Genomic DNA, 53643 nt, shown 5'->3' on the forward strand with positions numbered 1-53643 from the left:
AGCCGCGCAATCAGAGCATTTTGTCCTTGCAAAGCAGACGCCATCCACACAGGACTTAGCCGCCTTATGCGGATGCAGCGAACTTGGGAAGCCGGGTGAGGCACGATGCAAAGATGTCTCGTCATACAGTAGCTGATTTCCCGAGAGCGGTCATCCCGACCACTTCAATTGGATCCGACCGGAACCGGCCACTTGGTTTTATTTTGATCTGATAGGCACCTAGAACGGGTGCAGATTGCGCCGGTCGTTGAGTTCTACCGATTCAGATTGGATGGGTATTCTCGGGCGAAGGTTTGCGCCAGTGGCTTTTTTGGTAGCTTCTTCGAGCTTCGCTCAAAATCCCGCAATTCGTTCAATCACCCAAAAGGCGGCTAGACTACCGATGCCGTAACTTGTCACGCGTTCTAGCTGAACCGCTTGCTCTTTTATCGCCGGGTATAGAAGCCGGGCCGCGAACCCAATGGTCAGTACCACAACGATAAACAGAACCTGACCAAGCTCCACCCCGAGGTTGAAGGCAAACAGAGCCAGTGGAATGTCCCCATCAGGCAAGCCGATCTCTCTCAGTGCCCCGGCGAATCCCAGGCCATGTATCAAGCCGAAAGCGAAAGCGACGATCCAGGGTGAACGCGTGGCCAACGGATCACGGTTCTCCGGTGAAAGCGACAGCTCATAAGCGAGGAACACGATTGAGAGCGCGATCACTGCCTCGACAGGTGGAGGAGGAATGTTCAGCCAGCCGAGAGTGGCCGAAGCCAACGTGATGCTGTGTGCAACGGTGAATGCCGTGATCGCCCATAACAACCGACTGAGATCGCGAACCAGCAGCACAAGCGCGAAGACAAAAAGCAGGTGATCGAGGCCTTCGAGGATGTGCGTCACTCCGAGCGCTACGTAGCTCGAAAGGATGTCGAGAAACCCAGGATTCTCAGGTACCGTGAATGCGGTTTCGGTCGACGTCAGGCGACGCACCTGCGTCTGTCCGGGTTCCAATTCGTACCGCACCAGGGTTTCCGTGTTGGTCTGCTCGAGCCCGACGATCTCGATCACACCGCTTTCAAGGCCTCCTGGACAGGTGGCGATCCATCCGGTTGTCCAGGCACGTCCATCAAAGGACGGTGACGGAGACGGCTCATGTGAACAGTTCGCTGGCAGGCGAGCCTCTATGGGCATCTTTCGACCGTTCACGTCAGGTGCGCGCCAGGTCACGCGCCAGCGCTCCTGCCCCATGGACGCGAGTTCGAGATACCCTGGATCAAGCGCGTGGGCTGGCGCGTATCCCGGCAGACAAATGGCGAAAATGGCAAACAGAGGTACCAGAAACCTTTTCATCTATTCAACACTTCTTCAGCGTTGGGCAAGCTCACGGTGTAACGATCCAGCAGTGCCTGACCGAAGCTTTCGCGCATCTTCTTTGTCTCAGCCGCGAACCATTCGGCCTTTACGCGGTCGCGGATTTCGGACAGCGGTGGCAGCACGGAGTCCATTCTCTCGATTACCCGAACGAGATGCAGGCCATAGCCGCTCTCGACCGGACCCTGCCATTTTCCGACCGGCAGGTCCGCCAGCGCCTCGTGGAACCCCTCTCCGAGTGTGCGGTCGATCACCGGTGCAGGCGTCATTGGAAAGGATTGTGGCAGTAGAGTAGCCTGTCCCAACGTCGCCGGGTCGGCACCGTTCTCCAACAGCGCCAGAAGCTCGGAGGTATCCCGATCTCCGGGCACAACGATCTGTTCCAGAGCCATTCGAGCGGGTTGCGTGAACCGTTCCGGGTTTTGTTCCAGATACGTCTGAAGCATGTCCTCATCCGGTTCCACCATCGCGGCGCCAGATTCTGCGAGGAACTTCATCTTCTGGTTCAATCGCTGGCGTATAACCACGTCGCCCCGATCAAGTCCGAGGATCAGCGCCTCGCGGACATGGGCCTCTTCCAGCGCCCACGATTGCATCAAGTTCTCCAACTCCCGGATCGTTGGGGGGCGGTTCCAGGTGGCAATGAAGTTCTGCACTAGTCGGCTTGCCTCGCTCTCGGTCAAGCTGATCATATCGGGGCTGAGCGCAACTGGCTCATCGTTGATCGCCGCGTATACGGCAAAGATCAGGGCACCAAGCGCGAAGAAATGGACAAGCGGAGAAAGAATAAGCGTGCGCATGCGTATCATCAGACCTTCGGGTATCAGTTGCCACGAAAAGGTAAGCTCTACGGTCGGCGATGCGATTGCAAGCTATTACACAAAACCAAACTTATATTGACACATATACAATTGCTAACCTCGCGACCCTTACCGCCGGATTCCATGCATTCTACGATGAACAAGGGTATCGTGGTACGGAAGCTCTGGCACCAAACGGGCGCCCTCAATCAAGCCGGATTGCCCGCGCCAAATCTCTATACCAATCACGACGTCCGTTTGATCTCGGTCATGGGGACTGTTCGACCAAACCGCTAAAATATGGTTTTATGCTAAAACAGAAGCGTTGGGAGGAGAAGACATGGAACAGCAGAGACACGCCGCCGTAAAAAACGCGATTGCCTTGCTCGCAACGACTGTCCTCACTACGGCAATGCCAGCCCATGCGCAGGAATGGACCCCAACTTCGGAACAGCTCGCCGATACCTATCCAGCGCCGGCCTATTCACCCTATGCTGGTCGAACTTTCCCGGAACGACCACTCTGGGGTGAGACACATCTTCATACGGGACAATCTATGGACGCCGGAGGTTTCGGTGCGCGCCTTGACCATGAGGATGCTTATCGTTTTGCGCGCGGGGAAGAAATCACCGCGTCCTCTGGCCAGCCTGTTCGCTTGTCGCGCCCATTAGACTGGCTGGTTATTGCAGATCACTCGGACGGTATGGGCATGATCTTCGACGCCCTTGCAGGCAATCCGTCGGTTACGCGCTATGAACAGGGCAAGCGTTGGTCCGATGGGTTCCGCGCGGGCGGACAGACAGCAGTGGATACAGCGCTTGACCTGATCGGAAGCGTTTCTCAGGGCGCCATCGAAGAGGAAATGTTCAACAATTACATGCCCGGCTCGCGAAGGTTCGCAACGATTTGGTCGGACAACCTCAAGACCGCCGAGCGCTTCTACGAGCCCGGCATCTTCACTCCGATGCTCGGGTTCGAATGGACCTCACTCGTAGCGGGGAACAACATGCATCGCAACGTAATCTTCCGTGATGGACCGGATCGCGTTGGGCAGATCGTACCCATGGTGATGACGCCGCCCTGGGGCAGTCCCGATCCGATGGATCTCTACGCCTATCTCGAGGACTACGAGAAAAAAACCAACGGCGCGGTTCTGGCGCTCGCACATAATGGCAACTTGTCCAACGGGGTGATGTTTCCAATCGACATCCGGTTCGACGGATCCCCCGTCACGCAGGAATATGTGGAAGCCCGAGCCAGATGGGAACCGCTCTATGAAATTACGCAGATCAAGGGCGACGGTGAGGCACACCCATTTCTCAGCCCGAATGACGAGTTTGCCGACTATTACAACTGGGATGTAGGCAACCTCGATCTGTCTGAAGCCAAAACCGACGATATGCTCGCGCGAGAGTATGCTCGCGAAGCGTTGAAGAGCGGGCTGGCCCTGGAAGCAGAGTTCGGAACAAATCCTTACAAGTTTGGCTTCAGCGGGGCGACAGACAGCCATACAGGTCTTGTGACCGCCGAAGAAGAGAATTTCTTTGGCAAGCACACCGGCTACGAACCGTCCGCAGAGCGGTTGCAACACCCTTTCATGAAGAACGAAAACGGTGAGCTTTTCGCATGGCAGATGGTCGCCGCCGGTCTCACGGCGGTCTGGGCCGAGGAGAATACTCGCGAAAGCATCTTCGACGCCATGGCGCGCAAGGAAGTCTATGCCACGACCGGCCCCAGAATATCGGTCCGTTTCTTCGGCGGTTGGAACTTTGACGAGGCCGACCTGGCTTCTCGTATTCCGTCAACCGTCGGGTATTCGAAAGGCGTGCCCATGGGCGCTGACCTGTCCGCTGCGCCCGATGGGGCCGAGGCGCCGACATTCATGGTGGCCGCGCTAAGGGATCCAATCGGAGCCAACCTTGACCGCATCCAGGTCGTGAAGGGTTGGCTCAATGAGGACGGCACGACCAGCGAAGCCGTCTATGACGTCGCCTGGTCCGACGGGCGCGTCCCCGGCGCGGATGGCAAGCTGCCTGCGGTAGGCGATACGGTGGATGTGGCAACGGCGAGCTGGGCCAACTCGATCGGCGCATCCGAACTTGCGACGATCTGGACCGACCCGGACTTCGATCCCGCCCGCCCAGCCTTCTACTACGTCCGAGTATTGGAGATCCCCACACCGCCTTGGTACGTCTACGATGCCTATCGCTACGGGATCGAGATTCCTGAAGGCGCACCGACATCTCAGCAGGAGCGTGCCTACACATCTCCCATATGGTACGCGCCGGCAGGCTGACGGATGGTGAAATTGGGATGACAGTAGCCCTCGACCGCCCGTTCGACGGAGCGGTCGAGAACACAATCGCAGCGCTCGCGGAAGAAAGCTTCGGGGTCCTTTCGCGCATCGACTTCGACAAGCTATATTGTGGAATAGCTTGGGATACCTTTCACAGCTATTCAATTCTTGGGGCAAGCAACCCCAAACTTGCATTCCGAACAGTGAACGCAGGCCCAATGTGGGTTTGCTCTTGCCCTTTGACGTCACGGTCGAGGAGTTTGAGGCCGGGTTAATCATCAGAATAGTGGATGTCGGTCAAGTCATAAACGTGGAAGACCTAGCTCAAAGACTGCGCGACGAGTACCAGCACCACGTCGGCGTTTGACAACAGATCGCTGAGCGCACCCCATTTGGAGATGAATGGATAGCCAGTAACGCTTGCCGCGAGCAATGCGAGCGTCCGCGTTCATCGCTGTGAGACAGCGATGGTACCTGATTGGACTTTGCGACCGGCCTGCTGCAGTAGCGAAATCTGTGATTTCCGCTCGGTCGGATTGGGTTTTTCGTTGAAAACCTTTTGCTTGATCGTGAGGTAAGTCGCTGATTCAATTCTCCCCGAGGATGGGAGGACTGAGCGATGATGGGGCCGAAGCAGGAAGCCCAGGCGGTATTTCTCTTTTGTGGATCATTTTCCCTAAGATCACCTGTTGCGCTCGATTGATCGCCTTGTCGATCTGGATGATATCCGCGCGCGCCACAGCACATCCAGCGGCGCGCCGGGTTGCGGGATCGGTGCGATCTTGCGGCTGGTCCCGCCCCGCACCACACCGGCATGACGCCCGTGGGATTCGGTAAAGATCTCGATAATCGCCGAGGTTTCGCCGTGGCGGCGGGAGGTCAGTAGGATGCCGTGATCGCGCCAGTCCAATTCGGGGTCCTGTCGGTGATTAAGTTGTGGTGTTCCCAGAAAATCGTGAAGGGTTCCGTTCTGCAATGGTTTTGCACACCAAACGCGGAAAGATACGTCAATCGCTTGGTCCGACGGCAGGGGACTGGGCATCTATGCGGGGCAAATCGGGCATCCGCATTGTCACCAGCTTCCCTTGATTTTCAGCGGCCGGCTTGAAAGAATGTCAAAATTCCAACAGCAAAGGGGCCAATCCATGCGATGTTTCTGTATTGGTCTGCTGCTACTTATGGCAACGAGCTTTTCTGCGGCTGCTCAGGACGCGGTGTATTTGATTAGGCATTGCGAGAAGGAATTGTCAGGGGCTGATCCAGCGCTGACCCCCGAAGGCAGGCAGCGTGCAGCGGATTGGGCCGAGATGCTACAGCACGTTGGCCTTAGTGCCGTTATCACGTCGGACGCGCTTCGGACCCTGGAAACTGGACGAATTATTGCAGAGACGCTTGGCCTTCCAACCAACGCCTTGCCCAGAGGAGACACCGCTGGATTGGTGGACGTTCTTGAGTTCGATCATGACGAGGATGCCGTGCTGATAGTCGCACATGCCGAGACCATTCCACAAATTCTGGAGGGTCTTGGTGTGCTGGAAGACGTTAACATCGATCAAAACGAATTCGCCAACCTGTTTGTTGTTATTGAACCCTCGTCAGATGCCCCGGTGTACGTCCATCTGCTGATGCCGTAACGTCATTACACAAGTCCGTCTTTGCCTCAAAGCGGACATGCATCGGGCCCGCTACTCCAGCCCCTCTTCGCCCAGCAGGTGCCGGCCTTGCCGGTCTTCGACCTCGATCACCCAGAGGTCGGGGTCAAAGCTGCGCTGGCGCTGGATGGCGTGATCCACGTCGCCCTCAGGGCCAGAGGAAAGTTCGACCCATGTGCGTTCACCGCTCATCAGATCAAAGCTGCGCTGAAAGGCGGTGGCTTGCCCGTCGAGCGTGTTGAGCTTGACCAGAACCGCGCCCGCGGTGTCATCGCCATGGGCCACGACAAAGGCGGGGATTTCCTGAAACCGGAGCCGCGCCAGATAGGCGTGAACCCAGAAATCGGCGGTCAGGCGGGTCATGCGTTGCCGTCTTTGAAATCCAGACCCATTTCCGAATAGCGCTCGGATTCCTCAAGCCAGTTGGGCCGGACTTTCACTTGCAGGAACAGGTGGATCTTGCGGTCGAGGAACTCTTCCAGTTCCGCCCGCGCGGCCTGACTGACAGCCTTGATCGTCTCGCCCTTCTTGCCCAGAACGATGCCCTTGTGGCCGTCGCGCATGACATAGATGACCTGATCGATTCTGGCCGAGCCGTCCTTGCGTTCTTCCCAGTTTTCGGTCTCGACCGTCAGTTGGTAGGGCAGTTCCTGATGCAGGCGCAGGGTCAGCTTCTCGCGCGTCATTTCAGCGGCGATCATGCGCATCGGCAAATCGGCGATCTGGTCTTCGGGATACAGCCACGGCCCCTCGGGCAATTCGCCCGCCAGCCATTTGCGCAGGTCGTCGACGCCGTGGCCTTTTTCGGCCGAAATCATGAAGGTCTCGGCAAAGGGGTAGCGCGCGTTCAGGTCGCTGGTCAGCGCCAGCAGTTTCTCGGACGGCACCTTGTCGATCTTGTTGATGGCGAGCGCGATGGTGCGGCCCTGCCCGATCTCGGCCAGCCCTTCGAGGATGCGTTCGACCCCTTCGGTGATGCCGCGATGCGCCTCGACCATCAGCACGACGATATCGGCATCGGCGGCCCCGCCCCAGGCGGCAGCGACCATGGCACGGTCCAGACGGCGGCGCGGTTTGAACAGGCCGGGCGTGTCGACAAAGACCAGTTGCGCATCGCCTTCCATCGCGACGCCCCGGATACGGGCGCGGGTGGTCTGCACCTTATGGGTCACGATCGAGACCTTGGCCCCGACCATGCGGTTCAGGAGGGTGGATTTGCCTGCGTTGGGCTCTCCGATCAGGGCGATAAATCCGGCGCGTGTGGTCATGTGTCTGGCAATCCTGTCTGCAACTGCGCCCCCCTATAGCAGAAAGGTCCGGCGGGCCAGAGGGATTTGTCGCATTGCGGCCCTGCGTTTGCGGTGGCAGGACAGGCATAGATGCCCAGCCAGTTCCAGCCCGGCAGCAAATCCTTTCAATGAGGTTTTCATGAAACGTCGCGAGTTTCTTCTTGGAAGCGGTGCTGCCGCCGGTGCGTTCGGGTTGGGCGGATGGTCGCTGGCGGCAGGTGATGCAGCACAGGAGCTGGTGCTGCAACCTGCCAGTTACCGGCTGCGAGAAGGGCTGACCACAGGGATGGTCAGCCTGTCGCCCGATGCGCCGCCGCCGGTTCTGTATGGGCGGCAGGGCGAGCCTATGCGGCTGAGCGTGCGCAACACCTTGCCGGACTATACCTCGATGCACTGGCACGGGCTGCGCATCCGAAACGAGATGGACGGGGTGCCCTACCTGACCCAGATGCCCATCGGCGAGGGCGAAAGTTTTACCTATGAATTCACGCCACCGGATGCGGGGACCTACTGGTATCACCCCCATTGCATGACGATGGAGCAGATGGCGCGCGGGCTGACCGGCGTGATGGTGATTGCCGAGCCGGAACAGCCGGGGTTCGACAGCGAACAGGTGATCAATCTGCGGGATTTCCGTCTGGACGAGGGTGACGCGTTCCTGCCTGCCTATACGGCGCGGGGTGCGGCGCGAGCGGGCACGTTTGGCACGGTGCAGACCGCCAACTGGCAGGGCGCGGCGGTCTATGAGCACACGGCGGGCAGTCTGGTACGGCTGCGGGTGGTCAACACGGACACGACCCGCATCTACAAGCTGCATCCCGAGGGGGCCGAGACCCGGATCATCGCCTGGGACGGGCATCCGGTCGAGATCGACCTGCCGGTGCCAACGGCGGATGAACCGCTGCTGCTGGGCCCCGGTCAACGGGTGGATTTTGCCGTCCGGATGCCCGAGAACGAAGGGCAGTCGGCGGACCTGATGGCCAAGTTTCCCGGCCAGCCGCACCGCGCCATGGCGCGCTTGCGGGCTAATGGCGCATCAGCGGCGCGCGATCTGCGAGAGCTGCGCCCGTTGCGTGCAAACCCCGTTGCGCGCCCTGATCCAAACGGCGCGGAGCTGCATGAGTTCGTCTTTGGCTGGACCCCGGAGGGCGGTGCCCCGAATGACGGGTTCTGCGGCACGCTGGGGTATAGTTTCTGGTCGATCAACCGCAAACCCTGGCCGGGCGATGCAGCGCAAGGCACCGGGCCGCTGGCGGTTCTGGAACAGGGAAAAAGCTATGTCCTGCGATTGCGCAACGAGTCGCCCAACCTGCATCCGATCCACCTGCACGGGCTGGCCTTCGTGCCGCTGCGATCCAACCTGCGCACCCTGCCTCCGCTGATGACGGACACCATGCTGCTGTTGAAGGATGAGATTGCCGATATCGCACTGGTGGCGGACAATCCCGGCGACTGGGCCTTTCATTGCCATGTGATCGAACATCAGAAAACCGGGCTGACCGGGTTCATCCGGGTGGTTTGACGGATCGTTTCTTCAATGAATGAGGATTGGATCGGCCCCGCCTATCCGACCGGCCAGGTGGCCTGCCCCCTCGCCCGGATTTCATCCGGGCTCACCCCCGGGATATTTTTGGCCAGATGAAAGAGGATCCGGTCGCGCGCAGCAGGTCACTGCGGCAGGGACGACAGGAGTGCCTTGGCCGCCGCCTGTTCGGCCTGGCGCTTGGAGCCTGCGGTGGCCTGTGCCTCGGTTCCGTCCTGAAGGCGGGCGGCGATTGTGAAGACGGGGGCGTGATCGGGGCCGCTGCGTTTGACCTCGACATAGCTGGGTGGTTTCTGGCCGCGCGCCTGTGCCCATTCCTGAAGCGCTGTTTTGGCGTCGCGGGCGTCGGCCTCGACCTTGTGGATGCGGTCGCCCCAGAGGGCGAGGATGACATCGCGGGCGGCTTCGAACCCGGCGTCGCGGTAGATGGCGGCAATCACCGCCTCCATCGCGTCGCCCAGCAACGCTTGCTTGCGACGGCCACCGGACAGCATCTCGGACCGGCCGAGTTTCAAGACCGCGCCCAGATCAATCTGGCGGGCCACATCTGCGCAGGCTTCTTTGCGGACCAGTGCGTTGAATCGGGGCGCAAGCTGGCCTTCGGAGGCTTTCTTGTCGGCCTCAAGCAGCGCAGTGGCCATGACAAGGCCCAGCACGCGGTCGCCCAGAAATTCAAGCCGCTGATTGTCGGGCCGGGTCGACGATGAGACCGAGCCGTGGGTCAGCGCACGCACCAGCAACTCGGGGTTGGCAAACTCATACCCCAAACGTTGCTGAAACGCCTTTATCTCGGCTGAGAGCTTCAATTGACCGCCTTAAAGAACCGATCCCCGCGCCAGGTCCAGAAGAACAGCATCGACCGGCCAGCGGACGAGAACATGATCCGGTCGGCGCGACCGATCAGGTTTTCGTAAGGCACATAGCCAACCCCGCCAGCGGATTGCGGCAGGCGGCTGTCAGCCGAGTTGTCGCGGTTGTCGCCCATGAAGAAAAAATGGCCTTCGGGCACGGTATAGATGCCGGTATTGTCCGACCCCTGATTGCCAATATTCAGCACGTCATAAGTGACACCGTTGGGCAGGGTTTCGATCAGACGCGACTTTTCACAGGCGCCGCCAACACCGACGGGGCCGTTTTCGCAGCGGGGGCGCAGGCGTTGCGGGCCCTGCGGTTCGGCGATTTCGGTGAATATGCCGTCAGGCTGTTGCGGAACCGGTGTGCCGTTGAGGATGATCTGCCCCTCGCGGACCTGAATGCGGTCGCCCGGCAGGCCGATAAGGCGCTTGATATAGTCGCGCCCGCTAACCGGGTGACGGAAGACGATGACATCGCCGCGCACGGGATCGCCGCCCCAGATGCGGTTGCCGTCGCCGCCCTGCATCCAGCCGCAGAGATCTTCGGCGTCGATGTTCAGACCGACACTGGGAATGATCAGGCTGGGGCATGAGGCGTAGGAATAGCCGTAGGCCATTTTGTTGACGAAGAGGAAATCGCCGATCAGCAGCGTCTGTTTCATCGAACCGGAGGGAATCCAGAACGGTTGAAAGAAGAGGGTCCGGAACACGCCCGCGATCAGCAGGGCATAGACGATGGTCTTGATCGTTTCCCAGACGCCGCTTCCGGTCTTGGCTTCGTCGGCCATACTGCTCTCTCCAGTTCTCTGTGCTTGGCTTCGCTGCTACATGCGGGGGGGATGGGGTCAAGTCAAGGCTGTGTGACGTGATCTTGCAGAGGACGCGCCTCGATCACGACAAAGGCCTGTGCCCAGGGGTGGTCATCGGTCAGGGTGACGTGGATAATCGCCTCGTGCCCAGCGGGTGTCAGTTCGTTCAGGCGTTCGGCGGCCCAGCCAGTGACATGCATCACCGGCTGCCCGGTACGCAGGTTGGTGACGGCCATGTCCTTCCACGAGATGCCCATGCGCAGGCCGGTGCCGAGTGCCTTGGAGCAGGCCTCTTTCGCGGCCCAGCGTTTGGCATAAGTGCCTGCGGTATCCGCGCGGCGTTCGGCCTTGCGCTGTTCGGTGTCAGTAAAGACACGGTTGCGGAACCGGTCGCCGAACCGGTCGAGCGTACCCTGAATGCGGTCTATGTTTGCAAGGTCTGTGCCGATGCCGAGGATCATATGGCTCTCATTTCTATGGTCGGGCCAATCAACGGCAATTGATGACCACACGCAAGCGGTTGGTTGCCGCATTCCGTGATATACTTTACCGGAATGTTCAATTTTTACGTTGGTGCGGGGGACGCAATGTCAAAAATTCTGTTCATGGCGATTGCGGTGGCTGGCATTGTTATAAGCTCCGTTTTACCCGCTTCTGCACAGGATTGCGGAACCGAGGAAACCCCCTGTCAGGTTGGAGAGTTGTCCTATCGGGTGGTTCTGCCCGATGCCGCGCCCACGCCGCCAGCTGTTATCTATCTGCATGGCTATGGTGCAACGGCGAATTCAGCTGTGAAAATTTCCGGCCTCGCGGCGGCCTTTACCGACCGCGGCATCGCCTTTATCGCGCCGAACGGTCAGGTCGACATTGGCAATCCCAAGGCGCTGGATTGGGGAGTGCATGATGGCTATCGCTGGCCGCGGGATGATCTAGCCGCGCTGGAGCAGATCAAGGAAGATGCCATTGCCCGTTTCGACCTGAACGCCGACCGCATTTTGCTGGCGGGGTATTCACGCGGCGGATCACTGGTTTGGGACAAGGCCTGCATGGATCATTCCTTTGCCTTCGCCTATGCCTCGGCATCAGGGGCTTTTTGGGAGCCGATGTGGCGACGGTGCAGCGGCCCGGTTCACATGCATCATTCGCACGGCTATGCAGACCGGACCGTCCCGCTGGAGGGACGTTTTGTGACCTTTGGGGACTATGATTTCGAACAGGGTAGCGTTTTGAAATCCATTGAAATTCTGACCAGAACCAATGGATGCGGGCAGATGGCGAACAGCGTTTCAACAGAGGGCGCATCCTGGCGAAAGAAGTGGACCGAGTGTCAGGACGGCTCTGTCACCCTAGCGCTGGGGCCACATGGCCACGGCAGGCAACCCGGTTGGGCAAATGCCGTGGCGGAATGGTTTTTGGAAATCTCGAACGCGCCCTAGCGCTTCCACCGGAATTTGCCGAGATCTATTTCGCCTGCTTTACGACAACCGCACTGTCAGGATCTTGTAACTCGCCACGCCAAAGAACCCGGCGAAGGCGAAATCGAACCAGCGGCGGGCACGGCGGTAGGTGCGGACCATGCGGGCGGATGAGAACAAAAACGCATAGCCGATGAAGATCATCAGTGATCCCGCGTACAGCATGGCGAAATAGCCCAGCAGCATCGGCAGGCTGGCATCGCTTGGCGCGACGATGGCATAGATCGACCCCCAGCTGAGGATTGCTTTGGGGTTGGTCAGGTGGATGGCGGCACCTTTGGCAAAGATCGTGGGCAGCGTGCCAGTGACCGGTTTGCCCAGGGCGACCTCATCATCCGAGGTCATCGCGCGTTTCAGGGCCTTCAGCGCCAGCCAGCCCAGATAGGCCACGCCGACATAGCGGATCACTTCGAACAGCCAGACATTGGCCAGCATGACCGCCGACAGGCCCAGCGCTGCGGCAATGCCCCAGGCGGCCGATCCGGCGCAGATGCCAAGGGCAAAGGCCAGCCCCGCGGTGCGGCCTTCGTTCATGGCGGTTCCTGCAATGCCCATGGTGGCCGGGCCCGGAGAGCCCCCGGCCATCAGCCAGGCGAACCAGATGGCGATAAAGCCGGGCGTGATCACGCGCGCGCCTCGTCCATCAGGCGGCGCATTTCCCGAATGGCGGGGGTGAGACCCAGAAAGATCGCCTCGCCAATCAGGAAATGCCCTATGTTCAGTTCCATGACTTCGGGGAAGGCGGCAACCGGCTTTACGGAGTCGTAGGTCAGGCCATGGCCTGCATGGACCTCGAGCCCCAGAGAATGGGCAAAGGTGGACATCTGGCGCAGCGATTCAAGCTCGCGCTCGGCGGCGTCCATGCGGCCTTCGGCGTGGGCGTCGCAATAGGCGCCGGTGTGCAACTCGATCACCTCGGCACCGATACGGTGCGCGGCCTCGATCTGGCGCTGATCCGCGGCGATGAAGATCGACACGCGGCACCCGGCCTCGCGAAGCGGGGCGATGAAATGGGCCAGCTTGTTTTCCTCGCGCGCGACTTCGAGCCCGCCTTCGGTGGTGCGTTCCTCGCGCTTTTCGGGAACGATACAGACGGCGTGCGGCTTGTGGCGCAGGGCGATTTTCTGCATCTCATCGGTGGCGGCCATTTCAAAGTTCAGAGGCACCGACAGAACCTCCATCAGGCCGTCGATATCGGCGTCCGAGATATGGCGGCGGTCTTCGCGCAGGTGCGCGGTGATGCCGTCGGCGCCGGCCTCTTCTGCCAGCTTGGCGGCGCGCAGCGGGTCAGGATAGGCCCCGCCGCGCGCGTTGCGCACGGTGGCAACATGATCGATATTCACACCCAGACGCAGACGGCTTTCGGACATCATTCGGTTCCTTTTGCAGATTTTCGCCCCGACCTTAGCGATCTTGGCGCGGGACCGGCAGTTGTTTCTCCGGCCAGACGTTTGATTTCTTCAAACTTTGCCTTGATCTTGGCGCGGCGGCGCAGCTGGTAGGTCAGGATCAGCGGCAGGCTGAGGTAGTAGCAGATAATGCCCGCCACGATACCGGGGATGATGCCGCCAATCATGTAGGGATAGAAAACATCATCATAGAACTGCCCCAGCCCGTGCCAGTCGGCCACGCGGTCCGTGAACAGGGCAAGAAGATTGTTCTTGAGGTCACCGATGGCGTCGGCAAATTTGCCCATCAGCCCCTGCGTGTCGCCTTCTTCATATTCAGTGCCCAGCAGGAAATGCCCGGTTTGCAGGCAGATCACCCCAATCGGGACATAGGTCAGGGGATTGCCGAAGAACGTGCCGCTGAGGGCGGCCAGAATATTTCCCTTGATCAGCCGCGCACCAATTGCCGCAACCAGAAAGTGCAGCCCGTAAAACGGCGTGAAGGATGCGAAAACGCCCGCCCCTATGCCACGGGCGATCCGGTCAGGGGAATCCGGCAGGCGGCGGACACGGTGTTTGACATAGTGGAAGGCGCGGGTCCATCCGCCACGCGGATAGACGAGTTCCGATGCGACCTGAACAGGAGAGCGTCGGTCTCGGCGCTTGAATACCACCCGTGATCACCCCTTCTCAGCCAGCCGCAGTCGCGGTCTTGGTCCGGTCCCGATAACGCTCGACCGCTGCAACGTCGCTTTCAGCCTCAAGCATCAGCATCAGCGAATGCAACTGTTCAAGGTCGCGCAGTTCGACATTGATCAGCAGGCGGTAAAAATCCGGTTTGCGGTCCACAAATTCCAGGTTTGAGATATTGGCCTTTTTCTCGCCGATCAATGTGCAAATGCGCCCCAGAACCCCGGCATCGTTGCCGATGGTCAGATCCAGTGTCGCCCCATAGACGGCCGGGTGCGTGCCCGAATGCCAGTGCAGATCGACCCAGCGTTCCGGTTCGCTTTCATATTGGCTGAGCTTGTCGCAGTCGATGGCGTGCACCACAACGCCCTTGCCCCGGTAGGTGATGCCCACGATCCGCTCGCCCGGCAGCGGCTGGCAGCAGGGCGCGCGGTCGAATTTCTGGCCGGGCTCAAGCCCGATCACCGCGCGCCGCAGCGGGATGGCGTCGCCTTCATCCTTGGCCAGCTCGGGATAGACGGCCTCGACCACCTCATGGGCGGTCAGCTCGGCACTGCCCAGACGGGCCAGCAATTCATGCCGGTCTTTCAGGCGCAGGTGCTTGGCGGCGGTATCAAGCGCCTTGTCCGTGGCCTTGCGCCCCACATGGTCAAAGCCCGAGCGCGCCAGTTCCTTGCCCAGCTTGATGAACCGTTCGCGATCCACCTCGCGCAGGGCGCGGCGGATGGCGGTGCGGGCCTTGCCGGTGACGGCGATCTCAAGCCATGTGACCTGCGGTGTCTGCCCGTCAGCGGTGATGATATCCACCGACTGGCCGTTCTTCATCCGCGTCCAGAGCGGCACGCGAATGCCATCGACCTTGGCCCCCACGCAGGCATGGCCGATCCGGGTGTGGATGGCATAGGCGAAATCGATCGGGGTCGCGCCCCGCGGCAGTTTCACCACGTCGCCCTTGGGGGTGAAGCAGAAGACCTGATCCGAATACATCTCGAGCTTGACGGCTTCGAGGAAATCTTCGTGATCATCCTCGTTGTCAAACTGTTCGGTCAGGTTGGATATCCATTTCGCCGGGTCGACGGCAAAGGGGTTTTCCGTGCGCACCCCGTCCCGGTAGGACCAGTGCGCCGCAACGCCGGTTTCGGCCACATCGTGCATCTGGCGGGTGCGGATCTGAACCTCGACCCGTTTGCCATCGCGGCCTGAAACGGTGGTGTGAATCGAGCGGTAGCCATTCGATTTCGGCTGGCTGATATAGTCCTTGAACCGCCCCGGCACCGCGCGCCAGCGTTGATGGATGGCCCCAAGCGTGCGATAGCAGTCTTCTTCCGTCTGGGTAATGATGCGGAACCCGTAGATATCGGACAGGCGCGAAAAGCCCTGATCCTTTTCCTGCATCTTGCGCCAGATCGAATAGGGTTTCTTGGCGCGGCCAAAGACTTCGGCTTCGATGCCCGCCTTTTCCAGCTCGTGGCGCATGTCGCCGGTGATGCGGTGGATCACATCGCCGGTTTCACGTTGCAGCGTGATAAAGCGACGGATGATCGACTGGCGGCCTTCGGGGTTCAGGACGCGGAACGCGAGGTCTTCGAGCTCCTCGCGCATCCATTGCATCCCCATGCGGCCCGCAAGCGGCGCGTAGATATCCATCGTCTCGCGCGCTTTCTGAACTTGCTTTTCGGGCCGCATCGCCTTGATGGTGCGCATGTTGTGCAGACGGTCGGCCAGCTTGACCAGAATGACCCGCAGGTCCTTGGACATGGCCATGAACAGCTTGCGGAAATTCTCGGCCTGTTTGGTTTCGCGGCTGGACAGTTGCAGGTTGGTCAGCTTGGTGACGCCATCGACCAGTTTGGCGACCTCATCCCCGAACAGATCGGACACCTTGCCGTAATTGGCCTTGGTGTCTTCGATCGTGTCGTGCAGCAAAGCCGTAATGATCGTCGCATCATCCAGACGCTGTTCGGTCAGGATGGCGGCAACGGCAACGGGGTGGGTAAAATAGGGCTCGCCAGAGTGGCGGAATTGCCCTTCGTGCATCTTCTGGCCAAACTCATAGGCCAGCGCGATACGTTCAGCATTCGTCTTGGGATTGTAGTTGCGGACCAGCGCAATCAGATCGTCAGCAGAAATCATCCGGTCCGCACCTTCGTCTTTGGAGCTTACCCCTGCCCTTGAGCCTCCATCAGAGCGCGCAGGAGTTTTTCTTCGGACATGTCGTCCATCGCAGGCTTGTCCGACTCGGCACCCATCAGCAGCGCCATCTGATCTTCTTCCGGCTCATCAACCTCGATCTGGGTCTGGTTGGCCTCGATCAGGCGTTCGCGCAGGGCGTCTGCGCCTTGGGTCTCGTCGGCGATTTCGCGCAGGGACACGACAGGGTTCTTGTCGTTGTCGCGGTCAACGGTAATCGCGGCACCGGCAGAAATCTCGCGCGCCCGATGGGCGGCCAGCATTACCAGTTCGAACCGGTTTGGAACCTTGTCTACGCAATCTTCAACCGTCACGCGGGCCATTGGGCGCTCTCCGTTTCTGAGTCCATGTCAGGAAGGGGTTTATCTAAGCGCGATTCCGCGCCTTGACAAGCAGGAAATGCTGCATTTGCAGGGATCACAGCGGCGTAACCGCCGCAACCTCGGACGGGGGCAGGTCGGCAACCATCTGGGAAACCGTGCGATCAAGCACGGGGTGACGCCAGTCGGGCACAATATCCGCCATCGGCACAAGCACAAAAGCGCGGTCCTGAAGGCGCGGATGCGGCAGGATCAGCTGATCCGGTGCCTCTTGCCGTTGCGCCTCGGGCGGCAGGGTCAGCCAGCGGTCGAACAGGGCGCGGTCGGGCAGAATCTGATCGCCACAGCACACAAGATCCAGATCCAGCGTCCGCATTCCCCAGCGCTGCACCCGTTCACGGCCGAACTGGTTTTCAACCTCGTGCAGCGCGCGCAAAAGCTCGGACGGGGATTTGTCGGTTTCGATCAGCGCTGCCGCATTCACGTAATCCGGGCCAGCGCCAGCGGGGAAGCAGGGTGTCGCAAAAAACCGGCTTACAGAGCGAATCACTACGCCCTGCTGCGAAAGTGCGTCAATTGCGCGCTGTAGCGTTACAGCGGGCCCATTTCCTCTCAGATCGAGATTTGCGCCCAATGCCACAACCGCATTTGGCAAAGAATTGTACATATGCTACCCTATATTCGACACATTGCATACTTGCGATAACCGACAAAAGTTCTAATTTTAAGCCCACCAGAGTGCGCCATATTATAACTCACACACCCACTCACTCACGTAACGCGGCGTAGTCTGGATTGTACCGGAAGGACCTATTTATGTTTTATAAGGACGAACGGCTAGCGCTGTTCATCGACGGCTCGAATCTTTATGCCGCGGCAAAAGCACTCGGTTTCGACATAGACTACAAACTTCTGCGGCAGGAATTCATGCGCCGTGGCAAGTTGCTTCGGGCTTTCTACTATACAGCGCTGCTTGAAAACGACGAGTATTCACCGATCCGCCCATTGGTTGACTGGCTGCATTACAATGGCTTCACCATGGTCACCAAACCGGCCAAGGAATACACCGACAGCATGGGGCGTCGGAAAGTCAAAGGGAACATGGATATCGAGCTGACGGTCGATGCCATGGAACTGGCACCGCGTGTGGATCATATCGTGCTGTTCTCGGGCGATGGAGATTTCCGCCCGCTGATCGCCAGCCTGCAACGTCAGGGCGTTCGCGTGTCGGTCGTGTCAACGATCCGCAGCCAACCGCCGATGATTTCGGACGAGCTGCGCCGTCAGGCCGACAACTTCATCGAGTTGGAGGATCTGCGCGACGTGATCGGTCGCCCGCCGCGTGAAATGCCGGCAGAGCATCGCAGCGTCGCGGTTGCAGGCGGCAGCTGATCCGGCACCACTGCCTGTTGATGAGAAAATTCGCGCGGTCAGGACCGGAGTCCTGGCCGCGCTTCTTTAACTAAGGATTGGTGCTGAAACATCCTCTGACTAACAACGATTCGTGTCAGATGAATGACAATGTCCTGTCTGGACCAAGGCCGGGAAAAGACTTACCTGTGCCCTAAGGAGACAGCCGAATGACCAAGCCGCCACTGACACTTTACCTGGCCGCGCCGCGCGGGTTCTGCGCCGGTGTGGACCGCGCCATCAAGATCGTTGAAATGGCCCTGCAAAAATGGGGGCCGCCGGTCTATGTGCGCCACGAGATCGTGCATAACAAATTCGTGGTCGACGGGTTGCGGGCCAAAGGGGCTGTGTTTGTCGAAGAACTGCATGAATGCCCCGATGACCGCCCGGTGATCTTTTCCGCCCATGGTGTGCCGAAATCGGTACCCGCCGAAGCCGCGCAGCGTGAGATGATCTATGTGGATGCCACATGTCCGCTGGTGTCGAAGGTTCATGTCGAGGCACAGCGCCATGCGGATGCGGGATTGCAGATGATCATGATCGGCCACAAGGGTCACCCCGAAACCGTTGGTACGATGGGACAGCTGCCAAAGGGTGATGTGCTGCTGGTCGAAACGGTCGATGATGTGGCCACCGTGCAGGTGCGCGACCCCGACAAGCTGGCCTTTGTCACCCAGACCACCCTGTCGGTGGATGATACCAAGGACATCATCGCAGCCCTTCAGGCCCGGTTCCCGGCCATTGTCGGGCCGCATAAGGAAGACATCTGTTATGCGACCACCAACCGGCAGGAGGCCGTGAAGGCCGTGGCGCCCAAGGCCGATGCGCTGCTGGTTGTGGGGGCTCCGAACTCGTCAAACTCCCGCCGTCTGGTCGAGGTCGCATCACGCGAGGGGTGCAAATATGCACAGCTGGTCCAGCGTGCGACCGAGATCGACTGGCGCGCTTTGCAGGGCATCAAAAGCGTTGCGGTGACCGCAGGCGCATCGGCCCCGGAATTGCTGGTGAACGAGGTGATCGACGCCTTCCGCGATCATTACGATGTCACTGTCGAGCCGGTCGAGACCGCAACTGAAAACGTCGAATTCAAAGTGCCGCGCGTGTTGAGGCAACCGGCGTGACCGGCGTGCCGAAGGCGCCGCTTTATCTGGGGCTGGCGGGACTGGTCCCGTTTGTCTGGGGCGCGCTGACCTATCTGAACGGTGATCTGAACGACTGGGGTTCGCATACATTTGGCCCGCGCTTTGTTGGCCCTTATGTGCAGCTGTTCTATGGCTCGGTCATCCTGAGCTTTATGTCCGGTGTTCTGTGGGGGTTTGCCACCAAGACCTCGGGCAGCAAGGCGGCGCTGTGTTATGGGCTGTCGGTCCTGCCTGCGCTGTGGGCCTTTGCCATGACAGGCGGCGGGCCGGTCACTGCGGGCACCAATCTGATCTACGGGTTCACCGGCTTGCTGCTGCTGGACGCCCTGTTTTCATACTGGCGGCTGACGCCGGTCTGGTGGATGCAGCTGCGTATCCTGCTGACCGCGGTCGTTCTGGCCAGCCTAGCCGTAGGAGTGTACCTGTGAGCGACAAACGCACGATTGATGCCTATACGAACAGAGTAAACGAATATCTGGCCATTCCTCTGCCAGCCGAACAGCTCAAGACCCGTCAGGATTTTGCCGATGCGGTCGGTGCGGGCGGCTATGTGCTGGATCTGGGGTCAGGCCCCGGATCGGACAGCGGTTTCCTGATGCGTCAGGGGCTGAAGGTGCGGGCGCTGGATGCCACCCCCGCCTTTGTCGAACATGCCCGCCAGAACGGGGTGGACGCGCATCTGGGCACGTTCGACGATGTTACCGAAACCGCCGAGTATGACGGTGTCTACGCCAGTTTTTCCCTACTGCACGCGCCGCGAGCGGATTTTACGCGTCACCTGAAAGCGATCCACACGGCCCTGAAGCCCGGAGGCCAGCTGTTTCTGGGCATGAAGCTGGGCACGGGCGAGCATCGTGACGATCTGGACCGCTATTACACCTATTACTCGGAAGCCGAGATCCGAGAGGCGCTGACCCAGGCCGGGTTCACGGTTGACCGCACGGTCGAAGGGGTGGGCAAGGGTCTGGCCGGGTCTTACGACGGGTTTATTCTGGTGTTCGCCCATGCCTGAGTTGTTTGCCTATACAGATGGCGCCTGTTCCGGCAATCCCGGCCCCGGAGGCTGGGGCGTGCTGCTGCGTGCGAAGAACGGGGACAGGGTATTGAAAGAGCGGGAACTGAACGGCGGCGAGGCCGAGACGACCAACAACCGAATGGAGTTGCTGGCTGCCATCAGCGCGCTTGAGACGCTGGAGCGCCCGTCGAAGATCACCATTGTCACCGACAGCGCCTATGTGAAGAACGGCGTCACCGGCTGGATATTCGGCTGGAAGCGGAATGGCTGGAAAACCTCGAACAAGAAGCCGGTCAAGAATGTCGATCTGTGGCAGCGACTGGACGAGGCGCAGGAACGACATGATGTGACATGGGAATGGGTCAAGGGCCATGCGGGCCATCCCGAAAACGAAAAGGCCGATGAACTGGCCCGCGCAGGCATGGCGCCCTTCAAGCCGAAAAAGGCACCGGCGTGAGCGCGCTGACGCTGCTGGATTATGCCTCGGTTCTGATCTTTGCGCTGACCGGGGCGCTGGTGGCCAGCCGGGCACAGCTGGATCTGGTGGGCTTCGCCTTCATGGCCTGCCTGACCGCAGTTGGCGGTGGCACGGTGCGCGACCTGCTGCTGGACAGGCACCCGATCTTCTGGGTCGGCCAGCCGGATTACATCCTGATTGCCGTCGCGGCGGCGGTGTTTGTGTTCTTTACCGCGCATCTGGTGGAAAGCCGCTATAACTGGCTGGTCTGGCTGGACAGTTTCGCGCTGTCGGTCGCCGTTGCCGCCGGAACCGGTGCCGCGCTGTCACTGGATCAGCCCGGTATCATCGTCGTGCTGATGGGTGTGACGACCGGGTGTCTGGGCGGGCTGATGCGCGACGTGGTCTGCAACGAGGTGCCGCTGGTCCTGAAACAAGGCGAACTTTACGTCTCGTGCGCGTTTTTGGGGGCGTTGACAGCGGTACTTGCGGTCAGGCTGGGGCTGGAGCCCGCCTTTGTGCTAGGTCTGTGCGCCCTTGTGTGCTGGGCCTTGCGGGCCGGGTCGCTGGTGTTTGGCTGGCAGTTGCCCGTCTACAAAAGCCGCCCGCCCCGCAACTGAACCTGTCGGTGGACGCGACCGGGGCGGGCTGATAGCTGTTTGGAACGCGCAGCCCGGAGGCCAAATGCCGTTCAGACTTACATCGATTGCGGTCTCACTGGCTTTGCTGGCCTCCTGCGGCGCATATTATGCGCCTGTCCACTTTGTTGCCGAGGGTGACCGGATCATCGCCTCGGGCACGATTGACGAAACGACGCTGTCCGCTTTTGAAGACGTCACCGCCGAAAATCCCGAAGCGCGCACGCTGGTGCTGCAATATATTGAGGGATCGGTGGATGACGACGCCAATGTCATCTTCAGCCGCGAGGTGCGCAAGGCCGGGTTCGATACCATCGTGCCCTCGGACGGTCTGGTTGCCAGCGGCGGCACCGATCTGTTTCTGGCCGGACATCGCCGTGTTTTGCAGCCGGGGGCCTGTGTGGGCGTCCACAGCTGGGCCGGGTCAGGGCTGGTGGCAACGGAGCTGCCCGAGGATGACCCGGAACATGACCGCTATCTGGATTATTTCAGGGACATTGGCGTCGATGAGTCGTTTTACTGGTACACGCTGTATGCGGCCCCGGCCGACAGCATCCACTGGATGACTGCCGCCGAGGCGAACCGGTTCGATATGACGACGAAAGCCGCCCCGGCGCTTGGTTCAGCGCTGGAGTGCGACGAGCGCTGATCTGCTGCGCTATCTGTCGAGTGAAGGTTTGCGGGACGGAATGCGCAGCCAAGGAATATGCTAACGGCGCAGGTAGGTCTGCCAGATCCAGATCACCAGCAATGCGCCCAGAACCGCGCCCACAAAGCCCGACATCCAGCCCATGACGGTTATCAGAAACCGCAGAACGAACCCTCCGATCAGGGCGCCTATGACACCGATCAGCATGGTGGTTGGAATGTCCGCCTCGATCCGCATCAGGCGGGTGGCGAGGAACCCCGCGGCTGCGCCGATGATGATCAGGGCGACGACGGGCATGTCATTTCCTCCAATGCGTCGGCACGATAATCAGGGCGCCGACAGACGAGATCACCGCATCCAGACCGGGAGGGCCAAAGCTGATCCCGAACATGATGCGGATGAAGTAGAACAGGAACGCCCCGCCCACGCAGATGATGATCGACTGAAGATAGCCGTTATGAGTGAACCCGGTCTGTTCGGACAGATATCCGACGATCCCGGCAATCACGACGGTCCCCATCATCACCATGAACATCGGGCTTCTCCTAGGTCAGGCGGGTGCCGGTGGGAATGGGCCAGCCCCGCAGGAAGGTTTCCCTATCCTGCGCGCCTTTGCCCGCCCGTTGCAAGCGCAGCAGTTCGACCGCGCCCTGACCGCAGGCCACGTGCAGGTCGTTGTTCAGAACCTCACCCGCTGCGCCCTGCCCGTCTGCCAGCCGCGATGCCAGCAGCTTGATGCGCTCGCCATTCATCTCGGTCCATGCGCCGGGAAAGGGTGACAGCCCGCGGATTTGCCTGTCGACCTCGACCGCCGGGCGTGTCCAGTCGATGCGGGCCTCGGACTTGTCGATCTTGGCGGCATAGGTCACGCCATCCTCGGGCTGAGGCTCGGACAACAGGTCCGGCAGTTTGGCCAGCGCCTCGACGATCAGCGCGGCCCCCATGGCCGAGAGCCGGTCATGCAGGTGGGCGGTGGTTTCTTCAGCTTCAATCGCGGTTGCCTGTCGCAGCAGGACCGGGCCGGTGTCCAGACCGGCCTCCATCTGCATGATGCAGATCCCGGTTTCGGCATCGCCGGACATAATCGCCCGGTGGATCGGGGCGGCACCGCGCCAGCGCGGCAGCAGGCTGGCGTGGATGTTCAGGCAGCCGTGTCGCGGCGCGTCCAGAATGGGTTGCGGCAGGATCAGGCCATAAGCGACGACGACGGCGATATCGGCGTTCAGCGCGGCAAATGCGGTTTGTTCGTCAGCAGATTTCAGAGAGGTTGGGTGGCGAACGGGCAGGCCCAGCGCCTCGGCCCGGGCATGAACCGGTGTCGGGCGGTCTTTCTTGCCGCGTCCGGCGGGGCGCGGAGGCTGACAGTAGACGGCGGCGATGTCGTGCCCGGCCTTGACGAGTGCGTCCAGCACCGGGACCGAAAAATCGGGGGTTCCCATGAAGATGATGCGCATCGTTGGCTCCGGCAGTTGGGACGGGTGCCGGGCTGAAGCCCGGCCTACGGACGTCAGGTTTGTTTGCGCGCCTTGCGCAGCAGCATGTCACGTTTGACCTTGCTGAGCCGGTCGAAATACATCCGCCCGTTCAGGTGGTCGATCTGATGCTGTACGCTGGTCGCGTCGATCCCGACGAAATCGCGGCGATCCAGCATGCCATGTTCGTTCAGGAACTTCACGGTCACCGCGCGCGGGCGTTTGATTGTGGCCGAGACGCCGGGCAGGTTCGGGCTGGCCTCTTCATGTTCGCGCAGTTCGATCGAGCTGTGCAGGATTTCCGGGTTTGCCAGACGCACGGCCCGGCCCCGTTCGGCAGAACCGTCAACAACGGCCAGCCGCAGCATCACCCCGATCTGTGGCGCGGCAAGACCGACGCCGGGCATCGCCTCCATCGTGTCGATCATGTCGTCCCAGATGGCGCGGACCTCATCAGTGATTTCGGGCACCTCATCCGCCTTGGTGCGCAGGCGCTTGTCAGGCCATGGCAGGCAGGTACGAACGGTCATGCACGGGCCCGTTCGCGTTTGAGCTTTTGCATCTTGCGGGTGATCATCTGCCGTTTCAGCGGCTTGAGATAGTCGATGAACAGCTTGCCGTCCAAATGATCGATCTCGTGCTGAACGCAGGTGGCCCAGAGCCCGTCAAAGGTTTCCTGTTGCAGGTTTCCGTCGCGGTCCATCCAAGTCACATCGACCACTTTGGGGCGCGTCACCTCGGCGTATTGATCAGGGATCGACAGGCAGCCTTCCTCGTAGACATTGGTTTCTTCCGAGGCCGCGATGACCTGCGGGTTGAACATGATCAGGGGGCGCGGTGCCTCGCCTTCTTCCTTGACGCAATCCAGCACGATCAAGCGATCCAGCACGCCGATCTGTGGCGCGGCAAGGCCAACACCGGGGGCGTCATACATCGTTTCCAGCATGTCATCGGCCAGCGCGCGCAGGTCGTCCGTGAGGTCGGCCACGGGGGCGCAGACCTTCTTGAGACGGGGGTCGGGATAGATCAGGATGTTACGTTTCATGAGGCTGATTTAGGCCATCCCGCCCCGCGCCGCAACGCCCCCCTTGCACCTGCCCGATTTGCGGTTAGCTTTCGGTCGAGAAAATGGAGCAGACATGACTTTCAACGACCTGATCGACCGCCGGGGCACCAACAGTACCAAGTGGGACAAGATGGAGATGCTGTATGGCGTCTCGCCCGAGGACGGGCTGGCCATGTGGACGGCCGATTCCGATTACCCGACGGCCCCCTGTGTGATCGACGCGGTGCGCGAGGCCGCAGATCACGGCGTGTTCGGCTATTCCTGGGCGCACCCGGAGTATCTGGCCTCGGTCCAGTGGTGGATGAAAACCCGCCACGATTGGGAAATCGACACGGACTGGGTTCTGACCACCCAGGGTCTGGGCAATGCTATTGCCCTGTCGCTGGAAGTCTGGACCGATCCCGGTGATGGCATCGTGATCTTTACCCCCGTTTACCATGAGTTTGCTCACAAGGTGAACAAATCGGGCCGCCGGGTCGTGGAATGCCCTTTGGTGCGGGACGGGGAAAGTTATGGCCTTGACCTGGAAGATGCGCAGTCGCGGCTGGACGGGTCCGAGAAGATGTTGCTGTGGTGTTCGCCGCAGAACCCGTCGGGCCGGGTCTGGACACCGGAGGAACTGCGCGCCGTGGCTGCATTTGCCGAGCGCAACGGGCTGATCCTTGTGTCAGACGAGATTCACCACGATCTGGTCTATCCCGGTGCCAAATTTGTGCCGATGGATGTGGCAGCCCCGGATGCACGCCCGTGGACAGTGACGCTGACTGCGGCATCGAAGACCTTCAACATCGCCGGGCAGCGGACCGGCAACATGATCATTCCCGACCCCAAACTGCGCGAGGCGATGAAGCATCGGCTGGCAACGCTGGATTATGGCCCCAGCGCGTTGGGTGTGGCGATGATCACCGCCGCCTACAGCCCGGCCGGCGCGGATTGGGTGGATGCGCAGATCGCGCATCTGGAAGGAAACCGGCGTCTGTTCGATCAGACCATCGCCGAGATTCCGGGCCTGTGGTCGATGCCCTTGCAGGCGACCTATCTGGCCTGGGTCGACTTTTCCGGCACCGGCATGGATCACGCTGAATTTGTCCGCCGATTGCGCGAGGACGCGCGGATTGCAACCTCGTCCGGGCCGGGCTTTGGCACTGGCGGAGAGACCTTCGAACGGTTCAACCTGGCCACGCAACGGGCGCGGGTCGAGGACGCCTGCGCGCGACTGAAACGGGCCTTTGGTGACCTGCAATAATCCAAGCGGTGGCTGGGTTGCCTGGCCTCACAATGGACCGCGCCTGTTGGCCGGGCGCGGACCCCATGGCGAAATCCATAGCGATAGCCAGTCCTACGGCATGGTGGGCGTTACCCTGACCGAATCCGGCACGATGAAAATCCGAGCCTAGTCTTCGTATCCCAGCAGTGCGATGGGCGCATCCGGGGCGCGATAGAAATCCAGCGGTGCCTTGTCATGGGCGGCTGTGCTGCGCTTGAATTCATATCGCATCTCGCCGCCTTCATCCTGATCGGCAATGATCAGGCATTGATACAGAAGATTGGCCCCGTCATAGATATCGACCAACCCGCGCAGGCGCGGCGTTGTTTCCGCCTCAACCGTGAAACCATCTTTCCACAATTTGAGAATTTTATACGTATTGTCACCCATTTGGACACGAAGGCGACTGGCCTTTTTCAATGTGGCGATTCGGGCCGCGTCCAACTCGGCGCGTATTTCCTTTGAAACATAAGTACTCATAAAATCACTCCCCCGCTAATGTCCTCTATTGTGCGGGAACTGTTGTAAAAATCCAGTGAACGCGTTCACGCAACGGGCTGTGCCTGCGGTTTGTTGCACAGAAATACCAGCATTGCCTGTGCGCGCATGCAGGTCATGTGCGCGGGTAAACGCATAGGAACAGGCGGGTCTTGACCCTATCTTTGGCCAAACGCCTGTGCGGAGGATAAGATATGGGCCTGCTGGTCGATGGGAAATGGCAAGACACCTGGTATGACACCAAATCCACCGGTGGCGCATTCAAGCGCAGCGCGGCGCAGTTTCGCAACTGGCTGACCGCCGATGGCCGCGCGGGGCCGTCGGGCAAAAGCGGGTTCCGGGCCGAAGCCGGGCGGTATCACCTGTATGTCAGCTATGCCTGCCCCTGGGCGCATCGCACCCTGATTTTTCGCACGTTGAAAGGGCTGAATGATCTGATCCCGGTCTCGGTCGTGCATCCGGACATGCTGGATCAGGGTTGGACGTTAGAGGCGGATGATCACGGTGCCACGGGCGACGGTCTTTACGAGCTGAGCCATGCGCATCAGATCTATACCAAGGCGGATCCGTCCTATTCCGGCCGTGTCACGGTTCCGATCCTGTGGGACAAGGCACAGGAGACCATCGTTTCTAACGAAAGTTCGGAAATCATCCGCATGTTCAATTCGGCCTTCAACGGGATTACCGGAAATACCGATGATTACTGGCCCGAAGCGATGCGGGACGAGATCGAAGAGGTCAACGCGCGCATCTATTCAGACGTCAACAACGGCGTCTACAAGTCGGGCTTTGCCACCTCGCAAGCGGCCTACGACGCCGCTGTACACCCGTTGTTTGACACGCTGGACTGGCTGGAAGGGCGTCTGGCCCGGAACCGGTATCTGATGGGGGACCGGATCACCGAGGCCGATTGGCGGTTGTTTACAACCCTGATCCGCTTCGACCCGGTCTATCACCTGCATTTCAAGTGCAACAGGCGGCGCCTGATCGATTATCCGAACCTATGGGCCTATACGCGGGAGCTGTATCAATGGCCCGGTGTCGCCGAGACCGTGAACATGGATCATATCATGCGCCACTATCACTACAGCCATGACAGCATCAATCCGCACCGGATCATTCCGGTGAACCCGGTGCTGGATTACAGGGAGCCGCATGGACGCGATCAGCGCCCGGCAGCGTAATGTTCGACCATCGCCACCAGATCCTCTGGCGGCGTTTCGCTTTGAACATAGGCACAGGCATTGGGACTGTGCGCAAATATCGACCCGTCGGAAAAGAAGGTGGTGTTGGTGACAAAAATCACCCGCGCCTCGGGGCGGCGATAGCTGGCAAAATCGGCCACAGCCAATGCGCTTCCGGTTTCCAGAACCAGATCCAGCACGATGATATCAAAATCCGTGCCATAGAGCGCCAGAATGGCGGCCTCCTGAGCGTCAACCAGTGTGACTTCGGCGTCTTGCCGCTCCAGATGTCTTTTCCAGACCCGACCAAGGTCGGGGTTACTCTCAACAATCAGAACTTTCATTTGCAACAACCTCGGCACTTGGTATGGTGAGTGGTGCCGACCCCCGTGGTCCGTGATCTCGTTATTTCCTTAACAAAGTGTTAACAGCAGCCGCACGCTCGCGTGTTCGAGCGGATTTGCTTGTGTAAATGGCAAAAATCCGCTTGAAGCACCCCGAAACCGGTCAATCCCCGCAGAGAGAGCAGATGAGTACACGTGATCACGGCTTGGACCCCCGCGCAATTCGCGACCACGGCGGGGGGCTGGACAGGGCGATTGTCAGGTATGGCGGAGCGCGTGCGGACTGGATCGATCTGTCGACCGGAATCAATCCGCATCCTTATGCTGTCGCGGGCCTGACCGCCGGAGATTGGGCCGAGTTGCCGGATCACGGTGCTTTTGAACGGCTGAGCGATGCAGCCCGCAGGTTCTGGAACGTGCCGCAGGGGGCTGCGATCCTGCCGGCACCCGGTGCATCGGCTGTCATCTCTCGCATTCCGGCGCTGGCCGCGCCAGGGCGTGTCCAGATCACACCGCCCACCTATAACGAACACGCCGCCGCCTTTTCGGCGCAGGGGTGGCGTGTTCAGCCTGAGGGCGCGGCTGACGCCCGCGTGATCGTGCATCCCAACAACCCGGACGGGCGTATCTGGCAGGAAAACGACGTCTCGGCCCCGCTGACCGTGATCGACGAGAGCTTTTGCGATGTCATGCCAGAGGTATCGTTGATCCATCTGGCGGAACGTCCCGGCGTGATCGTGCTGAAGAGCTTTGGCAAGTTCTGGGGGCTGGCCGGGATGCGGCTTGGGTTTGCCATCGGGCGGCCTGAACTGATCAACCGCCTGAACGACCTGACCGGACCCTGGTCGGTGTCCGGCCCGGCCCTACGGGTTGGGACACAGGCCTTGTCGGACGATGACTGGGCTGATGCCACGCGCGCGCGACTGGCGGATGAGGCGGCCCGGCTGGATGCGCTGATGCTGACCAGGGGCGCGGATATTGTCGGTGGCACCAGCCTGTTTCGTCTTTATCGGGTCGATGACGCCTCGGGGTGGCAGGACCGGCTGGCCCGCGCCAATATCTGGAGCCGGATCTTTCCCTATTCGGAAAGTTTTCTGCGTCTGGGTCTGCCACCAGAAAAGGGGTGGGACAGGCTGGAGGCCGCACTGTGAGCCCTGCCCTGATGCTGGTCTGCGCCCTGTGTCTGGACGCGGCACTGGGAGAGCCCGACTGGCTCTGGTCCCGCGTCAAACACCCGGCGGTGGTGATCGGCAACCTGATCGGCTGGCTGGACAAACGCCTGAACCACGGGCGCGGTCGGCGACTGAAAGGGGTGGCGGTGCTTGCCCTTCTGATCTGCGGCGCATGGGGCCTTGGGTGGGGTCTGTCCCAGCTGGGGCCGGTGGTTGAAATCCTCGGCTGTGCGATCCTGCTGGCGCAGAAGTCGCTGGTTGCCCATGTCCGCGCGGTTGGTGACGGGCTGCAAACCTCGCTGGAAGACGGGCGGGCGCAGGTGGCTATGATCGTCTCGCGCGACACGCAGGACATGACCGGGGCACAGGTGGCACGTTCCGCCATCGAAAGCGCGGCAGAGAACCTGAGTGACGGGGTCATTGCCCCTGCCTTCTGGTTTCTGGTCTCGGGGCTTCCGGGGTTGCTGGTGTACAAGGCGGTGAACACCGCCGATAGCATGATCGGCTATCGCACCGAAACGTACCGCGATTTTGGCTGGGCTGCGGCCCGGTTCGACGACCTGCTGAACCTGATCCCCGCCCGCCTGACCTGCGTGATGATCGTGGCGCTGTCCGGCCAATGGTTACGCTGGCGCGAGATTGCGGGGGATGCCCGGCGGCATATCTCGCCCAACGCTGGCTGGCCCGAGGCCGCCATGGCCCGCGCCCTGAATGTCGCGCTGGCGGGGCCGCGCAGCTATGATGGGCAGGTGCGCGACCTGGCCTGGGTCAATGGAGACGCCCCGCGCGAGATCGGCGCATCAGAAGTTTTTCGCGCATGTGACATGCTCTGGCGGGTTTGGGGGCTTGCGCTTGCGCTCGTGTCAGTGTGGGTTGGGGCCGAACTGATATTCTGACGGACCCTTTCATGCGTATACTCTCTGGCCTGATCGCCGCCGCCCTGTTTACCTCACCTGCGCTGGCGCAATGTGGAGGTGGATTTAACTCCTTTGTCAAAGGGCTGAAGACCGAAGCCGTGCAGCAGGGTTTGGACAAATCAGCGGTGAACGGGTTTTTTGACGGGGTGCAGCAGGACAGCGCTGTGCTGAAGGCCGACCGGGCGCAGGGCGTGTTTCAGAAGCCCTTTATTGAGTTTTCCCGTCGTCTGATTTCGCAAAACCGGATCGAACGCGGGCAAGCGATGTCGCGCAAATACGATGCGGTCTTTGATCGGATCGAGCGCGAGTATGGCATTTCCCGCGGGGTGCTGCTGGCCTTCTGGGCATTTGAAACCGATTACGGATCGTTTCAGGGCGACTTCAACACCCGCAACGCCTTGGTGACGCTGGCCCATGACTGCCGCCGCCCGGAGCTGTTCCGGCCGCAGATATTCGCCGCCATCGAGCTGTATCAGAACGGTGATTTCGACCCGGCCCGCACCACCGGCGCATGGGCCGGAGAGATCGGCATGGTGCAGATGCTGCCGCGTGACATACTGGAAAACGGCGTCGATGGTGACGGTGACGGGCATGTCCGCCTGAAGAGCTCGGCCCCTGATGCGCTGATGTCGGGGGCCAGAATGCTGTCTCATCTGGGATGGCGCGCGGGTGAGCCTTGGTTGCAGGAGGTCACCGTGCCCGCGCAGATGGACTGGTCCCTGTCCGGCCCCGGCAAACCGCGTTCGGTGGCGGAATGGCAGGCGATGGGCGTTCAGGCGCGCGGCGGGTCCTTGGCCAACCTGCCCGCCTCGCTGATCCTGCCACAGGGGCGCAACGGGCCTGCCTTTCTGGCCTACCCCAATTTCGACGTCTATTTCGAATGGAACCAGAGCTTTGTCTATGTTCTGACCGCCGCTTATTTCGGAACACGGCTTGAGGGCGGCCAGATCTATGATGCGGGCAATCCCGCGCAGGGCCTGAATGGCGCACAGATGAAACAGTTGCAGACCAAGCTTCAGGCCAAAGGATATGATGTGGGCAAGATCGACGGGATTCTGGGCGCCGGAACGCGGGATGCAACGCAGGCCGAACAGAATCGTCTGGGCCTGCCTGCGGATGCGTGGCCAACGATGGAGTTGCTGGAAAAACTCTGAGCCAGCGGCCCGCACTTCTGCGGTATGACGCGAACCCCCAAGATTACTCGTCGATATCGGCACCGTCGCCGCTGATTATGTGACCGGATATTTCTTGGGGTCAATTCCATGTCTTTGACAGACAATATCAATGTAACTTCCCTTTGGAGGAATACCGCCAAATTTGCTGCGAATACCACTGCGGGTTTCGCCCTGGAAATGGTGAAACCGGGCCCAATCGGGTTCGTAGTCTTCGATTTTCTCGACCGGGTCCAGAAACCCGCGACGCGGCCAATACAAATGCCAATGCTGGCCTCGGTCGATTTCACCGGTGACCCCCAGCGCCCAGCGGGTCACACTTGGGCCGGTTGTCGTCCACGGAAGATCGTAGAGCGTGATTGTCTCGCCCGCCTCATAGCGTTTGACCAGTTTTTCGATGCGGTCACTGCCCAACCAAAACGGGATCGGGACTTCTGACTCAAGGAAATTCAGGATCAGCTTCAGTGCCAGAGAATTTTTGGGAAGACGCAATACGCAATTGTTCATCGCCTTATTGCGCCAGACGACACCAAACAGATAGTCCGGTGGAACATCCAGCGGCCGGATGCAGTAGATATCCAGATCAACCCACACATAGTCGGTTTTTTGCAGCATGTGGATCCGGAAGATGTCTGAATAGACCGCCATCCGTCTCCGGCCACCGGTCAGGTTTTCGGTGGTTTCATCTGTATAGATTTCGCGGGCATCATGAACAACGACCCCTTCGGGAACATCTATGTTCATATCCAGCACGTACAGATGGAAGACATAGCCATGATCCAGAAAGGACTGAATGCATACTCTTTCAACGCAAGATAACGGCGAGCCAAACCAGAAACTTGCAACATGAAAATCCAAAACAGCACCTCTTGCCCAAAGCCGAAACGGGATCGCTGCTGCACTAACGAAGCGGTGCGTGGCTCGTCAACCGCAGCGGCGGTTTTGGCGCGACTTACCCTGCTTTGCGCCAGTGCGTTGTGTCGGGGTGCCCACAGTTTGGTTCTGGCCCGTCTTCGGGCGCGCATATTTGGACTGGTGTTCCCGGCATGGCCTTTGACGTCTGCCGCAGGTTCAGTTCGCTGCGCGGGTTCGTCCATTGCCAAAGTGACTGGCGTGAACTGGTGACTCCCTTATTCGGGCCGTACCGGGTACCGATCCCCTTTCTGATCGATCAGGATCAGCCGCTCGCCACTGTGGACATACAGGTCGCAGCGGCTGAACCCGTTGCGGTACGCGATGCAGACGGAACCGTCATCGGCGATGGAGTAGGTTCCGAATGCAGAATCTCCGCCCGCGTAGGTATAGGAATAGGCGCCCCCGGCCGAAAACTTGGCCTGACCATCATCGTAGAAGGTCAGCGTCTGGCCCGCGAGGGCGTCAAGCTCGGCCACTGTCAGCGGGACATCGCCGGGTTTGACGGGCCAGTCGGCGGCGACAACCGGAGTGGCGGCGATGAGGGCGGGGATCAGGAAACGCGTCATGAGGCCAAGGTAGCGCGTTATGCCTGCAATCTTCATAACGTTGCAGTGAGCGGTCAGGCCACCATCTGCTCAGCCTTCTTCAGGTCGACCGAAACCAGCTGGCTGACGCCCTGTTCCTGCATGGTGACGCCGAACAGACGATCCATGCGCGCCATGGTCACCGCGTGGTGGGTGATGATCAGGAAACGGGTGTCGGTCTGGCGGCACATCTCGTCCAACAGATCACAAAAACGGGTGACGTTGGCATCGTCCAGCGGCGCGTCGACTTCGTCCAGCACACAGATCGGGGCCGGGTTGGCCAGGAAAACGCCAAAGATCAGCGCGGTCGCTGTCAGGGTCTGTTCACCGCCCGACAGCAGGCTGAGGGTCGAGAGTTTCTTGCCCGGCGGCTGGCACATGATTTCCAGCCCCGCATCCAGCGGGTCATCGCTTTCGACCATGACCAGATTGGCCTCACCCCCGCCAAAGAGGTGCTTGAACAGCATGGCGAAGTTTGAATTCACCTGTTCAAACGCGGTCAGCAGACGCTCGCGCCCTTCGCGGTTGAGGCTGGAGATGCCGCTGCGCAAGGCTTTGATCGCTTCTTCCAGATCGGCCTTTTCACTGCTGAGCGTGTCGAATTCTTCCTGAACGTCCTTGCTGTCTTCCTCGGCCCGCAGGTTCACCGCGCCCATGGCGTCACGCTGGCGTTTGTGACGGTTCACTTCGGCCTCCAGAGCATCCGCAGCGGGCATCTGGTCGGGGTTTACGTCCAGCTGGTTCAGCAACTGGTTCGGGGTCAGTTGCTGGTCTTCGGCAATTCGTTCTGCTGCCGCAAGCACGCTTTCCTTTGCCGCGTCACAGCGCGCCTCGGCTGCGGCGCGGTTTTCGCGGGCTTCCGAGGCCAGGCGTTCCGCCTCACGCTCGGCCATCACCACGTCGCGCAACTGTGTTTCTGCTTCGGCCAGCTTGTCGGCGGCATCGGCCCGCCGGGCTTCGGCGGCTTCGATCAACTCGTTGAGCTCTTCCCGTGCCTCGGCGATTTCGCCGGGAGCGGCCATGGCCTCGGTCAGTTCCTCTTCCGAGCTTTCCTTGCGCTCGGCCAGTTCCGAAATCCGTTTCTCGGCCGTTTCCAGACGGTGCCGCCAGCCGCTCAGGTCCTTGGTGACCTCCTGCGTGCGGCGGGTGCGGGCGTCGCCTTCACGGCGCAGCTCATCATGGGTCGAGCGGTGGGTCAGCATGGTGATCCGCGCCGCCTCGACTGTCTGTTTGATGTCCTCAACCTCGGCGCGGGCGCTGTCGAGGTCACCCAGATCGTTCAGCGCCGCCTCGGCCTCGCGCAGCTGCACGCGGGCGGACATGGCGTCTTCCTTGTGACGGTCCACGGCAAGGGTCAGGGTTTCCAGCTTGCCCTGCGCGAGGTTGCGATCCGCCTCGGCGCGGCTGAGCTGGCGTGCGGTTTCGGCCATGCGCTGATCAGCGGCGCGGCGGGCTTCGCGCGCGCGGCGGTCGGCCTCGGTCACGTCCGCCAGTTGCTGCGACAAGGTTTCATGTGCGGCGCGGGCGCCATCGGCCTGCGCCTCGGTGCGGGCCAGTTCCTGTTTCAGCGCCTCAAGCTTGTTGAGCTGCTCCAGTCGCAGCGCCGCCGCACTTGGCGCATCCTCGGCCCAGGCGCGGAACCCGTCCCAGCGCCACAGATCGCCCGAGCGGGACACAAGACGCTGGCCCGGCTTCAACGACGCCTGCAGCCGCGCGCCCTGATCCGCATCGACCAGTCCGATCTGCGCGATGCGACGGCTGAGCCTGTCCGGCCCCGACACGTGCAGCGCCAGCGGGTCGACCCCATCTGGCAAGGGCTGATCACTGTCATAACCTGCCACCTGAACCCAGCCGGACGGGCCGTCACCTTCGACCAGCGGCGCACGGAGGTCATCGGCAAGCGCAGCACCCAGAGCCTTCTCAAAACCCGGTTCCACGCGCAGCAGGTCCATCACCTGCCCGCCTTCGGCCGTGTCGCGTTCCACCAGCTTGGCAAGCGCGGTGGTTTCGGCGCGGATTGCACCCAATTCACCTTCGGCCTCGGACCGTTGCGCACGTGCCTCGGCTTCGCGGGCCTGCGTTTCGGTGCGCAGCTCATCTGCGGCGGCCAGCGCGTCTTCGGCAGCCTCGGCGGCTTCGCGGGCTTCTTCCTCACCCTCTTGCGCGGTTTCAAACGCCTCGCTGGCGCGGGTCAGGGCTGTTTTGGCCTCATCCACGGCCAGCCGGGCTTTTTCCTCTTCCCCCTCAGAGCGCGCCAGTGTCTTGCGGCTGTCTTCGACCAGACGCTGCGCCGACTGGTGACGGGCGACAAGACGCGCCATATCTTCGGTCTGCTGCGACAGGTGGTCTTCGCGGTCCTGAAGGATCGAAGCCGCTTCGCGGGCAATTTCTGCGGCTTCCGCCACCTTTGCGTCATGCCCTTCGGCGGCCTTGGCCAGTTCGCGGGCTTCCCATTCCAGCCGTTCGATCATCTGGCCCGCATCGCGGTTCAGGCCAGTTTCCCGTTCGATATCCTTGCCGAGCTGATGGATGCGGCTGGTCAGCGTTTCAATGGTCTGGCGCGCGCGGGTTTCCTGATCGGTCAGTTGATCGCGCTGCACCTGCTGGCGTTGCAGAACAGCGGCGGCGATGGCCTCTTCCTCGCGCAGGGGGGGCAGGGTTTCTTCGATCCCGGCCCTTTTTGCTGCGGCCGCGCGGGCTTCGGCCTCGGCGCGGGAAGCCTCGGAAAGCCGGTCCCTCAGCTTGTCTTCGGCCTGCTGGCGGGCCATGTCGGCCTCTTTCCAGCGGCGATAGAGCAGCATCCCCTCGGCCTGACGCAGCTGTTCGCCGATTTCGCGATAGCGTGCGGCCTGACGGGCCTGACGGGCCAGTTGCGCAAGCTGCCCGCCCAACTGCTCGAGCACGTCATCGACGCGGGTCAGGTTGGCCTCGGTCGCTTTCAGCTTCAGCTCGGCCTCGTGCCGGCGTTGATACAACCCCGAGATCCCAGCGGCCTCTTCCAGAATGCGACGGCGGGCGCGGGGTTTGGCGCTGATCAGCTCGGCGATGCGGTTCTGCCCTACAAGCGCGGGCGAATGGGCACCGGTCGAGGCATCCGCAAACAGCATCTGCACATCGCGCGCGCGCACATCCTTGCCGTTGGTCTTGTAGGCGCTGCCGACATCGCGGGTGATCCGGCGCACGATTTCAAGCTGGTCGGTGTCGTTGAACCCCGCAGGCGCAAGACGTTCGGAATTGTCCATGGTCAGGACAACTTCGGCGAAATTGCGGGCGGGTCGTGTGGCGGCGCCAGCAAAGATCACATCCTCCATCGCGCCGCCGCGCATGGATTTGGGGCGGTTTTCACCCATCACCCAGCGCAAGGCTTCCAGAAGGTTGGACTTGCCACAGCCGTTCGGACCCACCACACCGGTCAACCCGTCCGCGATGATCAGATCGGTCGGATCAACAAAGCTTTTGAAGCCGGTCAGTTTGAGCTTGCTGAAACGCAATGGCCGCGTGTCCCGTGATTCCTATGAATTGAAAGTCTGCGCAAGGGATGGGGTCCGAGTCAACGCAGTTGCGCAGGATATGGGATATCAGCGCAAGTTATCCACAACATCTTGCCGAAATGCGCAGGAACACGCGTATGTCAGTATGGGATGCATTCAAAGACCTGATACCCGGTACTGCCCCCGACATTTTCATAGATGCCATAGTCGATACATTCATATCGGGGCGTCGAGACGGCAGTCAGCAGCAACCGTTCCCCCGCCTCGCGGTCACACCCCAGAACACCAACCGTGACAGCCGCATCGCCCAGCACGTCGAGGATCGGGCAGCCCGAAACCTGCGCCATGGCCAGCGCGGCGCGATCCCGAACAGGGCCTAGCCGCGGTGCATATTGCGCGTTGATCCGCACCGCCTCGGCGAGATCGCCGCGCACGCGCACATCGAACACACTGCCGTTCACCGCCACGCGGGTGGCAGGAACGTCGCGGAAATGCGGGGTCCCGGCGGCGCAGGCGGCCAGCAGGAGCGGAGCGAGAAACCGGATCATGCCGCAGAGTTGCAGCAATTTGGTTAACAGAACCTTTCCGGACGTCAGGCACGCAGAACTTGGCCCAACCGGCGGATGCCTTCGCGGATTGTCGCCTCGTCCGAGTTCGAGAAGCTGAGCCGGATCGTGTTCGCCCCGCTGCCGTCGGGGAAAAACGCCTGCCCCGGCACAAAGGCCACTTTCACCGTATCCAGCGCCTGCGCCAGCAGGTCAGACCCGCTGATTCCCGACGGGAGTGTCACCCAGACGAACATGCCGCCTTCGGGGCGCGTCCACGCGACCCCGTCGGGCATGTGCTGTTGCAGCGCATCCAGCATCGCATCACGGCGCGCGCGGTAAGTGTCGCGCACTTTCGGAATGTGAGTATCAAAACACGCTTCCGCCACCTGATGCACAGCCATCTGGTTGATGGTTGCCGAATGCAGATCTGCCGCCTGTTTCAGCAGAACCATCTGCGAGATGATCGGCTTGGCCGCAACAACCCACCCCATGCGCAGACCCGGTGACAGGGTTTTCGAGAAGCTGCCACAGTAGATCGTCCGGCAGTTTTCGATCGATCCCTTGCGCGCCTGTTCCAGAGCCAGGATTGGCGGGATCGGATCGCCGTCATAGCGCAGTGCCTGATAGGCTCCGTCTTCGATCAACGCGCAGTCCAGTTCGTCGGTCAGGTTCAGCAATGCCTCACGGCCCGGGCGTGTCAGGGTTTCGCCTGTCGGGTTGGCAAAATCGGGCGACAGATAGGCGAATTTCACAGCGCCATCCTCTGCCGCAGCCCTGAATTCATCGGCCCCCTTGTTGCCATTGAGCCGGTCAAAGCGCGGCTCATACGCGTTGAACGCGGCAAGCGCGCCCAGATAGGTGGGCCACCCGACCAAGGCCGTGTCGCCGGGGGACAGAAACAGCTTGCCCAGATAATCCAGCGCCTGCTGCGAGCCCGAGGTGATCAGGACGTTGTCCATGTCACATTCCACCCCGAATTCGCGCATGTGCTGCACCAGCCACCGGCGCAGGGGCGCATAGCCTTCGCTGACGGAATATTGCAGAGCCTGCGCCTGCATGTCCGGCCCCAATGCCTGCTGAAACGCCTGAGAGAAAGCCTCAGCCGGGAAAAGCGCGGGGTCCGGAATGCCACCTGCAAAGGAAATGATACCGGGCTGATCGAGCAGTTTCAGCAGCTCGCGGATTTCTGATGCCTTCATCCGGGAGGCCCGGGTGGCAAACAAAGGGTGTTGGGACATGAGGCTCCTCCGATCTCATTTCGGCGCAGCCTATGCTTTCTCAAATTAAAGTCAACACTTCTGACCTAATATTTCAGCGGATGTGACCGGGTATTCTTGAACAGCCCCCCGGTCCATGGTCAAATGAGTTGACCAATTTCGGAACAGATCATGCCTTTTCAAAAAGTTCAGACGGAAAAACTGTCGCTTGCGGTCGTTCGCCAGATCGAACTGTTGATCCTGCGCGGCATCCTGCGCCCCGGTGAACGCCTGCCTCCCGAGCGTGAGTTGGCCGAACGGATGGGTGTGTCGCGCCCGTCCCTGCGCGATGCGGTGTCCGAGCTTCAGGAACAGGGGTTGCTGACAACAAAAGCCGGGTCCGGGATCTATGTGGCCGAGGTTTTGGGGTCGGCCTTTTCGCCAGCGCTGATCCGGTTGTTCAGCAGCCATGACGAAGCCGTATTCGATTACCTGTCCTTTCGCCGCGACATGGAGGGGCTGGCGGCAGAACGGGCCGCGCGGCTGGGATCAGAGAGCGATCTGAAGGTTGTTCAGGCGATCTTTGACAAGATGCGGGCGGCCCATGACCGGAACGCCGCGGACCAAGAGGCGCAGCTGGATGCCGAGTTTCACATGGCCATCATCGAGGCCAGCCACAATGTGGTGATGCTGCATATGATGCGGTCGATGTATGACCTGCTGGTACAGGGTGTGTTCTATAACCGACAGACAATGTTCCGGCAGCGCGCGACCCGCGAGGCCATTCTGGACCAGCACAGCACTATCAACGCGGCCCTTCAGGCCCGCGATCCAGCAGCCGCACGTCAGGCCGTCGAAACGCATCTGAGTTTTGTCGAACGCTGCATGATCGATCAGCAGAAGGCCGAGCGGAACGAGGCTGTTGCGCAGCAAAGGTTGCAGCACGAAACCCGTCAGGCCTAGCGCTTTCCGAGCGCCCTCAGGGATCAGGCGGCCCCGGTCTCGGGCTGGATCAGATGGGACGGGAAAGCTGCGCCACTGCCTTCGCCCAGATCGTCATTCGGGGCGATGGTTGTCAGGGCCGGGTCGATGAACAGCCGCGCGCCCCGATCCCTGAGATGTTTGTGCAGCATCACATGTTCGCACACGAGGTCGCCCTTTTCGTCCCGGCAGGAATAGCGCAGGCCACGCAGGGCGCGGGTCTTGTACAATCCTGCACCGCCAAAGGCGCTGTCGACCGGTATCAGTGGCATATCGGACGGGATGTGGTACTGCCGGTCGAAAACCGCTGATTTCAGAAGAACTTTCCGCCACTTTCGGCGCCCGAACAGCGGTTTGCGCGTTGTCTGAATTCTTTGCCAGACGTCTTCGTCACACCAGCCCGCGCAACGCAGGGCGCAGATATCGTAATAGGCCGGTTGGGAATTGGCGAAGACACCTTCCCAGCGCGGTACGGACCGTTGTGCGGCAGTCAGAACCGTCTGAACGTCCAGACAGACATTCGGCCCGTTCAGATCCAGCACCAGTGTCAGGTCGTGACCGCTGTCGCGTTCTTCCAGCCTGTTGAGGACTGCGTTTCTGGCCGCCGTGATCCGCTCGACCCGGTCTGGCAGTCTGGACGCCAGACCATCCATGCGGACAAGGTCCACATTCGGGTCGCGGCGCGCGAATTCGGACAGAACCCGATCTGTACGATCGGCGTTGTCGTTTGTCGCGATGGTCACGGAATAGCGGTGCAAGCGGGTGGTCAGGTCTTCGATCCTGTTGATGCTTTCGATCAGCGCGGCCCCGCCGTTTCTGACCACCCCAACAATATTCATCGAAACGTCTTCGCCTGCCACGGCCCGTCTTTCCCTGCTCTTTTCGCACCCTTAGACCCCAAGCGGAACATTCAGACCCTCTGAAGGGTACAGAATCCGGGTGATGTTCCGGTCAATACAATCAGCCCCGCCACCAAAACAAAAGACCCGACAGCGCAATGCTCTCGGGTCATCTGCGTTTTTTACCTGTCGGTGTCCCCGTCAGTGCAGCTTGGCGCCCACATCTGCGATCGAGGCCTCGATCAGCTTGTTCGCCTGCGCGGCTGTCATTTGCTTGGCCAGAACCGAGCTGGCAGCGGCAACCGCAACCGAAACGGCCTGATCGCGCACGTCTTTCACAGCCGAGGCTTCGGCCGAGGCAATCTGGTCCTGCGCAGCAGCAAGTCGGCGTTCGATCGACTTTTCGAGATCGACTTTCGCCTGGTCCGCAGCCAGAGCCGCGTCCTGTTTGGCCGCCTCGACAATCGCGTCGGCCTGTGCCTGCACTTCACGCTGCTTGCGCTCGTACGAAGCCAGCAGGCTGCGTGCTTCTTCATGCAGGGCGCGGGCTTCGTCCAGCTCGGCCTTGATGCCTTCGGCACGGTTGTCCAGCGCACCGCCGATCATGCCCGGCACCTTGAAGTAGAACAGGACCGCGATGAAAACGATGAAGCCCAGAAGGACGACAAAGTCGGTGTTGCCAAGCGAGAAGAACGGGCCGCTTGCAGCCAGCGCGGGGCTGGCGGCACCAACGGTCAGGATAAGGGCAAGAGTGTTCCGCATGTCACTTATCCTTTCATCTGCGCGTCAATGGCACTGTCGATGGCTTTGGCATCCGCCTCGCCGCCCAGCGCGGTGACCAGTTCAGCCGCCGTATCCTTGGCGACCACTTGAATGCTTTCCAGCGCACCGGCACGGATTTCGGCAATTGCCTTTTCCGATTCAGCCGCCTTTGCAGCGATTTCCGCATCCGCCCTTGCAATCGCGTCATCCAGACCAGCCTGGATTTCTGCGCGTGCTTCGGCCGCGATACGCTGCGCTTCGGCACGGGCATCGGCCAGCGCCTTGTTATAGGCCTCTTCGGCCTCGACCGCTTTGGCCTTCAGATCTTCGGCCGCAGCCAGGTCATTTGTAATGGTCCCCCGGCGCTCGGCCAGGATTGCCGCGATGCGGGGCAGAGCCACGCGAGACAGGACCAGAAAGATGACGACCAGCGTAATGACCAGCCAGAAAATCTGGTTGGGGAACCAATCGAAGCAGAGCTGCGGCATCCCGATGGCAGAGCCATGCGAGTCGACGCACGCGCCAACTACTTCTTCGCTAATGGGTTCAGTCGCCATGATGTCCTCCGTCGGAACGTTGTCTTTACAACAGGTGGGCCGCTATGGCTTGGACCCACCTGCGCGTAAGGATCAGGTTCCGCAGATTAGACGGCGAACATCAGCAGCAGCGAGACCAGGAATGCGAAGATCCCCAGGGCTTCTGCGAATGCGATACCGATGAACAGGGTTGCGGTCTGCGAAGCAGCCGCCGAAGGGTTGCGCAGGGCGCCGGCCAGGAAGTTGCCTGCAACGTTGCCCACCCCGATTGCGGCTGCGCCGGAACCGATTGCTGCCAGGCCTGCGCCGATGTGTGCGAGATCGCCTTCCATGATGTATCTCCTTACGAATTGGAAGTTTCGATGTTGGGTTATCGGACCTTAGTGCGAAGGATGCAGCGCATCTTTCAGATAAACACAGGTCAGAATGGTGAATACGTAGGCCTGAATGAAGGCCACAAGAACCTCGAGACCATACATTGCGGTGATCGCCAGAACCGACACGGGCGAAATCAGGGAAATTGCGGCAAAGCCCGCAAACACCTTGATCACCGCGTGGCCCGCCATGACGTTACCGGCAAGACGAATGGAGTGGCTGACGGGGCGCACGAAGTACGAGATCAGCTCGATAATCGCCAGAATGGGGCGCAGCGCCAGCGGCGCGCTGGAGACCCAGAACAGGCCTAGGAACGCGGCGCCGTTCTTGACGAAACCCAAAATGGTCACGGTCAGGAACACGGCCAGCGCCAGCGGGATGGTCACGGCGAAATGCGATGTGGTGGTGAACGAGGTCGGGATCAGGCCCAGGAAGTTCGCGGTCACGATGAACATGAACAGGGTCATGACATAGGGGAAGAACTTGACGCCTTCCTTGCCGCAGATGTCTTCCAGCATCTTGTAGATGAAGCCATAGGCCAGTTCCGCAATCGACTGCATCCGGGTCGGGACGATGGCGCGCTTTGACGTGCTGAGAACCAGCAGGCCAATGATGGCAACAATTGCCAAGAACAGCCACAGGGTCACGTTGGTGGGTGTGTACCAGGCAATAGGACCGTCGCCGAACAACGGCTTGACGATGAACTGGTCCATCGGGTGAAACACCAGGCTGCTGGCTTCTGCTGCGTGGTCTGCGCCTTCGGCGCCGTGTGCTGCGGTGGTCTCGCTTGCCACGTTCAGTCCCTCTCGTCCTTTTCGGCCTGCATGTGGGCCGCTTGTTTATCTTGAACCTCTTTCGCGCTGCGGAGCATAACCTTCACGCCCGCGACAAGGCCCAGCAATGTGAACAGCACCAGAAAGATCGGGATCGTCCCGAGCAGGCTGTCCAGCCCGTATCCGATGCCAAATCCGATCCCCAGACCGGAAACCATTTCGATGACCATCCTCCAGGCAAGCTCGCCCCCGGATATGTCACTGTCAGCGCGGGCAGCCGGTTGTCTGGCCTTTTTCACCGCGTCGATCTTGGCCTCAAGCTGCGCCATACGCTGCTTTTGGTCGTCATCGGTCACGGACGGAATCCTCGCGCTGTCTTGCGCATGGTGCTAAGGCGCGAAAGGCACGGAGTCAACGGCGTTGATGGCGTGAAATGACGCAGGCTATCATATTGTTTTTACTATAATATTTAAGGATCATTTGCCCAGCCGGGTTGCCTGCGTTTGGTCGGAACGGCGTTAATTAGCCAAAAACCCATATTCAACCTTTTGGTTGATCTTTTTCTGCCAGCTGAGGCCAAAGGCGTCGAACAAGGCGTCCGTCGATCAGCAAGAGCCCGGCAAAAATCGCCGCCATGCCCATCAAATGCTCGGGGTGCAAGGTTTCCCCTAACACCCAGATTCCAAGTATCAGGGCGGAAACCGGTGCGATCAGCGTGACAGTCGAAATGTTGGTTGGCCCGACCCTGGGCAGCAACCAGTAGAAGGCAATGAAAGCGGCCGAAGTCAGCACAAATCCGATCATCAGCAACGAAAGCCAGGTTTCAGTGCGCTCGATCACCGGCAGGCCTTCACGCCAAAGCGCCAGGGGTAAAATTGCCAAGGCCGCCCCCGTCAGGGCCAGGGCGACCAGCACCACCGGCTGCATGTCTCGGAAGGCCCGCGCAATGTTGACGGAAAACGCGTAACAGATCGGCGCGCACAGGGTCAGCAGAACCGCCCAGAACTGAGAGGTTTCGCCATTGCGCAAAATCGGAACGGACAACACGACAATCCCGATGAAGCCGCACAACACGCCAAGGGATTTCAACAGCGTCGCACGCTCGCTTCCCGGCCAGAAATGCGAAACGATGACGGCAAAGGCCGGTGTTGTCGCATTCACGATCCCCGCCACGCCGGACGCGATATGCTGCTGCCCAAGCGCATAGAACGCAAATGGTGCGGCATAGCTGAGCGCCCCGAACCCCAGCAGACCAATGGCGCGCCCGAGTGTCAGGTGAACCGGCATACGGGCGGCAATCACATAGATCCAACAGCCCAGCGCCCCAAATGCAACACGCCCCAATGACACGGATAGCGGCCCAAGTTCGCGCAACAATATGGCGTTGAACATGAAAGACATGCCCCACCCGATGCCAAGGACGCAGATCACCAGCCAGTATTTCAGCGCCATTGCCGCCCCCCTTGCGCATCACCGCTGCAAAGTGACGTGATGGGGGAAATTGTCAAACGGGTTCTCGCCCATTAGGAAAGACCCATGTCCAACGATCTCGACACCGTGTTTGCGGCCCTTGCCGACCCCACCCGCCGCGCCATTCTGGCGATGCTGCTGGAGGACGATATGGCCGTGACGGATGTGGCCGAGCCGTTCGAGATGTCGCTGGCGGCGATCTCGAAACATCTGGTCATCCTGACCAAGGCCGGGCTGATATCACAGGAAAAGCGCGGCCGGGTGAAATGGTGCAAGCTGGAACCCGACGCGCTGCGCACCGCTTCGGTCTGGATGCAGGGGTTCGGTCAGTTCGAACCCATCAACCTGGATGCGTTCGAACGGTTTCTGGAAGTCGAGCTTCCGACCTCGGACGAGGCCTAGCGCACCACGAAGACCGACATGCTGGCATGTTTGGCCAGATATCCGGCGTGGCTGGAAAAGATGTAATCGGTGATCCGGGGCGCATGGGTGCCCACGATGATCAGGTCTGCACCGATCTCTTCTGCCGCGCGGGTCAGGTCGCTGTCCACTTCGGCAGCAACATCGACCGAGTGTATCTTGCGCACCGCAACTTCGGCCGCGCCTTCTGATGCAAGCTGTTCGGTGAATTCGGCCAGTTGCTTGTCTATCTCGGCCTCGGCTTCCGAGGATGCACCCATATGGGCCCCGCTGACACTGACCAGAGTGATCTTGGCGCCCTGCCATTTTGCCACCTGCGCGGCGACATCTGCGGCCTTGCGAACCTCGGGCGGCAGATGGCGGTCAATCGGCAGCATGATATGTTTGAACATAATCTCCTCCTTTTGTCCGCTTTCCAAGGTAGTCCTGAGACCAAGGGCCTACCTTGATCTGGCTCAACAGATTCTGCTTTTGGAATTCGTGGGCAATCGGTACCGGCCTGAGACCGGGAGCGGCTTTATTCAGCTGCCCGGCGTTGGGGGCTGTTGCGCGGGGCCTCTTCCTTCAGCAGCATCAGCAGGGCAATGACCGTCAGCGCCACACCGCCCAGGATCAATCCCGTCGGGACAGGTTTGCCCAGCGCGATTTCCCACAGGATCACCCAGCTTGGCACCAGATAGGTATAGGCCATGACCTTGGCCGACGGCAGCCGAAGCGAGGAGAATTGCACCAGAACGAAACTGGCCGCTGTTGCGAAGAATGAGATATAGAACAACCCGATCCAGACGATGGCGGGAAGAGCTGCCCAATCGGTCGCCTTCAGGTCGGACCAGCCGAACAGGACCAATAACAAGCACCCGGCAACCAGCGTTCCGAACGTGAACACGACGGCAGGTTCCCCGCGGTTCAGCCTGCGGATCATGGGGGTGTAGATCGCGTGCGCGACGCATCCCCAGAAATAGATTATCTCGCCCCCGCCGATCTGGAAGGCGCGGAACATCTGCCAGTCGGCCCGAAAGATCACCCACAGCGCCCCAATCGCACCGATGGACAGGGCCATTGCCATGCGCGGCGTGGTGATCTGGCGCAGCAGGACCCAGCCCGCAATGGCCGAGACAACGGGGGTCAGGGTGAAAACCGCGGCAGCGCTGACCGGCGGGGCAGTTTGCAGCCCGTAAAACATCAGGACGAAATAGGTGGCGAACAACCCGCCCAGCACCAGATACCGCCAGGGCGCCTGTGCGGCACTTCGGGGCAGACCAGTTGTCGCCAGCGCCGCCACACCAATCACCACAGCCGCGATGGCAAAACGCACCGCATTCAAGGCCGCCGGCGCAATTTCGTTGGCAATCATCGACCCAAGCGAAAAGCTGCCTGCGACAAGGGCGGAAAAGGCTAGCATGGCCAGATGGCCACGCATCTGCGGGTTCATGGACACCAGCCTTTGGAGGCTTCTTTCAGAAAACTCAGGAACGCTTGCACCTTGGTGGTTCGGTGCAGGTCCACATGGGTCACCAGCCACAGGTTGCCGAACCATTCCGGAAGCGGGTCGATCACTTCGACCAGAGTGTCATGACGGGCGGCCTCCCAACGGGCCATAAAGCCGATACCGGCCCCGGCCAGAACGGCCTCGCGCATACAGAAATTGTTGGTACAGCGAAAGGTGATGCGGTCGGCGGATACCGTGTTGCGCAGCCACCGGGTGAACGGCGCGCGGCTGCTTTCATCGTCAGAACTGACGAAGTGGTGGTTTCCGAAATCCTCGATGCCCGAGGGTTTGCCGTGCCGTTCGATATAAGAGGTGCTGGCATAGAGGCCGACTTCTTCCTGCCGGAAGGGTTGCACAACGTTGTCGGGCTGATCCGGGGCCGATCCCGCACGGATTGCAACATGTGCCTCGCCATATTCCAGCCGAAACAGGCGGTCTCCGGTCAGGTAGCGCACGATCAGCTCGGGGTGCATCTTTTGAAATTCGGTCAGCGTCGGCACCACCAATGGCGCGATGGAGCCCAGCGACGTAACCACCAGTTCGCCCGATACATCGTCACCGCGCCCCTTCATCCGGCCGACAAGCTGGTTGAACTGGTCTTCGGTGGCTTGCGCAACGCGCAGCAAATCGTCGCCCGCTTCGGTCGGGGTATATCCCCGCGCGTGACGCTGGAACAGTTTGACACCCAACCGGGCCTCGATCGCGTCGATGTGGCGGATCACTGTGGCGTGGTGCACGCCCAGAACCTCGGCCGCACCGCTGACAGTTCCCATGCGTGCCACCTGATAGGCGGTCCGCACCTCATCCCAATTATCCATGGCAATACCGTTATTGTGCAATTTCCAACAATAACTGTTGATATATCCGAGTTTTGTTCACAAACGCAATAATCATATTGGAGCCAGCACAAGATTTCTCTTACCCAAAGGACCCAATCAATGGCTAAAACCATCCTGCATATCGACGCCTCTGCCCGCCGCGTGGGTTCAACCACCCGCGACCTGTCTGACCGCATCGTCCGACAGTTGGGTGCCGCCCGCATCATCCGCCGCGACCTGGCTACCCCCCTGCCCCTGCTGACCGAAGACTGGATCGCCGCCAACTTTACCCCGGCCGAGCAGCGCGACGACCTGCAACGCGACCGGCTGGCCCTTTCGGACGCGCTGGTGACCGAGTTGCAAGAGGCTGACACCATCGTTATCGGCCTGCCGATCTACAACTTCTCGGTCCCCGCCGCATTCAAGGCCTGGATCGACCTGGTCGCCCGAGCGGGCCTGACCTTTTCCTATTCGGAGAACGGCCCAAAAGGCTTGCTGGAGGGTAAACGCGCCATTCTGGCAATCGCGTCGGGTGGTACTGCTGTCGGGTCCGAGATCGACTTTGCCACCAACTATGTGCGTCACGTTCTGGGCTTTATCGGCATCCATGATGTAGCGGTCATCGCCGCGGATCAGATGGCGGTGAACCCCGAAGCCGCGCTGGAAAGCGCCAAAAAGGCGGTGACAGAACTGGCGGCCTGATCGCCTCTGGTCAATGAGCCCTGAAACGTCCAGTCTGCTGGTCAGATGGAACTGGCGGACTGGATAGCGCGCATGAAGAAGATCGGAATTCTGGGTGGTGTGGGTTGGGCCTCGACCGTGGACTATTACAGGGCCATTGCCGAAGGTGCCGGGCGTCACTTTGCGGCGCGCGGCCACGGCGCGCCCCTGCCGATCCCTGCCATGACCATCGAGTCTGTCACACAGGCCAAGACCCGCGCTTTGCGGGGTGTCGCCGGGGACGAAGCCAGCTGGGCGGCGTTTGATGCGGTGTTTCGCGACGCGCTGCTGACGCTGGAGCGCGCAGGCTGCGATTTTGGCATCATAGCGTCCAACACCCCGCACGCGCGGCTGCACGCGATCAGACAGGGTGTTTCCATGCCCATCCTCAGCATTTTCGACGCGACGGCAGAGGCTACGGCCAGCACAGGCGTATCAAACGCGTTGGTGCTGGGAACAACCGTGACAATGCAGGCCACCAACTATGCGGATCGTCTGGCGGCCGAGGGCATCACCGCAAATGCGCGGCTGCCCGACCCCGAGATTTCCGAGATGCAGGCCATGATCGACAGTGATTTCTACGGTGGTGCCTCTGATGCGGCGCGCGCAAGGTTGCTGGCCTTTTGCAACAAACATGCCCGTCCCGGAACCGCCATTCTGCTGGCCTGCACCGAGCTGCCGCTGGCCTTTCCAAAGTATCTGGATGACCCGGTATTCGAGGCCGACGGGCACCTGTTCATCAACCCATCCGCCGCTCATGTCGCCGCCGCGCTGAAACTGGCGCTTGAGTGATCAGGGCAGCCACGTAACAGTGCAACCGATGCGATCGAAGAACGCCATCACGTCGGATTGTTTCATCACAACGGTACGGTCATTGACCAACGGGTGCATATAAATCACCTCGGCCCCTTGGGCGGCGGCGTCCATGAAGAATTGCACATCGTTCTGCACGCCGTTGATCATCGCCAGCGGGCTGACCGCGCCGGGGCGAATACCAAGGTTCTGCAACAGCCGGTCTGCCGACCCAAAGGACAGGGCGCCGACACCCAGTTCTGCGCCCAGCTCCTTGAGGTCAATCTCGCGGCTTTGTTCCAGCGTCACCAGGTAGTTGCGCTTTTTCTTGTCGCGCAGGTACAGGTTCTTGACCCGCAACGCGTTCTCGCCCGGCACCATGAACTGGCCTTCCACGGCCTTGGAGTCCTCGACCGTGCGCAAGGGAACATGGGTATGCAGGCGGTAGGGCAGCCCCCAATCATCCAGCTGCGCCAACAGCGCGTCAGAACTGAGCGGCAATGTATCCTGAAATGTGGATGATGCGTCCATGGGGCCCTCCTGTTTGTAGCGCTCATCGCGCAACATGGCGGCGAATTCAAGCTGGGGCAGAGCAGAAAACGGTGCTAGCGTGCTGCCATGAAAGTCACTCGAAACACTCCGACCCAACTGATCCTTGCCGACACGCCCTGGTTCATCGGAATCATGCTGGTCTTTTTCATACTGGCCTTTGTCGGCGCAGGTCTGGCCATGGTCAGTGACGGCGGCGAGAATATCTGGTTCGGGCTGTTCTTTGCATTAATCGGCGGCGGGCTAGGCGTCGGGGCGTTTTGCGTTTTCGTGCGGCGGTTTCAGGTCATTCTGGACCGCACAAAGAACAGCATTCTGATCCGCAGGCAGTCTGTCTTTGGCTATGAAGCGATTGAGCATCAGCTGTCCAGCCTGTCCCATGCCGAAGTTGAAAGCTCGACTTTCCGCAGCGACAGCAGCAGTTCGACGCTGTATCGCCCGGTTCTGGTGCTGGACAAGGGAATGAGCGAAGGGCGTCATCCGATTGTCGATGCGTACTCGAACGGGCGCGGCGCGCATAATCTGGTGGACGCGGTCAATGCATGGCTGCCCGCGCAGCAGGAAGACGCGAAGGAACAAGCCTGACGATTACAGGACTTGTCCATGCTCCAGCCAGGCTCGGTCAGCCGGTGTCACCATTTCGGACAGGCGCGCGTCGTATCGGGCCATGTCATCGGCGGTCAGCTTTCCCTCCCATTTATTGCTGGTCCCGGACGCGAAGAACTGCGCGTAATCCTGAAACGCACTTTTGAAACCGGGCTGCTGCGAAGCGCGCCGGGCGTTTTCCTTCATTGAACCAAAGCTTGCGGCCTCAGCGATTTCGTCGATCATTTCTGGCGCGATCTCGGTCCCCAAGATGTTTGCGATCCGCGCCACCTGCCCCGGCAAATCACGGCTGAGTTCGGCGTAATGCAGGAAATGGATGTTAGGCAGATGCCGGAACGCGCGGAATGAACGGTAATGGTGGAGGTATGAGGCCAGTGTCAGATCGTCGGTGCCCTTTGACGAGGCGGGCCGGTCCAGAAACATCGCGAAGGCTTCGGAAAGATCATCGGGAAACAGGTAGTCCAGCCAGTCGTCTTTCATGTTTTCCACATGGCGGCGCAGCGAGAAATGCACGTCAACCGGATGACGATGCACCACCAGATAGGTCGCATCCGGTGAATAGGTGATCCCGTCCAATGGCGTGTGGGTCTTGATGCACCGCCTGTGCGTTTGTGCGGCAAGTATTCTGTCCTGCTCCTCACGATTTCTGAAACCGCAATCCAGCCAGGGTGAGACCGCGTTGTTGTACACGGCTGGATCCGCGGTTTTGGTGATCAGCATTCGTACCAGCGTCTGCGTCCACGTGGTGCCGCACTTGGGAGGCGTGCAGACAAAGATGTCGTCGGGACGGATTATGAAGTCGGACCAGATATCGGTATTCGTGACTTCACCGACATAATCCCTGGTGCGCTGCGGCAATGGTTGACTCATGACCAAACTCCAAAACTGACCCCGACCTTTGGACGCTACACCAAGTGGCCAGATGCTCAAAGCGTTTGCCTTGACTCGCAGAGCCCAGAGGCGTAGATGACCGCCAAACATCCGGAAGCGTCTTGATCTTCCGGTCCCTTGAGTCGTTCAGGGATCGCCCCCCACCAGCGAGTTTCGCCCGTGGGGGCAATGCCATTTGGCATTACCCCCACGTTTGGTTCGGTGGGAGGGGGCAATTGTGCATTTAACCGGCGTTTCTTATCTGAGAAGCGCCACCAGATAACCGGCTAAGGAGGCCGAAGGCATGTTTGAAAATCTATCCGAACGCCTTTCCGGCGTCTTTGATCGGCTGACCAAACAGGGTGCTCTGTCTGAAGAAGACGTCAAGACCGCCCTGCGCGAGGTCCGTGTTGCCCTGCTTGAGGCCGACGTCTCGCTGCCGGTGGCGCGTGAATTCGTCAAGAAGGTGCAGGACCAGGCGACCGGTCAGGCGGTGACCAAGTCGATCACGCCCGGCCAGCAGGTCGTCAAGATCGTACATGACGCGCTGGTCGATACCCTGCGTGGCGAGGAAGACCCCGGCAAGCTGAAGATCGACAACCCGCCCGCCCCGATCCTGATGGTCGGTTTGCAGGGTTCGGGTAAGACCACCACCACCGGTAAACTGGCCAAGCGCCTCAAAGAGAAAGAGGGCAAGAAGGTCCTGATGGCCTCGCTCGACGTTTATCGCCCGGCGGCGATGGACCAGCTGGCGGTTCTGGGCGCGCAGGTCGGCGTTGATACGCTGCCGATTGTACCGGGCCAGAAACCCGTCGACATTGCCAAGCGCGCCAAGCAGCAGGCCACATTGGGCGGCTATGACGTCTACATGCTGGATACCGCCGGTCGCCTGCATATCGACGAAGTGCTGATGGACGAGGTCGAGCAGGTCCGCAACGCGGTTGACCCGCGCGAAACCCTGCTGGTGGTTGACGGCCTGACCGGTCAGGTCGCCGTTGAGGTGGCCGAAGAATTCGACGCCAAGGTCGGCATTTCGGGCGTGGTCCTGACGCGGATGGACGGCGACGGGCGCGGTGGTGCGGCGCTGTCGATGCGCGCAGTGACTGGCAAGCCCATTCGCTTTGTCGGTCTGGGCGAGAAGATGGACGCGCTGGAGACCTTCGAGCCGGACCGGATCGCCGGACGTATTCTGGGCATGGGCGACATCGTTGCCCTGGTCGAAAAGGCCCAAGAAACGATGGAGATGGAACAGACCGAGCGCATGATGAAGCGCATGGTCAAAGGTCAGTTCAACATGAACGACCTGAAGATGCAGCTGGAACAGATGATCCAGATGGGCGGCATGCAGGGCATGATGGGCATGATGCCGGGCATGGGTAAAATGGCCAAGCAGATGGATCAGGCCGGTCTGGACGACAAGATCCTGCGCCAGCAGATCGCCTTGATCCAGTCCATGACCAAACGCGAGCGCGCCAACCCGCAGCTGCTGCAAGCCAGCCGCAAGAAACGGATTGCAGCCGGTTCGGGGATGGAGGTCAGCGACCTCAACAAGCTGCTCAAGATGCACCGGCAGATGTCGGACATGATGAAAAAGATGGGCAAGATGGGCAAAGGCAAGATGCTGAAACAGGCCATGAAGGGCATGTTCGGCAAAGGCGGCCCCAGCCCCGAAGACATGGCAGCCGGCATGGACCCCAAGGCGCTGGAACAGGCGGCCAAGGCGATGGGCGGCAAGATGCCCGGCGGCCTGCCCGGTCTGGGCGGTGGCATGGGGCTGCCTCAGGGCCTGAGCGGGTTTGGCAAGAAGAAGTAATGAACGCCATCGCCCAACATATCCCCCGGCTTGAAACCGAGCGCCTGATCCTGCGCGCGCCGTCCGAGGCTGATCTGGACGCCGATACTGCGTTTTTCGCCAGCGATGCGGCGAAGTTCGTCGGCGGGCCACTGCGCCGGGATGAGGTCTGGCGACTGATCGCTTCGCTGCTGGGCCACTGGTCCCTGCGCGGTTACGGGTTCTGGAGCGCCGAGGAAAAAGCCTCGGGCACTTATGTCGGGCGGATCGGGCTTTGGTGCCCCGAAGGCTGGCCCGAACCCGAAATCGGCTGGACGCTGATGAACCACGCCACCGGCAAGGGTTACGCGACCGAGGCGGCACTGGCCGCGCGGTCTTATGCGTATGATGTTCTGGGGTGGGAGACGGCGATCTCGCTGATTGATCTGGACAATCATGCCAGCAAGGCCGTGGCGAAACGGCTGGGCGCGCAGTTCGAGTATCACTATGACCACCCCAAATTCGGCAGATCCGAAATCTGGCGGCACCCCGCGCCTGCCGATCTGGTGAATGGCGGGATGGAGGCCTACGCATGACCGCGTTCACCATCCCCACCCTTGAAACCGAACGTCTGATCCTGCGCGCGCCGCATCTGGATGATCTGCCTGCGCTGACCGCATTCTTTGCAACCGAGCGCAGCCATATGGTGGGCGGCCCCCGGGGAGCGCTGGAAAGCTGGGGCATGTTGGCCAGACGTCTTGGGCACTGGGCGTTGAAAGGATTTGGCCTTTGGCACCTGACCGAGAAATCCAGCGGTCGGTTCGCTGGCGGCGTCGGCCTGATTGACGCCCCCGGCTGGGACGAGCCTGAACTGGGCTGGACCGTGATGGAAGATTTCGAAGGCAAAGGCTTTGCCTATGAGGCGGCGCTTGCCGCCCGGTCCTATGCGGCGCGGCATCAGGGCCTGAATGGGTTGATTTCGTATATCGCCCACGAAAACGACCGCTCGCGCGCTTTGGCCGAACGGTTGGGTGCAACGCTGGAGCGCGACAATGCCGAACTGCTGGGCCAGCCCTGCCAGGTGTGGCGGCACCCCAAGATTGACGTTTCGACACCCGAAAGGACCGGCCAATGAACAACCCCGTGACACGCGCGGCTGCATTGCTGAAAGAGCATCGCGAAAGCATCGACCGGCTGGACGCGATCCTTGTCTATACGCTGGGCGAGCGGTTCAAACACACACAGGCCGTTGGCAAGCTCAAGGCCGAACACAACCTTCCCCCGTCCGATCCGTCGCGTGAGGCCACGCAGATCGCACGGCTTGAAGACCTGGCGAAAGAGGCCGATCTGGACCCCGATTTCGCCAAGGCTTTTCTGAATTTCATCATTCAGGAAGTCATCCGACACCACAGGAAGCACCAAGGGTGAACCAGAGGTTCAGCAAGTTAGAAGTGAACCAGAGGTTCAACAAACACCAGAAATAACCGGAAAAGACACCGGCCAATCAAATACACGCCTCCGGCGTGATGCCATTCAAAGGAGATACCACCATGGCAATGAAAATTCGTCTCGCCCGCGCAGGCTCGAAAAAACGTCCGTTTTACCGCATCGTTGCGGCTGACAGCCGGATGCCGCGCGACGGCCGTTTCATCGAGAAACTGGGCACCTACAACCCGCTGCTGCCGAAAGACAGCGAAGAGCGTGTGAAAATGGACATGGAACGCGTTCAGCACTGGCTGGATCAGGGCGCCCAGCCCACCGACCGTATCGCACGTATGCTGGAAGCTGCCGGCACCCGTGACAAGGCCGAGCGCAACAACCCCAACAAGGGTACCCCGGGCAAGAAAGCTCAGGAACGCGCGGAAGAGAAAGCTGCAAAGGCTGCGGAAGCTGCCGAAGCGGCGGCTGCACCGGCTGAAGAAGCGGCTGCAGAAGAATAAGCAGGCCGAAGCGTGCGGGATCAGACCTTTACTGACGCATTTCGCACGCAGTTCGATCTGTTGTTGCGGCTCCGGCGCGATGTGCGCCGGTTCCGCGGCGACGCAGTAGACGAGGCAGTGCTTGCGCGCTGCCTCG

65 protein-coding genes and 1 pseudogene (1 of these 66 only partly in view) are annotated in these 53643 nt (G+C 60.6%); 27 read left to right on the forward strand and 39 right to left on the reverse strand.

Annotation, left to right across the window (positions count from 1 at the left end; genetic code table 11):
* Positions 1-333: 333 nt before the first annotated feature.
* Positions 334-1332, reverse strand: coding sequence for a HupE/UreJ family protein (locus tag I9182_RS14580; RefSeq protein WP_209598768.1), 999 nt, complete (start codon positions 1330-1332; stop codon positions 334-336).
* Positions 1329-2153: a peptidylprolyl isomerase gene (locus I9182_RS14585; RefSeq protein ID WP_209598769.1), complete on the reverse strand. Its 825-nt coding sequence runs from the start codon at positions 2151-2153 to the stop codon at positions 1329-1331. Before I9182_RS14585 ends, I9182_RS14580 begins: the two co-directional genes overlap by 4 nt.
* 340 nt (positions 2154-2493) lie before the next feature.
* On the opposite strand from I9182_RS14585, the gene I9182_RS14590 reads away from it, so the two are divergent.
* On the forward strand, positions 2494-4449 hold the full coding sequence (locus I9182_RS14590; protein WP_209598770.1) for a DUF3604 domain-containing protein: 1956 nt from the start codon (positions 2494-2496) through the stop codon (positions 4447-4449).
* Positions 4450-5173: 724 nt separating this feature from the next.
* On the opposite strand, the pseudogene recO reads toward I9182_RS14590, so the two are convergent.
* Positions 5174-5359: pseudogene (gene recO / locus I9182_RS14595) on the reverse strand (DNA repair protein RecO); the annotation flags it as partial.
* A gap of 304 nt (positions 5360-5663) precedes the next feature.
* On the opposite strand from recO, the gene I9182_RS14600 reads away from it, so the two are divergent.
* Positions 5664-6083 (forward strand): phosphoglycerate mutase family protein, encoded by a 420-nt coding sequence (locus I9182_RS14600; RefSeq protein WP_209598771.1) that lies wholly within the window; start codon positions 5664-5666, stop codon positions 6081-6083.
* A 51-nt stretch (positions 6084-6134) separates the two neighbouring features.
* Here I9182_RS14600 and I9182_RS14605 read toward each other — a convergent pair whose 3' ends face one another.
* Genes I9182_RS14605 through I9182_RS20555 form a run of 3 tightly spaced genes read right to left on the reverse strand, consistent with a single transcriptional unit; the run spans position 6135 to position 7531 of the window.
* Positions 6135-6464 (reverse strand): DUF1491 family protein, encoded by a 330-nt coding sequence (locus I9182_RS14605; protein WP_209598772.1) that lies wholly within the window; start codon positions 6462-6464, stop codon positions 6135-6137.
* On the reverse strand, positions 6461-7369 hold the full coding sequence (era, locus tag I9182_RS14610) for a GTPase Era (protein WP_209598773.1): 909 nt from the start codon (positions 7367-7369) through the stop codon (positions 6461-6463). Before era ends, I9182_RS14605 begins: the two co-directional genes overlap by 4 nt.
* A 33-nt stretch (positions 7370-7402) precedes the next feature.
* Complete coding sequence (locus I9182_RS20555; protein ID WP_280922678.1) at positions 7403-7531, reverse strand: hypothetical protein; 129 nt, start codon at positions 7529-7531, stop codon at positions 7403-7405.
* Here I9182_RS20555 and I9182_RS14615 point away from each other — a divergent pair.
* On the forward strand, positions 7530-8912 hold the full coding sequence (locus I9182_RS14615) for a multicopper oxidase family protein (RefSeq protein ID WP_209598774.1): 1383 nt from the start codon (positions 7530-7532) through the stop codon (positions 8910-8912). The genes I9182_RS20555 and I9182_RS14615 overlap by 2 nt on opposite strands.
* Before the next feature lie 146 nt (positions 8913-9058).
* Here I9182_RS14615 and rnc read toward each other — a convergent pair whose 3' ends face one another.
* The 3 genes from rnc to acpS form a co-directional block, all read right to left on the reverse strand.
* The gene (gene rnc / locus I9182_RS14620) at positions 9059-9739 is read right to left on the reverse strand and encodes a ribonuclease III (RefSeq protein ID WP_209598775.1); all 681 of its coding nucleotides are present in this window, start codon (positions 9737-9739) and stop codon (positions 9059-9061) included.
* Positions 9736-10575 (reverse strand): signal peptidase I, encoded by an 840-nt coding sequence (lepB, locus tag I9182_RS14625; protein WP_209598776.1) that lies wholly within the window; start codon positions 10573-10575, stop codon positions 9736-9738. Before lepB ends, rnc begins: the two co-directional genes overlap by 4 nt.
* A 62-nt stretch (positions 10576-10637) precedes the next feature.
* Complete coding sequence (acpS, locus tag I9182_RS14630; protein ID WP_209506227.1) at positions 10638-11057, reverse strand: holo-ACP synthase; 420 nt, start codon at positions 11055-11057, stop codon at positions 10638-10640.
* Between the two features lie 126 nt (positions 11058-11183).
* Here acpS and I9182_RS14635 point away from each other — a divergent pair, with 126 nt between their 5' ends.
* Complete coding sequence (locus tag I9182_RS14635; RefSeq protein ID WP_209598777.1) at positions 11184-12032, forward strand: polyhydroxybutyrate depolymerase; 849 nt, start codon at positions 11184-11186, stop codon at positions 12030-12032.
* A gap of 39 nt (positions 12033-12071) precedes the next feature.
* On the opposite strand, the gene I9182_RS14640 is transcribed toward I9182_RS14635, so the two are convergent.
* The 6 genes from I9182_RS14640 to folK all read right to left on the reverse strand — a co-directional run bounded on the left by I9182_RS14640 (position 12072) and on the right by folK (position 17326).
* Entirely contained in the window at positions 12072-12698 is a 627-nt protein-coding gene (locus tag I9182_RS14640; RefSeq protein ID WP_209598778.1) for a LysE family translocator, read from the reverse strand.
* Entirely contained in the window at positions 12695-13441 is a 747-nt protein-coding gene (locus I9182_RS14645) for a pyridoxine 5'-phosphate synthase (RefSeq protein ID WP_209598891.1), read from the reverse strand. Before I9182_RS14645 ends, I9182_RS14640 begins: the two co-directional genes overlap by 4 nt.
* Entirely contained in the window at positions 13441-14133 is a 693-nt protein-coding gene (locus I9182_RS14650; RefSeq protein ID WP_209598779.1) for a DUF2062 domain-containing protein, read from the reverse strand. The genes I9182_RS14645 and I9182_RS14650 overlap by 1 nt, the downstream gene beginning before the upstream one ends.
* Before the next feature lie 16 nt (positions 14134-14149).
* Positions 14150-16282, reverse strand: a complete 2133-nt coding sequence (locus I9182_RS14655; protein ID WP_209506217.1) for a bifunctional (p)ppGpp synthetase/guanosine-3',5'-bis(diphosphate) 3'-pyrophosphohydrolase — start codon at positions 16280-16282, stop codon at positions 14150-14152.
* Positions 16283-16308: 26 nt separating this feature from the next.
* Entirely contained in the window at positions 16309-16662 is a 354-nt protein-coding gene (gene rpoZ / locus I9182_RS14660; RefSeq protein WP_209506215.1) for a DNA-directed RNA polymerase subunit omega, read from the reverse strand.
* Between the two features lie 94 nt (positions 16663-16756).
* Positions 16757-17326, reverse strand: coding sequence for a 2-amino-4-hydroxy-6-hydroxymethyldihydropteridine diphosphokinase (gene folK, locus I9182_RS14665; RefSeq protein ID WP_209598780.1), 570 nt, complete (start codon positions 17324-17326; stop codon positions 16757-16759).
* Positions 17327-17475: 149 nt separating this feature from the next.
* Here folK and I9182_RS14670 point away from each other — a divergent pair, with 149 nt between their 5' ends.
* From I9182_RS14670 to I9182_RS14700, 7 genes are all read left to right on the forward strand, one after another.
* On the forward strand, positions 17476-18051 hold the full coding sequence (locus I9182_RS14670) for an NYN domain-containing protein (RefSeq protein WP_209506211.1): 576 nt from the start codon (positions 17476-17478) through the stop codon (positions 18049-18051).
* Between the two features lie 188 nt (positions 18052-18239).
* Complete coding sequence (ispH, locus tag I9182_RS14675; RefSeq protein ID WP_209598781.1) at positions 18240-19190, forward strand: 4-hydroxy-3-methylbut-2-enyl diphosphate reductase; 951 nt, start codon at positions 18240-18242, stop codon at positions 19188-19190.
* Positions 19187-19639, forward strand: coding sequence for a DUF3429 domain-containing protein (locus tag I9182_RS14680; protein WP_209506206.1), 453 nt, complete (start codon positions 19187-19189; stop codon positions 19637-19639). The genes ispH and I9182_RS14680 overlap by 4 nt, the downstream gene beginning before the upstream one ends.
* Positions 19636-20223, forward strand: a complete 588-nt coding sequence (locus I9182_RS14685; RefSeq protein WP_209506203.1) for a class I SAM-dependent methyltransferase — start codon at positions 19636-19638, stop codon at positions 20221-20223. The genes I9182_RS14680 and I9182_RS14685 overlap by 4 nt, the downstream gene beginning before the upstream one ends.
* Positions 20216-20683, forward strand: coding sequence for a ribonuclease HI (gene rnhA / locus I9182_RS14690; RefSeq protein ID WP_209506201.1), 468 nt, complete (start codon positions 20216-20218; stop codon positions 20681-20683). The genes I9182_RS14685 and rnhA overlap by 8 nt, the downstream gene beginning before the upstream one ends.
* Complete coding sequence (locus tag I9182_RS14695) at positions 20680-21303, forward strand: trimeric intracellular cation channel family protein (RefSeq protein WP_209506199.1); 624 nt, start codon at positions 20680-20682, stop codon at positions 21301-21303. Before rnhA ends, I9182_RS14695 begins: the two co-directional genes overlap by 4 nt.
* 64 nt (positions 21304-21367) lie before the next feature.
* Positions 21368-21970, forward strand: coding sequence for an alpha/beta hydrolase (locus I9182_RS14700; protein WP_209598782.1), 603 nt, complete (start codon positions 21368-21370; stop codon positions 21968-21970).
* Between the two features lie 60 nt (positions 21971-22030).
* On the opposite strand, the gene I9182_RS14705 is transcribed toward I9182_RS14700, so the two are convergent.
* The 5 genes from I9182_RS14705 to def (I9182_RS14725) are packed head-to-tail and all read right to left on the reverse strand — an operon-like array spanning position 22031 to position 24487.
* Positions 22031-22267 (reverse strand): GlsB/YeaQ/YmgE family stress response membrane protein, encoded by a 237-nt coding sequence (locus I9182_RS14705; protein ID WP_209506194.1) that lies wholly within the window; start codon positions 22265-22267, stop codon positions 22031-22033.
* A gap of 1 nt (position 22268) precedes the next feature.
* The gene (locus tag I9182_RS14710; protein WP_209506192.1) at positions 22269-22505 is read right to left on the reverse strand and encodes a hypothetical protein; all 237 of its coding nucleotides are present in this window, start codon (positions 22503-22505) and stop codon (positions 22269-22271) included.
* A gap of 10 nt (positions 22506-22515) precedes the next feature.
* Positions 22516-23424: a methionyl-tRNA formyltransferase gene (fmt, locus tag I9182_RS14715; RefSeq protein ID WP_209506190.1), complete on the reverse strand. Its 909-nt coding sequence runs from the start codon at positions 23422-23424 to the stop codon at positions 22516-22518.
* Between the two features lie 53 nt (positions 23425-23477).
* Positions 23478-23972, reverse strand: coding sequence for a peptide deformylase (gene def, locus I9182_RS14720; RefSeq protein ID WP_209506187.1), 495 nt, complete (start codon positions 23970-23972; stop codon positions 23478-23480).
* Positions 23969-24487 carry a peptide deformylase gene (gene def / locus I9182_RS14725; protein ID WP_209506185.1) on the reverse strand — a complete coding sequence of 173 codons (519 nt, stop codon included), beginning with the start codon at positions 24485-24487 and terminating at the stop codon, positions 23969-23971. Before def (I9182_RS14725) ends, def (I9182_RS14720) begins: the two co-directional genes overlap by 4 nt.
* Positions 24488-24581: 94 nt before the next feature.
* Between def (I9182_RS14725) and I9182_RS14730 the strand changes: the two genes are divergently transcribed.
* On the forward strand, positions 24582-25754 hold the full coding sequence (locus tag I9182_RS14730; protein WP_209506183.1) for a MalY/PatB family protein: 1173 nt from the start codon (positions 24582-24584) through the stop codon (positions 25752-25754).
* Between the two features lie 147 nt (positions 25755-25901).
* Here the strand turns inward: I9182_RS14730 and I9182_RS14735 are convergent, their stop codons facing one another.
* Positions 25902-26255, reverse strand: coding sequence for a hypothetical protein (locus I9182_RS14735; RefSeq protein ID WP_209506181.1), 354 nt, complete (start codon positions 26253-26255; stop codon positions 25902-25904).
* Between the two features lie 212 nt (positions 26256-26467).
* Here I9182_RS14735 and I9182_RS14740 point away from each other — a divergent pair, with 212 nt between their 5' ends.
* Entirely contained in the window at positions 26468-27457 is a 990-nt protein-coding gene (locus I9182_RS14740) for a glutathione S-transferase family protein (RefSeq protein ID WP_209598783.1), read from the forward strand.
* On the opposite strand, the gene I9182_RS14745 is transcribed toward I9182_RS14740, so the two are convergent.
* A complete protein-coding gene (locus I9182_RS14745; RefSeq protein ID WP_209598784.1) occupies positions 27439-27801 on the reverse strand; it encodes a response regulator in 363 nt (120 codons plus the stop codon). The genes I9182_RS14740 and I9182_RS14745 overlap by 19 nt on opposite strands.
* A 185-nt stretch (positions 27802-27986) precedes the next feature.
* Between I9182_RS14745 and cobD the strand changes: the two genes are divergently transcribed.
* Genes cobD through I9182_RS14760 form a run of 3 tightly spaced genes read left to right on the forward strand, consistent with a single transcriptional unit; the run spans position 27987 to position 31044 of the window.
* The gene (gene cobD / locus I9182_RS14750) at positions 27987-28952 is read left to right on the forward strand and encodes a threonine-phosphate decarboxylase CobD (RefSeq protein ID WP_209598785.1); all 966 of its coding nucleotides are present in this window, start codon (positions 27987-27989) and stop codon (positions 28950-28952) included.
* Positions 28949-29869 carry an adenosylcobinamide-phosphate synthase CbiB gene (gene cbiB / locus I9182_RS14755; RefSeq protein WP_209598786.1) on the forward strand — a complete coding sequence of 307 codons (921 nt, stop codon included), beginning with the start codon at positions 28949-28951 and terminating at the stop codon, positions 29867-29869. Before cobD ends, cbiB begins: the two co-directional genes overlap by 4 nt.
* An 11-nt stretch (positions 29870-29880) precedes the next feature.
* On the forward strand, positions 29881-31044 hold the full coding sequence (locus I9182_RS14760) for a lytic murein transglycosylase (protein ID WP_209598787.1): 1164 nt from the start codon (positions 29881-29883) through the stop codon (positions 31042-31044).
* A 75-nt stretch (positions 31045-31119) separates the two neighbouring features.
* On the opposite strand, the gene I9182_RS14765 is transcribed toward I9182_RS14760, so the two are convergent.
* The 5 genes from I9182_RS14765 to I9182_RS14785 form a co-directional block, all read right to left on the reverse strand.
* Complete coding sequence (locus I9182_RS14765) at positions 31120-31806, reverse strand: hypothetical protein (protein ID WP_209598788.1); 687 nt, start codon at positions 31804-31806, stop codon at positions 31120-31122.
* Positions 31807-32192: 386 nt separating this feature from the next.
* Positions 32193-32543, reverse strand: a complete 351-nt coding sequence (locus tag I9182_RS14770) for a hypothetical protein (protein ID WP_209506357.1) — start codon at positions 32541-32543, stop codon at positions 32193-32195.
* Between the two features lie 53 nt (positions 32544-32596).
* Positions 32597-36052, reverse strand: coding sequence for an AAA family ATPase (locus tag I9182_RS14775; protein WP_209598789.1), 3456 nt, complete (start codon positions 36050-36052; stop codon positions 32597-32599).
* A 140-nt stretch (positions 36053-36192) separates the two neighbouring features.
* Complete coding sequence (locus I9182_RS14780; protein ID WP_209598790.1) at positions 36193-36600, reverse strand: hypothetical protein; 408 nt, start codon at positions 36598-36600, stop codon at positions 36193-36195.
* A gap of 44 nt (positions 36601-36644) precedes the next feature.
* Positions 36645-37838, reverse strand: a complete 1194-nt coding sequence (locus I9182_RS14785; RefSeq protein ID WP_209506161.1) for a PLP-dependent aminotransferase family protein — start codon at positions 37836-37838, stop codon at positions 36645-36647.
* A gap of 150 nt (positions 37839-37988) precedes the next feature.
* Here I9182_RS14785 and I9182_RS14790 point away from each other — a divergent pair, with 150 nt between their 5' ends.
* Positions 37989-38759: an FCD domain-containing protein gene (locus I9182_RS14790; RefSeq protein ID WP_209598791.1), complete on the forward strand. Its 771-nt coding sequence runs from the start codon at positions 37989-37991 to the stop codon at positions 38757-38759.
* Positions 38760-38782: 23 nt separating this feature from the next.
* Here I9182_RS14790 and I9182_RS14795 read toward each other — a convergent pair whose 3' ends face one another.
* The 7 genes from I9182_RS14795 to I9182_RS14825 all read right to left on the reverse strand — a co-directional run bounded on the left by I9182_RS14795 (position 38783) and on the right by I9182_RS14825 (position 43514).
* Positions 38783-39616 (reverse strand): hypothetical protein, encoded by an 834-nt coding sequence (locus tag I9182_RS14795; protein ID WP_209598792.1) that lies wholly within the window; start codon positions 39614-39616, stop codon positions 38783-38785.
* Positions 39617-39817: 201 nt separating this feature from the next.
* Entirely contained in the window at positions 39818-40378 is a 561-nt protein-coding gene (locus I9182_RS14800; protein WP_209506154.1) for a F0F1 ATP synthase subunit B, read from the reverse strand.
* Positions 40379-40383: 5 nt separating this feature from the next.
* Positions 40384-40935, reverse strand: a complete 552-nt coding sequence (locus I9182_RS14805) for a F0F1 ATP synthase subunit B' (RefSeq protein WP_209506152.1) — start codon at positions 40933-40935, stop codon at positions 40384-40386.
* Positions 40936-41021: 86 nt separating this feature from the next.
* A complete protein-coding gene (locus I9182_RS14810; protein ID WP_005981269.1) occupies positions 41022-41246 on the reverse strand; it encodes a F0F1 ATP synthase subunit C in 225 nt (74 codons plus the stop codon).
* A 48-nt stretch (positions 41247-41294) separates the two neighbouring features.
* Positions 41295-42083 (reverse strand): F0F1 ATP synthase subunit A, encoded by a 789-nt coding sequence (locus I9182_RS14815; RefSeq protein ID WP_209598793.1) that lies wholly within the window; start codon positions 42081-42083, stop codon positions 41295-41297.
* Between the two features lie 2 nt (positions 42084-42085).
* A complete protein-coding gene (locus I9182_RS14820; protein ID WP_209598794.1) occupies positions 42086-42418 on the reverse strand; it encodes an AtpZ/AtpI family protein in 333 nt (110 codons plus the stop codon).
* A 184-nt stretch (positions 42419-42602) separates the two neighbouring features.
* Complete coding sequence (locus tag I9182_RS14825) at positions 42603-43514, reverse strand: DMT family transporter (protein ID WP_209598795.1); 912 nt, start codon at positions 43512-43514, stop codon at positions 42603-42605.
* 84 nt (positions 43515-43598) lie between these two features.
* Between I9182_RS14825 and I9182_RS14830 the strand changes: the two genes are divergently transcribed.
* On the forward strand, positions 43599-43934 hold the full coding sequence (locus tag I9182_RS14830) for a metalloregulator ArsR/SmtB family transcription factor (RefSeq protein ID WP_209598796.1): 336 nt from the start codon (positions 43599-43601) through the stop codon (positions 43932-43934).
* Here I9182_RS14830 and I9182_RS14835 read toward each other — a convergent pair.
* From I9182_RS14835 to I9182_RS14845, 3 genes are all read right to left on the reverse strand, one after another.
* A complete protein-coding gene (locus I9182_RS14835) occupies positions 43931-44344 on the reverse strand; it encodes a universal stress protein (RefSeq protein WP_209506141.1) in 414 nt (137 codons plus the stop codon). The two genes, I9182_RS14830 and I9182_RS14835, sit on opposite strands and share 4 nt — an antisense overlap.
* 125 nt (positions 44345-44469) lie before the next feature.
* Positions 44470-45384 (reverse strand): DMT family transporter, encoded by a 915-nt coding sequence (locus I9182_RS14840; RefSeq protein WP_209598797.1) that lies wholly within the window; start codon positions 45382-45384, stop codon positions 44470-44472.
* Complete coding sequence (locus I9182_RS14845; RefSeq protein ID WP_209506137.1) at positions 45381-46259, reverse strand: LysR family transcriptional regulator; 879 nt, start codon at positions 46257-46259, stop codon at positions 45381-45383. The genes I9182_RS14840 and I9182_RS14845 overlap by 4 nt, the downstream gene beginning before the upstream one ends.
* Before the next feature lie 120 nt (positions 46260-46379).
* Here I9182_RS14845 and I9182_RS14850 point away from each other — a divergent pair, with 120 nt between their 5' ends.
* Together I9182_RS14850 and I9182_RS14855 are read left to right on the forward strand one after the other, a co-directional pair.
* Entirely contained in the window at positions 46380-46961 is a 582-nt protein-coding gene (locus I9182_RS14850; protein WP_209598798.1) for an NAD(P)H-dependent oxidoreductase, read from the forward strand.
* Positions 46962-47033: 72 nt separating this feature from the next.
* On the forward strand, positions 47034-47771 hold the full coding sequence (locus I9182_RS14855) for an aspartate/glutamate racemase family protein (RefSeq protein ID WP_209598799.1): 738 nt from the start codon (positions 47034-47036) through the stop codon (positions 47769-47771).
* Here the strand turns inward: I9182_RS14855 and I9182_RS14860 are convergent, their stop codons facing one another.
* Positions 47772-48302 (reverse strand): prolyl-tRNA synthetase associated domain-containing protein, encoded by a 531-nt coding sequence (locus I9182_RS14860; RefSeq protein WP_209598800.1) that lies wholly within the window; start codon positions 48300-48302, stop codon positions 47772-47774.
* Between the two features lie 87 nt (positions 48303-48389).
* Between I9182_RS14860 and I9182_RS14865 the strand changes: the two genes are divergently transcribed.
* A complete protein-coding gene (locus I9182_RS14865) occupies positions 48390-48905 on the forward strand; it encodes a hypothetical protein (protein ID WP_209598801.1) in 516 nt (171 codons plus the stop codon).
* A gap of 3 nt (positions 48906-48908) precedes the next feature.
* Here the strand turns inward: I9182_RS14865 and I9182_RS14870 are convergent, their stop codons facing one another.
* Positions 48909-49796, reverse strand: a complete 888-nt coding sequence (locus I9182_RS14870) for a sulfotransferase domain-containing protein (protein WP_209506129.1) — start codon at positions 49794-49796, stop codon at positions 48909-48911.
* Positions 49797-50100: 304 nt separating this feature from the next.
* On the opposite strand from I9182_RS14870, the gene ffh reads away from it, so the two are divergent.
* The 6 genes from ffh to bluB form a co-directional block, all read left to right on the forward strand.
* Positions 50101-51609: a signal recognition particle protein gene (ffh, locus tag I9182_RS14875; protein WP_209506127.1), complete on the forward strand. Its 1509-nt coding sequence runs from the start codon at positions 50101-50103 to the stop codon at positions 51607-51609.
* Complete coding sequence (locus tag I9182_RS14880; protein ID WP_209506125.1) at positions 51609-52163, forward strand: GNAT family N-acetyltransferase; 555 nt, start codon at positions 51609-51611, stop codon at positions 52161-52163. The genes ffh and I9182_RS14880 overlap by 1 nt, the downstream gene beginning before the upstream one ends.
* Positions 52160-52702 (forward strand): GNAT family N-acetyltransferase, encoded by a 543-nt coding sequence (locus I9182_RS14885; RefSeq protein ID WP_209598802.1) that lies wholly within the window; start codon positions 52160-52162, stop codon positions 52700-52702. Before I9182_RS14880 ends, I9182_RS14885 begins: the two co-directional genes overlap by 4 nt.
* Entirely contained in the window at positions 52699-52995 is a 297-nt protein-coding gene (locus tag I9182_RS14890; RefSeq protein ID WP_209506121.1) for a chorismate mutase, read from the forward strand. Before I9182_RS14885 ends, I9182_RS14890 begins: the two co-directional genes overlap by 4 nt.
* A gap of 122 nt (positions 52996-53117) precedes the next feature.
* Positions 53118-53507, forward strand: coding sequence for a 30S ribosomal protein S16 (gene rpsP, locus I9182_RS14895; protein WP_209506119.1), 390 nt, complete (start codon positions 53118-53120; stop codon positions 53505-53507).
* Between the two features lie 12 nt (positions 53508-53519).
* On the forward strand, positions 53520-53643 hold the 5' end (the start) of the coding sequence (gene bluB / locus I9182_RS14900; RefSeq protein WP_209598803.1) for a 5,6-dimethylbenzimidazole synthase. 512 nt of this gene lie beyond the right edge of the window; the window shows 124 of its 636 coding nt (coding positions 1-124); its start codon is at positions 53520-53522; the stop codon falls past the right edge of the window.

The sequence above is a fragment of the Ruegeria sp. HKCCSP351 genome (assembly GCF_017872535.1).
Classification (GTDB): domain Bacteria; phylum Pseudomonadota; class Alphaproteobacteria; order Rhodobacterales; family Rhodobacteraceae; genus Ruegeria.

What these genes read in the sequence shown, in the direction of transcription:
- I9182_RS14645 (WP_209598891.1), bottom strand. Translation starts at nt 13,441, where the DNA reads ATGTCCGAAAGCCGTCTGCGTCTGGGTGTGAATATCGATCATGTTGCC.
- I9182_RS14830 (WP_209598796.1), top strand. Translation starts at nt 43,599, where the DNA reads ATGTCCAACGATCTCGACACCGTGTTTGCGGCCCTTGCCGACCCCACC.
- I9182_RS14580 (WP_209598768.1), bottom strand. Translation starts at nt 1,332, where the DNA reads ATGAAAAGGTTTCTGGTACCTCTGTTTGCCATTTTCGCCATTTGTCTG.
- I9182_RS14835 (WP_209506141.1), bottom strand. Translation starts at nt 44,344, where the DNA reads ATGTTCAAACATATCATGCTGCCGATTGACCGCCATCTGCCGCCCGAG.
- I9182_RS14840 (WP_209598797.1), bottom strand. Translation starts at nt 45,384, where the DNA reads ATGAACCCGCAGATGCGTGGCCATCTGGCCATGCTAGCCTTTTCCGCC.
- I9182_RS14785 (WP_209506161.1), bottom strand. Translation starts at nt 37,838, where the DNA reads ATGTCCCAACACCCTTTGTTTGCCACCCGGGCCTCCCGGATGAAGGCA.
- I9182_RS14670 (WP_209506211.1), top strand. Translation starts at nt 17,476, where the DNA reads ATGTTTTATAAGGACGAACGGCTAGCGCTGTTCATCGACGGCTCGAAT.
- I9182_RS14885 (WP_209598802.1), top strand. Translation starts at nt 52,160, where the DNA reads ATGACCGCGTTCACCATCCCCACCCTTGAAACCGAACGTCTGATCCTG.
- rpoZ (WP_209506215.1), bottom strand. Translation starts at nt 16,662, where the DNA reads ATGGCCCGCGTGACGGTTGAAGATTGCGTAGACAAGGTTCCAAACCGG.
- I9182_RS14870 (WP_209506129.1), bottom strand. Translation starts at nt 49,796, where the DNA reads ATGAGTCAACCATTGCCGCAGCGCACCAGGGATTATGTCGGTGAAGTC.
- I9182_RS14880 (WP_209506125.1), top strand. Translation starts at nt 51,609, where the DNA reads ATGAACGCCATCGCCCAACATATCCCCCGGCTTGAAACCGAGCGCCTG.
- I9182_RS14795 (WP_209598792.1), bottom strand. Translation starts at nt 39,616, where the DNA reads ATGAATATTGTTGGGGTGGTCAGAAACGGCGGGGCCGCGCTGATCGAA.
- cobD (WP_209598785.1), top strand. Translation starts at nt 27,987, where the DNA reads ATGAGTACACGTGATCACGGCTTGGACCCCCGCGCAATTCGCGACCAC.
- def (WP_209506185.1), bottom strand. Translation starts at nt 24,487, where the DNA reads ATGAAACGTAACATCCTGATCTATCCCGACCCCCGTCTCAAGAAGGTC.
- folK (WP_209598780.1), bottom strand. Translation starts at nt 17,326, where the DNA reads ATGTACAATTCTTTGCCAAATGCGGTTGTGGCATTGGGCGCAAATCTC.
- I9182_RS14745 (WP_209598784.1), bottom strand. Translation starts at nt 27,801, where the DNA reads ATGAAAGTTCTGATTGTTGAGAGTAACCCCGACCTTGGTCGGGTCTGG.
- I9182_RS14850 (WP_209598798.1), top strand. Translation starts at nt 46,380, where the DNA reads ATGGCTAAAACCATCCTGCATATCGACGCCTCTGCCCGCCGCGTGGGT.
- I9182_RS14585 (WP_209598769.1), bottom strand. Translation starts at nt 2,153, where the DNA reads ATGCGCACGCTTATTCTTTCTCCGCTTGTCCATTTCTTCGCGCTTGGT.
- I9182_RS14705 (WP_209506194.1), bottom strand. Translation starts at nt 22,267, where the DNA reads ATGCCCGTCGTCGCCCTGATCATCATCGGCGCAGCCGCGGGGTTCCTC.
- I9182_RS14825 (WP_209598795.1), bottom strand. Translation starts at nt 43,514, where the DNA reads ATGGCGCTGAAATACTGGCTGGTGATCTGCGTCCTTGGCATCGGGTGG.
- I9182_RS14845 (WP_209506137.1), bottom strand. Translation starts at nt 46,259, where the DNA reads ATGGATAATTGGGATGAGGTGCGGACCGCCTATCAGGTGGCACGCATG.
- era (WP_209598773.1), bottom strand. Translation starts at nt 7,369, where the DNA reads ATGACCACACGCGCCGGATTTATCGCCCTGATCGGAGAGCCCAACGCA.
- I9182_RS14855 (WP_209598799.1), top strand. Translation starts at nt 47,034, where the DNA reads ATGAAGAAGATCGGAATTCTGGGTGGTGTGGGTTGGGCCTCGACCGTG.
- rnhA (WP_209506201.1), top strand. Translation starts at nt 20,216, where the DNA reads ATGCCTGAGTTGTTTGCCTATACAGATGGCGCCTGTTCCGGCAATCCC.
- I9182_RS14605 (WP_209598772.1), bottom strand. Translation starts at nt 6,464, where the DNA reads ATGACCCGCCTGACCGCCGATTTCTGGGTTCACGCCTATCTGGCGCGG.
- I9182_RS14790 (WP_209598791.1), top strand. Translation starts at nt 37,989, where the DNA reads ATGCCTTTTCAAAAAGTTCAGACGGAAAAACTGTCGCTTGCGGTCGTT.
- I9182_RS14710 (WP_209506192.1), bottom strand. Translation starts at nt 22,505, where the DNA reads ATGTTCATGGTGATGATGGGGACCGTCGTGATTGCCGGGATCGTCGGA.
- I9182_RS14740 (WP_209598783.1), top strand. Translation starts at nt 26,468, where the DNA reads ATGGGCCTGCTGGTCGATGGGAAATGGCAAGACACCTGGTATGACACC.
- I9182_RS14735 (WP_209506181.1), bottom strand. Translation starts at nt 26,255, where the DNA reads ATGAGTACTTATGTTTCAAAGGAAATACGCGCCGAGTTGGACGCGGCC.
- I9182_RS14805 (WP_209506152.1), bottom strand. Translation starts at nt 40,935, where the DNA reads ATGGCGACTGAACCCATTAGCGAAGAAGTAGTTGGCGCGTGCGTCGAC.
- acpS (WP_209506227.1), bottom strand. Translation starts at nt 11,057, where the DNA reads ATGATCCTCGGCATCGGCACAGACCTTGCAAACATAGACCGCATTCAG.
- I9182_RS14865 (WP_209598801.1), top strand. Translation starts at nt 48,390, where the DNA reads ATGAAAGTCACTCGAAACACTCCGACCCAACTGATCCTTGCCGACACG.
- I9182_RS14615 (WP_209598774.1), top strand. Translation starts at nt 7,530, where the DNA reads ATGAAACGTCGCGAGTTTCTTCTTGGAAGCGGTGCTGCCGCCGGTGCG.
- ispH (WP_209598781.1), top strand. Translation starts at nt 18,240, where the DNA reads ATGACCAAGCCGCCACTGACACTTTACCTGGCCGCGCCGCGCGGGTTC.
- I9182_RS14800 (WP_209506154.1), bottom strand. Translation starts at nt 40,378, where the DNA reads ATGCGGAACACTCTTGCCCTTATCCTGACCGTTGGTGCCGCCAGCCCC.
- I9182_RS14810 (WP_005981269.1), bottom strand. Translation starts at nt 41,246, where the DNA reads ATGGAAGGCGATCTCGCACACATCGGCGCAGGCCTGGCAGCAATCGGT.
- I9182_RS14860 (WP_209598800.1), bottom strand. Translation starts at nt 48,302, where the DNA reads ATGGACGCATCATCCACATTTCAGGATACATTGCCGCTCAGTTCTGAC.
- ffh (WP_209506127.1), top strand. Translation starts at nt 50,101, where the DNA reads ATGTTTGAAAATCTATCCGAACGCCTTTCCGGCGTCTTTGATCGGCTG.
- rpsP (WP_209506119.1), top strand. Translation starts at nt 53,118, where the DNA reads ATGGCAATGAAAATTCGTCTCGCCCGCGCAGGCTCGAAAAAACGTCCG.
- I9182_RS14730 (WP_209506183.1), top strand. Translation starts at nt 24,582, where the DNA reads ATGACTTTCAACGACCTGATCGACCGCCGGGGCACCAACAGTACCAAG.
- I9182_RS14700 (WP_209598782.1), top strand. Translation starts at nt 21,368, where the DNA reads ATGCCGTTCAGACTTACATCGATTGCGGTCTCACTGGCTTTGCTGGCC.
- I9182_RS14780 (WP_209598790.1), bottom strand. Translation starts at nt 36,600, where the DNA reads ATGATCCGGTTTCTCGCTCCGCTCCTGCTGGCCGCCTGCGCCGCCGGG.
- I9182_RS20555 (WP_280922678.1), bottom strand. Translation starts at nt 7,531, where the DNA reads ATGAAAACCTCATTGAAAGGATTTGCTGCCGGGCTGGAACTGGCTGGG.
- I9182_RS14770 (WP_209506357.1), bottom strand. Translation starts at nt 32,543, where the DNA reads ATGACGCGTTTCCTGATCCCCGCCCTCATCGCCGCCACTCCGGTTGTC.
- I9182_RS14760 (WP_209598787.1), top strand. Translation starts at nt 29,881, where the DNA reads ATGCGTATACTCTCTGGCCTGATCGCCGCCGCCCTGTTTACCTCACCT.
- fmt (WP_209506190.1), bottom strand. Translation starts at nt 23,424, where the DNA reads ATGCGCATCATCTTCATGGGAACCCCCGATTTTTCGGTCCCGGTGCTG.
- lepB (WP_209598776.1), bottom strand. Translation starts at nt 10,575, where the DNA reads ATGGCCGACGAAGCCAAGACCGGAAGCGGCGTCTGGGAAACGATCAAG.
- I9182_RS14765 (WP_209598788.1), bottom strand. Translation starts at nt 31,806, where the DNA reads ATGAACATAGATGTTCCCGAAGGGGTCGTTGTTCATGATGCCCGCGAA.
- I9182_RS14655 (WP_209506217.1), bottom strand. Translation starts at nt 16,282, where the DNA reads ATGATTTCTGCTGACGATCTGATTGCGCTGGTCCGCAACTACAATCCC.
- I9182_RS14635 (WP_209598777.1), top strand. Translation starts at nt 11,184, where the DNA reads ATGTCAAAAATTCTGTTCATGGCGATTGCGGTGGCTGGCATTGTTATA.
- I9182_RS14590 (WP_209598770.1), top strand. Translation starts at nt 2,494, where the DNA reads ATGGAACAGCAGAGACACGCCGCCGTAAAAAACGCGATTGCCTTGCTC.
- I9182_RS14890 (WP_209506121.1), top strand. Translation starts at nt 52,699, where the DNA reads ATGAACAACCCCGTGACACGCGCGGCTGCATTGCTGAAAGAGCATCGC.
- def (WP_209506187.1), bottom strand. Translation starts at nt 23,972, where the DNA reads ATGACCGTTCGTACCTGCCTGCCATGGCCTGACAAGCGCCTGCGCACC.